This window comes from Cryobacterium sp. Y29, assembly GCF_002929825.1.
In the GTDB taxonomy this organism is placed as follows: domain Bacteria; phylum Actinomycetota; class Actinomycetes; order Actinomycetales; family Microbacteriaceae; genus Cryobacterium.
In genome coordinates, this window is the sequence record NZ_PJJN01000026.1 from 114,883 (window position 1) to 159,797 (window position 44,915).

Here is a 44,915-nt window from a genome sequence, read left to right on the forward strand (position 1 = left end):
CTCAATGGTAGAGCCTGAGTTTTCCAAACTTATGACGCGGGTTCGATTCCCGTCGTCCCCTCCACAGAGTGAATATGCACCCAGCGAAAGCCGTCAGCCCGTAGCTGGCGGCTTTCGTCGGTTAGTCGGATATCCGACGCTAGTGGCCATGGGCCTCCGAGATCACGCGCGGCCCGCTGCCAACGGCCCGGTTTACTTTCGGCACGCTCGCGTCGTGAGCCGTCGGCGGCGTACCGGCCTGCTCACCGGGTTCCACCACGACGAACTGGCCCATCATTCCGGCATCTTCGTGGGCAAGCATGTGGCAGTGGAACATATACGGAAACTCCGGATCGGTATATTCCGCGAACTGCATGATGAGTTCGTAGCGCACGCCCGGCTCGAGATAGATCGTGTCCTTCCAGCCGGAAAGTTCGGGTGGCGGCGATTTCGTCCCCACCCGCAGTACCTGAAACTGCATGGCGTGCACGTGAAAGTTGTGTGGCAACGGCATGGCATTATCGACGGTCCACACCTCGGTGGCACCGGCCTCGACGGTCTCGTCGATGCGTGTCATGTCCATGAGCCGGTTGTTGATCGTGTAGCCGTTGAGGGTGAACGAGCGGTCGACGGAGGCATCCGCTTTCTGGAGTGGCTCGATGTTCGCCAAGGTCGTCGATACGGCGCCGATGCTGCCGAGAGTGTCGGCCGCGCGCAACTCCAGCACGTCGAGCGTGTCATCACCGGCGTTGCGGGTCGCCGCTCGGGCCGAGGTGCCGAGGTTGGGTGGGGTGGACTGCAGTTTCACAGTCTCACCCGGGATCACTGTCACGAGGATCTCGGCGCGCTCCCCCGGTGACAAGCGGATGCCGTCCATCGGTGCCGCCGCAGGGAGCAGTCCCCCATCGGTTCCGATCACGTCAAAAGACCGGCCGTCGCTGAACCCGAAGTCGTACACGCGCGCCGACGATCCGTTGACCAGGCGCAAGCGCACCACCTCGGTCGTCACGTCGAAGTACGGCGCAAGGGTGCCGTTGACCAACAGCTCATCGCCGATCGGACCGATGTAACCGCGGACGTCGCTGATGAATCGGCCCTGAGCGTCGAAGCGGCGATCCTGCACCACAACGGGTATGTCATCGACCCCGTAGCCGCGGGGCAGGTTGAGTGCGGCCTCCTCGTCGTCCTGGATCACGAACAGGCCGGCCAGGCCCATTTCCACCTGATGCTCGGTTGTGCCGTCGGGATGCGGGTGGTACCAGAGGGTTGCGGCGGGCTGGTCGATCGTGAAGTTCGGGCTCCACTTTGCGCCCGGCTCGACCATCTGGTGCGGGCCGCCGTCCATTTTTGCGGGCAGGTTCATGCCGTGCCAGTGCACGCTCGTAGCTTCCTGCAGGTTGTTGGAGACATTGATGCGCACGTTTTCGCCGCGCTCGGCGACGAGGGTCGGACCGAGGTAGCTGCCGTTGTAGCCCCAGGTATTGGTAGTGATGCCCGGCACGAACTCGCTCGTTCCCTCTTGGGCGGTGAGGTCGAAGACTCGCTCACCCGCGGCATTCACGGTCGATTCGGCCAGCGGCGGGATCGCGAGCGGATTGACGAAGTCGATGCTGCCGACGGTGTCGATGACGCCGGCGCCGTTGTCACTCGAGCAGGCGGTCAGTGCGACGGTGAGTACGACCGCTCCGACAATGGCGCCGCTGACGACGGTTGCAACACGCCGGCGCGGCCGGGCAAATCGACGATGGATCATGACTTTATTTTCGCAGCATGCCCGACACCCGAGTACCACGCGTGCTGTCCCCTCACGGGGTGGCAGGAGCGGTTACGCCTGACAGCGCGGGCACCAGTACAGTTTGCGGGCCGCCATTTCTTCGAGCACAATGTGCGTACCGCAGACTCGGCAGGGCAGGCCTTCGCGTTTGTAGACCCAGTGCCGATGGGCCCGACTCCTCATGGCGCGCCGGTACCCGGTGCCCTCGAGCTTGTCCATGGTCATCATCTGGCCAGTGGCAACACCTATATGCAAGAGGTGTGCCCAGTCCTGCCACAGCGCGCGCACGGTTTCGTCACTGAGTGACTTGGCGGGAGTGTGCGGGTTGAGACCGGCACGAAAGAGTATTTCGGCACGATAGACGTTGCCGATTCCGCTGACCACGCTCTGGTCCATCAACAGCCGGCCGATCGGCGTGGGTTTTTTTCGCACGACAGAAACGAAGCGTTCCTCGGCCGCGGGGGTGTTGTCCAGTTCCGGATCGGGTCCGAGCCTGGCGATCACAGCGTCGACCTGAGCCGGGTCGAGCACCTCACACGCCGTCGGTCCACGCAGGTCGGCGCACACCGTGTCGGTGAGCAGCCGCACCCGTACCTGGCCGACCGGTTCGGGGGGAAAGATATCGACGGGCTCGATCTCCTTTTCCTGCTCGGACATACGCACCCGCGTGCGCCGCGGCGCCCCGATACTGAAGATCGAATTTTCACCATCGGCGTCAAAGGTCGCGGCCTCGGCTCCCACCGCGACCTTGGTGCCGTGCTGGTTGGTCTGGCCCATCCGGCCGTTGGCCGACGCCATCGTGGCATCCATGAGAACCTCGCCGCTGAAATCCCAGGCGCCATACAATCCCAAGTGGATGCGTAACCACAATCCGTGATCAAACTCCAGAAACATCTGCTTGCCCACGGCGCGAGCATCTGTGACCGAATGTCCGCTGAGCTGGGTGGCGCCAGTCGCGAACCGGCCCTGCGGCGAGCTGACTGTTACGCGGTGGCCGATGAAATTGCGCTGAAACTGGCGGGTGATGCGATGAACGGAGTGACCCTCTGGCACCTCAGTTCACCTGCCGTCGACGTTTTTCCCGGCGATGGTCCCGGTTCGCTCATACTCGCCGAGCTGACGGATGCGCCGCGTGTGCCGTTCCTCGTCACTGAACGGCTCGGCAACAAAGGCATCGATAAAGCTCGTGGCCGCCGCGATCGTGTGTTCCCTGGCCCCGATTGAAATGACGTTGGCATCGTTGTGCTCACGAGCGAGCCGGGCCGTGCTGAGATTCCAGACGAGGGCTGCTCGGGCTCCGGACACCTTGTTGGCGGCGATCTGTTCGCCATTGCCGGAACCGCCGAATACGACCCCGAGCGCTTCGATGCCGGACTCGCGGTCGTCGACGGTTGCCTGCGCGGCGTTGATGCAGAACGCCGGGTAGTCGTCGAGGGCGTCATAGGTCTGGGGGCCGTGGTCGATGACCTCGTGACCGGCCGCACTCAGGTGCGTGATCAGGTGGTGGCTGAGGTCGAGACCGGCATGGTCCGTGGCGATGTGGATGCGCATGTGATCAGTCTATTTAGTGCTGGCCACTGGGGTGAAAATTGGTTCGCGGGTACGGCTGCGCTTGAGCTCGAAGAACCCGTCGTAACTCGCAAGCGCCACGACGCCGTCCCACAGGGCCAGTGCGGCGTCCCCCATGGGTGCCGGTGAGATGACTGGGCCGAAGAACGCTACACCGTTGACCGCAATAACCGGGGTTCCGACGTCCTGTCCGACCCGATTGATGCCGTCGAAGTGGCTCGCGCGCATTTGGCGGTCATACTCCTCACTGTCGGCGAAGGCCGCGAAGCTGGCGGGCAGTCCCACCTCGGCGAGCGCTGCGGGAATGACCTCGTCGGGATTGTTGCTACCGCCCGGGTGAATCTGGGTGCCGAGCGCGTCGTACAGCGCCTTGATCATCGGCTGGCCGTGAAGTTCGGCAGCGGCGGCGACGAGTCGGGTGTACTTGAGCGCCCGCGGAAAGAACGCCGCATAGTCCGCGCTCACGTCCTGGTCTTCGTTGAGTACGGCGAGGCTCATCACGTGCCAGGTCACGTCGAGATTGCGCAGCCGCGCAACCTCGTCCACCCAGCGCGAAGTCATCCAGGCCCAGGGGCACGAGGGGTCAAACCAGAAATCTACGGAATCAGTCATACCTCCAGCCTAGGCAGAACTTGCGGAGTCTTCCCCAACAACGAGATTTGCTCTTTAGGCAATGCCCCCCTTCGGGGGTATTCTTATGCAACTGAAAAAATCTGCACGACGCAGTACAGCCTTGACTTCGCAGCACAATATCTCCACGGGAGAAATTTCATGCCCACTGACCGAGGTACTTCCAACCCGAATTTCGACGCCACAAACGCCTCGACCGGGAGGAAAAAGCCCGCGAAAACTTTGCGCCGCCGACGCATCGCCGTATCCGACGTGAATGTTGTCGACAAACCCATCATGAAGCGTGCCCTCGGTGGCACCATCGTGGGAAACACCATGGAGTGGTACGACGTCGGTATCTTCGGTTACCTCATCACCACGATGGGTCCGGTCTTTCTGCCGGAGGCGGACGCATCCGTTCAAACCCTGTTCCTGCTCGGAACCTTCGCCGCTACCTTTTTCGCCCGCCCACTCGGCGGCGTGTTCTTCGGCTGGCTGGGTGACCGCATCGGTCGGCAGAAGGTGCTCGCCACGACGCTGAGTCTGATGGCCGCCTCGACCTTTGCCGTGGGCATTCTTCCCGGTTACGCCCAGATCGGCGTCTGGGCGGCGGTTCTGCTGGTGTTCGTCAAGCTCGTACAGGGGTTTTCCACCGGTGGTGAGTACGCGGGGGCGACAACCTTCGTCAGCGAGCACGCGCCCGACACACAACGCGGTTACTTCGCGAGTTTTCTCGATATGGGTAGTTACCTCGGTTTCGCCATCGGTGCCTCACTCGTCTCGGTACTCCAGCTCACGCTTGGGCAGTCGGTCATGGAGGATTGGGGCTGGCGGGTTCCGTTTCTCATCGCCGGGCCGCTCGGCCTGGTCGCAATCTACTTCCGGTTGAAGATCGACGAGTCGCCCGCTTTCCAGGCCACTCTCGACGCCCAGGAGGAAGCGCAGAAGAATCCCATCGGCGCCACGGCGGATACCCCTAAGAACCCGATCGCCATTTTCAAGGCATACTGGCGCAACATCATCATCGCGATGATCCTCGTCGCCGCCGCGAATACGGTGGGCTACGCCCTCACCTCGTACATGCCCACCTATCTCACCGAGAACAAGGGCTACGACGAATTGCACGGCACGGCGTTGACGATTCCTATTCTCGTCGTCATGGCCCTGTGTATCCCGCTGGCCGGTCGTCTGTCCGACCGCATCGGGCGCCGACCGGTGCTGTGGATCGGAGCGATCAGCACGGTCGTACTGGCCTACCCGGCGTTTTTGCTGATCGGTATCGGCGACGTCTGGTCGACTCTGCTCGGCCTGGCATTCATCGCGTTCCCGGTCACGTTTTACGTCTCCAACCTCGCCTCCGCCCTGCCTGCCTTGTTTCCGACGGCGAGCAGGTACGGTGCCATGGGTATTTCGTACAACTTCGCCGTCGCCATATTCGGCGGGACCACACCATTCATCATCGCGGCGCTCATTGTGGGCACCGGCAATGACATGATGCCGGCGTTCTACCTGATGGGCACGTCGTTCATCGGTGCGATCGCCATCTTCTTCTTGCGGGAATCGGCCAACCGTCATCTTCCTGGCTCCATGCCGAGCGTGAACAGCGAAGAGGAAGCGCATGAACTCGTCAAAACGCAAGATGACAATCCCCTGCTCGATACCGACCAGATGCCGTTTGACCACACCTTCGAGCCGCCGACCAGCGCCATTCCGGCTCAGGAATCGACGAAGGTGTAGTGCTTCCCGGTATCTGTTCGCCGGGCCCAGTCGATGATCAGGTGGACGCGCAATAGGCTTTCCGTGTGGGCGCCGTCGTTTCGCTGACACAGATGCTCCCAGTCGGTCCGCGTAGAATCTTCTAATGACTTCTGCGCCCACTACCGCCGCCGAGTCGGCAGCACCGGCCGCCGAGTTCGCCGGAATCGATCCACACGATCTCGCCGTTACCCTGCGCGTGCTCGCCTCCTTGACCGACATCGACCCGGACAGCCCCGACTTCGTCACTGTGCGCCAGGCCACTGCCAAGATGTTCAAGTCGGTCAAGATGGTGCGTCGCATCGAGAAACGCGCGGTTATCGCCGACGCCGATCGCAGCGTCATCGCGGCCACTGCCACCGGCGCGCCCACCCGCATCGACGACGAGACCCGAGGCGCCCAGCTTTCCCTCGGTACCAGCGCGGCGACCGCCGGTGAGCTGCTTGTTGCGCGCGCGTGCTATATCTGCAAGCAGAAGTACACCGTGGTCGACGCGTTCTACCACCAGCTCTGCCCGAGCTGCGCCCTCTCCAGCCACGCCAAGCGTGACGCGCGCACCGACCTCACCGGCAAACGCGCACTGCTCACCGGCGGCCGCGCCAAGATCGGCATGTACATCGCACTCCGTCTGCTGCGCGACGGTGCCCACACCACCGTCACGACCCGGTTTCCGCGCGACGCCGTTCGCCGCTTCGCCGCCATGCCCGACTCCAAGGACTGGCTGCACCGCCTGCGCATCGTCGGAATCGATCTGCGCGACCCGGCCCAGGTGATCGCCCTGGCTGATTCCGTCGCGGCCCAGGGCCCGCTCGACATTCTCATCAACAATGCAGCGCAGACCGTGCGACGCTCGCGCGGCTCGTACTCCCCCCTGGTCGAGGCCGAGGATGCTCCGCTGCCCGACGGTCCCCTGCCCGAGATCGTGTCGTTCGGACACACCAATGATGCGCATCCGCTCGCCCTGGCTGCGTCGGTCTCCGGGCATCCGCTGCTCGCGGCGGCGTCCGGTGCCGGCGCGCTCACAGCGGATGACCTCACCCGGCTGGCTCTCGCCGCCGGGTCTTCGTCACTGGAGCGTCTCGCCGCCGGCACCGCCATCGACGCCGGCGGGCTTGTTCCCGACCTGCACGACGCGAACAGTTGGACGGCCAACGTCGAAGACGTCGATCCGCTCGAGATGCTCGAAGTTCAGCTGTGTAACACGACCGCACCATTTTTGCTGGTGAGCCGTCTGCGGGCCTCGCTGACGGCATCCGCTGCGCGTCGTACCTACATCGTGAACGTGTCGGCGATGGAGGGCGTTTTCGGTCGCGGTTACAAGGGCCCCGGCCACCCGCACACCAATATGGCCAAGGCAGCGCTGAACATGCTCACGCGTACGAGCGCCAAGGAAATGCTCGATGATGGCATTCTTATGACGAGCGTCGACACCGGTTGGATCACCGACGAACGGCCACACCCGACCAAGGTGCGCCTGGCCGAGGAGGGCTTTCACGCGCCGCTCGACCTGGTTGACGGCGCAGCCCGGGTCTACGACCCGATCGTGCGCGGCGAGGCCGGCGAAGACCTCTACGGCGTCTTTCTGAAGGATTACAAGCCCGGCGCCTGGTAGTACCGGGCCGTCGACTACTGGAGTGCGCCTCAGGCGGCCACATAGTTGGACCAGTCCTTTCCTGACCGGATCGAGCCCGTGTCGAGTCACGTACCGTCGCTGTCGCTGTCGCTGTCGCTGGAGCAATCATCGCCCAGGCCCGCTAGGTTCGACAGAGCTGTCACAAGAACAGGAGAACGACATGACCGAGGACACTTTCGACCGAGACGTTGTGCGCGCCTTCAAACACTTCATGGAACGGGTCGTATCTGCGGCGGATGACCGGGCCGGGTCGAGCCTGACACCACTCGGCGACCGCGTCAGCGCCTTTCTCGGCGCCAACGCGTCGACGCTGCCGGTCGTGTCGGAGACCCTGGCCGATCATCGCCTCGTCGACGCGGACATCGCCCTGAGCACGTTGGCCGGCGCGGATCCGGCCGCGCTTCTGGGCGTATCGGGCGGGCAGCAGCGGTTTCACTCGACGCTGTCCGAGCTCGTGGCCAGCCCGTTTCAGGGTTTCGGGCCCGGACCGGTGGACTTCTCGGCCCGGGCGACCGGACCGACGTCGACTCGCCAGGTCGTTTCGTTCGGTTTCCGGCTCATCCGCTTTGACGGGCAGCCGATTGCCGTGCTGCAACGCGCAGCGAACCCGCAATTCGGGCGCAACACGGCCGAGCTCGAAATCATGGCCGAGTCGCCGCGTACGGTCACCGGTTTTCTCGAGCACCTGCGCGCACTCATGATCGAGCACAGCGTGCTGCGCGGACAGGTGCTCTCATTCGTGCAAACCGAATACGGAGCCGGAGCCGGAATCACCTTTCTGGAACGACCCGTCGTACCGACGGCCGCCATCGTGCTGCCGGAGGGTATCCTCGGCACCATCACCGACCACGTCATCGGAATCGGCGAGCAGCGCCAGGTCTTGCTCGCCGCCGGGCAGCATTTGAAGCGCGGCGTGCTGCTCTACGGTGCTCCCGGCACCGGCAAGACCCTCACGGTGCGCCACCTGCTCAGCGAAACACCGGGCATCACCGCCGTGCTGCTCACCGGTGCCAGCATCGTGCACATCGCTGCGGCTGCCGAGATCGCGCGCACCTTTGCGCCGTCCATCGTCGTTATGGAAGATATCGACCTGGTCGCGATGCAACGCAATGCCACTCCGCAGCCGCTGTTGTTCGAGGTGCTCGACGCTCTCGACGGACTCGACGGCGACATGGATGTGGCCTTCGTCATGACCACCAATCGGGTCGAGGTGCTCGAGCGCGCGCTGGCCGAACGGCCAGGGCGGGTCGACCTCGCCGTCGAAGTACCCTTGCCCGCCCTGGCCGAACGCGAGCGCCTGTTCCGACGCTATGCGGGCGGGCTGCCGTTCAGCCCAGCCGCCCTCGACGCCGCTGCCCGCCGTGCAGAAGGCGTGACGGGCTCCTTCGCGAAGGAGCTGATTCGCCGGGCCGTGCTTCACGCTGCCCTCCGCGCCGACACCGTCGATGACAACGACCTGCAGGTCGCCCTCGACGATCTGTTGTCGGCGGGCGAATCCCTCACCCGACGGCTCCTCGGTACCCGCAGTAGCGAAACCCCACGTTGGCAGCCCGATGAGGAACCAAACGATGGGCCGAACGGCGGCAGTTTCGTTTCGATGCACGACGCGGCGGTGATGACGCACCCATCCGCCTCCTTCGGCTGGGCGACCGATAGCGCTGCGCCGTTGCCAGCGGAGCCGTCGGCCGAGCCCCCCGCCGAGTCACCCGAGCCAGTGTAATGACCGACCATGCGGCTGGGTCAAGGCGATCGGCTCGCCGTCCAGGGCCAGAATGAAAGCGGATGCCGGAATCGGATGTGACGGTGCCGGCGCCTCCGCAAGCCGGTCCAACACCCCGGGCACCACACTCTGCCCCTCGTTCGATAGCCAGCTCACCGGCAGTCGGGTCATCTGCGCGGCGAACCGATTGCGGTCCTGCTCGTTCAGGTAGGCGAGCACAGCGGTGTGGAACACGACAACGGTGGCCCCGGCCGGAGCTCGGGCAACGAGCGCCTCGATCTGGTCGCCCAGGTCCCCCGGCACGATCTCGACCGTCTCCTGACGGGCCACGGCAACTGCGGCGCGCAGCCGGGAGCGACGGTCGTCGTGCTCCGGCCAAATCAGCGCCTCGAGCCAGGCCACGTCCGCGTCGCTGTGCACGTCGAGGGGATGAAGGTCGATTCCGGCCCGCCACACGATGTCGGGCATCCGCTCGGGCAATGGCACCGGGCCGGTGACGTTGCAGTCGAGCACCACCGGGCTGGGGCCGTCGGTCGGGTGCAGCATCCACTCGCCACCGGCGCTCTCTGAACCGCCGGCTAACCGATACCGGTAGCTATACCGATCGGGGTGCAGGCAGAGACCGGCGGATGCCCCCACTTCGATTATCGCGAGCGGTCCGGCGAGCGCCGCCAGGGCCGGTAACAGCACAGCGCACCGACCGGGCTCATTCGTCTGGGTCGCATGGGTCAGGCAGGTGACGGCAACGAGCGCCCAGTGCTCGCGCAGCCAGGCCGCGAAAGCCGGGTACTCCCCCGCAACAGCCCCGAGCAACCGGGCCGCGCTGAACACCAGGTTCGGTTGGCGTTTGACCGCGGGCAGCTGGTCGATCAAGGCAACAGTGGCGGGATCGGCCGCAATTCCGGCCGCCCAGCGTTCGTAGCAGGCGCTCATTCCGCGGGCTTCAACCTCGGCGAAGGCCCGGTAACGTTCAGCGGTCGCGACGCCGGGATCGGTGCTCGCTCTCATGCCCACATCCTAATCATGGCTAGGCTTGCGGGGTGCGTTGGCGCCACGAGCGCCGAAGCTGCACCGTTCCAAATGGAATCCGTCGCGAATCGAATCGTGAATCGAATTGGAGAACTAAGTTGCCTGGAGAGAACCTCACCCGCCTTGAAGCGTCCGAGCGCGCCGCGCTCGTCACGGTAGCGAGCTACAGCGTTGTACTCGACCTCACTACCGGCCCCACCACATTCGGCAGCACCACCACGGTGCGCTTCAACGCCACCCCCGGCGGCTCGACCTTCATCGACGCCATCACAGCACAGGTACATGCGGTGACCCTCAACGGTGCCGTGCTCGACCCGGCCGTCGTGAGCGACGGCATCCGCATCCAGCTCGACGGCCTGCAGACCGAGAACGAGCTCGTCGTCGTCGCCGACGCGCTCTATACCAACACCGGTGAGGGCCTGCACCGCTTCGTCGACCCGGTCGACAACGAGGTTTACCTGTACAGCCAGTTCGAGGTACCCGACTCCCGTCGCGTGTTCGCGGTGTTCGAGCAGCCTGACCTGAAGGCAAAATTCTCCTTCACCGTCACGGCGCCGAGCGAGTGGCAGGTCGTCTCCAACTCCACCACGCCCGAACCCATCGATGCCGGCAACGGCGCCAGCACGTGGGCGTTTGCGCCCACCCACACCATCTCGAGCTACATCACCGCGCTCATCGCCGGCCCGTACGCCGTCGTGCGCAGCGAACTCGTCTCAAGCGACGGACGCACCATCCCACTCGGCGTGTTCAGTCGCAAAAGCCTCTCGGAGTACCTCGACGCCGACTACATCCTCGAGAAGACCCGCCAGGGCTTCGCCTACTACGAGGAGAAGTTCGGCTATGCGTACCCCTTCGACAAGTACGACCAGCTGTTCGTGCCGGAGTTCAATGCCGGCGCCATGGAGAACGCGGGCGCCGTCACCTTCACCGAAACCTATATCTTTCGCTCCAAGGTGACCGACGCCGTCAAGGAACGCCGGGTTGTGACGATTCTGCACGAGCTTGCCCACATGTGGTTCGGCGACCTCGTCACGATGACCTGGTGGAACGACCTCTGGCTCAACGAGAGCTTCGCCGAGTGGGCATCGACCATCGCCACCGCCGAAGCCACCGAGTGGCAGGAAGCCTGGACCACCTTCGCCGTGATGGAGAAGAGCTGGGCCTACAAGCAAGATCAACTTCCCTCGACCCACCCGGTCGTCGCCACCATCCGCGACCTCGACGACGTGCTCGTCAACTTCGACGGCATCACCTACGCCAAGGGCGGCTCCGTGCTCAAGCAGCTCGCCGCCTGGGTGGGTATCGAGGCGTTCTTCACCGGCGTCGGCTCCTACTTTCAGAAGCACCAGTGGGGCAACACCGAGCTGCGCGACCTGCTCGTGGAACTCGAAGCGGCGAGCGGCCGGGACCTTCGCGACTGGGCGAAGCTGTGGCTCGAAACCGCCGGCGTCAATACCCTGCGCCCCGAGATCACCGTCGACGACGCCGGAGTCATCACCGGCTTCACGGTGCTACAGAGCGCCGCGGCGGACTACCCCACCATTCGCCCGCACCGCCTGGCCATCGGCTTCTACACCTTCAACGACGCCCACAAGCTCGTGCGCACGCACCGGGTCGAGCTCGACGTAGACGGCTCGCGAACGGATGTCCCCGCCCTCGTCGGTCGCCAGCGTCCCGACCTGATCCTGCTCAACGACGACGACCTCAGCTACGCCAAGGTTCGCCTGGACCCGGCCTCGCAGGCGGTGGCGCTGGAACATCTCTCCGTCATTGAGAGCCCGCTCGCCCGCGCTCTGGTCTGGGGTTCGGTCTGGGACGCCACCCGCGACGCTGAGACCACGGCGCGCGACTTCGTGCGGCTGGTGCTGAACAACGTGGCCACCGAAACCGAGTCGACCACGTTGCGCACCGTGCTCGGCCAGGTCGTCCTCACGGCGAACTACTACGTCGGCCAGCCACACCGCGCTGCCGTCACGACCGAGGTCGCCGACGCACTGTGGACGCTGGCCCAGAATGCTGTGGCCGGCAGCGACGCCCAGTTTCAGTTCGTGAAGTTCTTCGCCGCTGTTGCGACCAACCCGGCCGAGCTCGAGAATGTGGCGGCCCTGCGGTCGGGCAGCACTGTGTTGGAAGGCCTCACGGTCGATACCGACCTGGCCTGGGAGTTGCTCACCGCCCTTGTGGCCGGTGGACGCGCCGACGCCACCGAGATCGACGCGGCACTCACGGCCGACAACACGGCCACCGGCGCCCAGTCGGCCGCCCTGGCCCGCGCCGCTCTCCCCACGACCGACGGCAAGCTCGCCGCCTGGTCGTCACTCATCGACGTTGACACGGCAGCGACGACCATCGTGCGCACGACGGCCGCCGGGTTCCTGCGGGTCAACGACGCGGCCCTACTCGAGCCGTTTGTCGCGACCTACTTCGAGATGCTGCAGCGCGTGTGGGAGTCGCGTAGCTTCTCGATCGGCGAGAAGCTCGTCATCGGTCTCTACCCGGCGCCGCTGAACAACCAGGCCCTGGCCGACGCGACCCGGGCCTGGCTCGATGCGAACCCGGAGCCGGCGGCCCTGCGCCGTCTCGTGGTCGAGAACCTGGCCGGAGTCGAGCGATCGCTGAAGGTACAGGCGCGCGACGCCATCTAGTTCGCTCGTCTCTACGACACCGTGAACCCCGCGGCCGGCCTCAGGCTGGTCACGGGGTTTCTTCTCTCCCCTTCACGTTCACAGCAAACTCCACGCAAACCGAGAGGATGCCGCTGCCTGCGGTGCACACACCGGGTTGCGCAGGCCGCGTGTCGGGGCCGGAGCAGCGCCGCCGTAGCCTCCTCCCGGGCGCTGCCGAGGCCCCTCGGTAGACTTGGTTGGATATGAACTGGGAAACATTCTGGACCGACGTCGGCGCCTACTTTGTAAAAATACCGTGGATCGACTATTGGGAGAAGATCTTCGCCGTTGCAGCGATCATTGTTGTCGCATTCGCGCTGCGTTGGGCCCTGCAATTCGTTATTCGCCGGGTAGTGCAACAAATCGTCTCCGGCGTCAAGAAGAATCAGAAGGTCGACGACACCCAAGCACTGAATGTGTCGCCGCTGGCCGCGGTGCGCGTCGTGCAGCGCTCGCGCACCCTCGGCGCCGTGCTGGCGAACGTGGTGAACGTGTTCATCCTGATCACCGCCCTCCTGCTCATCGTCACCACCCTGAATAAGGACATTCTCGGTTCCTTCGCCTTGCTCACCGCCGCGCTCGGCGCCGGTCTCGGTTTCGGCGCACAGAACATCGTCAAGGACATTCTCAACGGCCTGTTCATGGTCGTGGAAGACCAGATCGGCGTGGGCGACATCGTCGACGTGGGATTCGCCTCCGGTGTCGTCGAAACGGTCGGAATTCGCATCACTCAGGTACGCGACATCGATGGCACGCTGTGGTTCGTGCGTAACGGCGAGATTCTGCGGGTCGGCAACATGTCGCAGGGCTGGGCGCGCGTTATCATCGACCTCGCCATCCCCTACAGTTCCGACGTCGAGGCTGTGCAAGACGAACTCTTGCGCGTGGCCACTGCCCTCGCCTCAAGTCGCAAGTGGCGCGCTTTCATTCTCGAAAAGCCCGAGATCTGGGGCCTCGAGTCGATCAGCGCCGAAGCCCTCGTGACCCGGCTCGTGGTCAAGACCCGGGTCTCGGCCAAGTGGGACTTCGCCCGTGACCTACGCCTGCACATGAAGAAGGCACTCGACGGCATGGGTGTTCCGCTCACACCGCTCAACAGCGTGGTCATGACCACGGGCGATGGCACCATCGACGGCTCGGCCATTGAACCGGCCGAGGGAGCCCTCGACGCCGCCGAAGAGGCCGCTGCGGCCGTACCCGACGCCGTCGCCGGCGTGCGCACCGGCCCGGTCGCGGTACGCAAGCCCCGCGGGCCGCGCAAGCCCAAAAATGTTCCGGCTCCGATGAAGACGCCCGACCCTGAAGTTCGTGGGGATGGCATTGACTGACAGTGAACCAACCCAACAGAAGAAAGCCGCACCACGTGACCACTGAACGACACCCCACCGATCAGCCTGCAGGCCGTGCCGACGTGTACCTGCGCGAGGGTGAGAACGGTCCCGCCGCAGTGCCCACATTCTTCGACGAGGTCGGCGGAACCCCGTTCTTCGAAAAGCTCGTGCACGACTTCTACGTCGGGGTAGCCACCGACCCGGTGCTGAAGCCCATGTATCCCGAAGAAGATCTCGGACCGGCCGAACACCGCCTGGTTATGTTCCTCGAGCAGTTCTGGGGCGGTCCAGGCACCTACAGCGAGCAGCGCGGCCACCCCCGTCTGCGTCAGCGTCACATTCCGTTCAAGGTCAACCCGGATGCCCGCGACCGCTGGCTGGGCCACATGAAAGTCGCCGTGGACGCAGCCAATCTGCCGCCGTTGCAGCGGGGAATTCTCTGGGATTATATGGAACGCGCCGCCTTCGCTATGGTGAACAGCTTCGAAGACTAGGGCGCGGCGGTACCGACAGACATCCGCGTGAGCAGATGATGCCCGCTAATGCACTTCAATCCGCACACTGTGCCCGCTGCTTCGGGCCAATCGTGCGTCGCGGGTGAGCAGCGGGCAACGCAGCGCTTCGGCCAAAGCAATGTAGGCAGCGTCGTAGGCCGAAACAGTGTCGCGCAACTGGAACGCCCGCCGGCGCAGCGGTTCAGCCGAGGGCCACCGTCGGATCGGCAAATCATCGAAGTCGACTAACAAGTCCTGCGCCCGAGCCGCGCTCAGGTGCCCGCCCAGCGTGAGGCCGCGTAAGGCGGAGACGATTTCATAATCGAGCAGGCTCGGCGCATGCAACTCTTCAGCTGCCAGACGGGAACGTAGACCATCGGTGCCAGCGACCGCGGTCAACGCATCAATCACAGCGGCGGCGTCGACAACGATCACGCGCCGGACCGGTCCTGCACCTCGCCAGTGCGCTCCGTTCGTGCGACCGCGAGTGCCTCAAGCGCGGACGCCTGCGCGTGTTCCGTTCGACGGGCTGCGCGTTCGAGTACCTCACTGACCGTCGGACGAGCGACCTCTCGGGAAACGAGATCGAGCAGATACGTGTTGAGGGACTCGCCTTGAGCTGCAGCCCTGGCCTTCAGCGCCCGGCGCGCTTCATCGGGCACGTTCCGAATTTGTAAAAGTGAACCCATGCCCGCATAATACTATTATTTCAATACATTTTGTATATACTTTGGGTGTACCCGTTTAGTCTCGCGAAAAAGCCCGTCAACATCGCTTCTGCGTGTCATCGTCACGGACACGAGAACGAGAGCCCGCACACGCTCCGGGCGACGCGCGCGTCCTTTCCACAGGGCTGCGCGAATTGGCAACAGAGGCACGAAACTAGCTAGGGCGACTCGCGCACGACGCGTGAGGTCGTCGAAGGATTTCTGCACCAGAAAGCGCGCCCGTTCCCGGACGACGCCTCACTATCCCGTACACAATGGAGAAGACCATGGAGATCGGCGCCTACAGCTTCGGCGACACTCAGCTCAACCCCGATGGCAGCTCACGCTCCACCGCGGAAGCGATCAGGAACCTGTTCGACGCCATCGTGCTGGCCGATAAAGCCGGGCTCGACTACTTCGGTGTCGGTGAGCACCACACCGTGTCGATGCCAGCCTCCTCGCCCGGTGCGATCATCGCAGCGGCCGCCGCCGCGACGAGTCAGATCAAACTGGGCAGCGCGGCGAGCATCATCGGAACGGATGATCCGGTGCGGGTCTTCCAGCAGTTCGCCATCGCTGATGCGATCTCGGGCGGTGGCCGCATCGAGATCACCGCCGGCCGCGGCTCCTCGGTGGAGACTTTTCCGCTGTTCGGCTACGACTTGACCGACTACGACGAGCTCTACGCCCAGAAGCTCGACCTGCTGCTCACGCTCAACACCAGCGCCACCGAAAACGTGACCTGGTCGGGCACCGCACGTCCGTCGATCCCCCAGCTCGACGTCGTGCCGCGCCCGGTGCAGGGATCACTCCCCATCTGGATCGCAACCGGCGGCAGCGCGCCGTCGTCGGCCCGCGCCGGACGCCTCGGTCTCCCCCTCGCCTACGCCATCATCGGCGGAGAGCCGCACCGGTTCGCGCCGCTCGCCAACCTTTACCGGCAGTCAGCTGCGCAGGCCGGTCACACCGGCGACAACATCAAGGTCTCGGTCGCGACCTTCGGCCTGGTGGCGCCGACCAAAAAGGAAGCCGTCGAGCGGATGTATCCGGGATGGGTGAACTTGAACGTGGAGATGGGTCGGTTACGGGGCTGGCCGGTGCCGCAGCGCAGTTCCTATCTGGCTCAGGTCGATGCACCCAGCGCCTACTTCGTGGGCGACCCCGACGACGTCGCGGAACGCATTGTCGCGCTGCACGGGCACCTCGGCCACATGCGTCATTTTCTGCAGGGCGACCACGGTGGGCTTCCCCAGGAACACCTGCTCGAGTCCATCACCCTGCTCGCCACCGAGGTCAAGCCCCGCGTTGCGCGCCTGCTCGCCGCCAAGTAAGCGCGCTACGGCCGCTCGTCGAGGGCAATGACGGAGCGATTCGTCGGGTGACTGCTGACCCGGGCGAATCCGCCTGAACGGCCACACTTTCGGTGTCCAGCAGCATCGTGACCTGGATCAGCTCAGCGTGCGCTGCAGACGCTCTTCGAATTCGGCCGGGCGGGTGAGGATCCAGCTGCCGACCGCGATGATCACAGGTAGCCCCAGAACGAGCAGGGCGACCTGGGGCCACGGCGGTGCGAAAGGCAAGAGACCGACCAGCCCGAGCATGGTGGGCCCCAGCAGGCCGAGAATTCCGCCCAGCACCGCGCCGGTGCCGGTCAACAGCACGGCCTGCCAGAAGGCGACGTTGCGGCGCAGCGCCGGATGCGCGCCGACCGCACTCAACGTCACGGCGTCGAGGCGTCCGTCAGCCCAGGCGACGCGCGGCCTGCGTTGCGGACTCGTGCGCCGCGGCCAGCTCTTCGTGTTGCTTGTCCACCTGGTCGGTCGGAGCACCGAACCGTTCGCTGAGAGTGCGGGTGGCTACGATCGTCTCGACGGTCATTCCCAAGGCGTTCGCCAGAATCAGGCTCAGCGCCGGAAGCGCGTGATCGTCGAACTCCGTGGAGGTGCCCGGGTCGTAGACCGCGCCGCGAGTGGAAACGAGTACGGCCGGGCGACCAGCGAGGGGCTGCTGACTGGTCGGGTCGTCGAACGGAGCGGTCACCGTCGGCAGGTGAATGTAATCGATCCACGCCTTCAGGGTCGACGGCATCGAATAGTTGTAGAGCGGAACACCGATCAACAGCACGTCGGCCGCGACAAGTTCCGCAATGAGGAGCTGCTGCAGCGTTTCCTGCTCCGCGCTCGGGCTCGCGCCCTCCGGGCGGAGCCGTGGTGGAAAGTGCAGCGCGGCATCGGTCAGGTGGGGCAACGGTTCCCGGTGCAGATCACGGTGAACGACGGTGTGTTCACTGCTGAGACCGCGCCAGGTATCCGCGAAGGTCGCCGTAATCGCGCGCGAGCGCGAGGTCACGAGGTCGGCGGACGAATCGAGGTGCAACAGTGTGGGCATGCCCCACAGCCTAGAGGCATCGAGGGTTCCCGCCCGTGTCGCTGCTGTGGTGACTTCGAATGCACCGACCTATGCGTGCCGCACGGGCAACCCTCGGCTAGTCCTCGTGCTCACCCCAGAGCAGCGCAGCCGGGCTGAGCGTCTCTCCGCGGAAAAAATCCGGGCGCATCCGCTCTGGCCGGGTAGTGGTGTAGCCGGCCAGAAGCCTCACGCCGTATCCGGAATGCGCAGGGCGATGATCGCCGCGGCCGTGTCCTGTCCGACACGGATGGCACCGTCAACGTGCTGGTAGCCCTTGCCGGCCATATCACTGCAGGAGAAAGAGATTGGGCCGACGGGGCTGCGCAGTTCGGCGCCGTAGCGGGCTAGTCCACCCATGTCGAAGCTCGCCGCGTAGGCGCCGCGGGTCCACTCCTCGGAACCCCAGTCACTTTCGTAGTACACGACCGGGTTCAACGCTTGTTCGCCGTAGTAGTGCGATAGCGACTCGAGGATGCGCGCTTTGCGCTCGTCGGCGGTCAGGGCGAAGACGGCATCCGCTTCTTCATCGGAGACGAAACCCACGAGGGTGCCGCGCGGGTCGTTGAAGTTGGTGTTGTCGTAGGCCTCGTGCACCAGCTCGTAGGGGCTGAACGCGGTGCCGGAGAGGTCATCTTCGCGCCAGAACGGTGTTTCGTAGACGGCGTGCACCTTGATCACACAGCCCATGGAGAGGTGCTGGTGCAGCTGCTGTTGGCGGCGCGGCAGCGGCGGTACAAAGCTGATGCGACTGATCAGGGGCGGCGGAACGGCCACGATGACGTGCCGGGCGGTCACCGTCATGCCGTCGGCGACGACGGTGACACCCGCGTCATTCCAGGCCACGCTGCGCACCGGCTGCCCGAGATACACGTCGCTGCCGAGCTTGTCGGCCAACAACAACGGCACCTGCTGCAGCCCGCCGATTACCCGTTCGTCGAGGATGAAGTCAGAGTCGACCAGGTTGCTGAACGACCCGGCGCTGGCCGCCATGAGCAACGCCTGCAGCGCCGAGAAGGCATGCGCTGGCTTCGTGAGCATGGCCCCGGCAATAAACATGCCGATATTGTCGCGGGCTTCCTGATCGTCAGTCTGGGACTCGAGCCAACGGCTGAACGAGACCTCGTCGAGTTCCTTGGCGAGCGGATGCTCCCACGGGCTGTCCGGGTCGATCTCCGCCACGAGGGCGTCGAGTTTCTCGATCAGACCCACGATCTGTAACTCGGTACTTTCCGGAACCGGAAAGATCTCCCCGTCGAACCGGCTGACGACACCGGAACCGTTGATGTAAACGTTCCTGCCGGAGCGGTAGCGCGGGTAGGTGGCAAGGCCCAGCTCGACCAGAGTGGCTTTGAGGGCGTGCTGGTCAGGCGAGACCCACTGGCCGCCAAGCTCGAGCATGGCGCCCTCGATCTCATCGGTCCACAGGCGCCCACCAACGCGGTCGCGCGCTTCCAGCACGGCCACACTGCGGCCGGCTTTCTGCAGTGCAGTGGCGGCGGTGAGACCGGATGCCCCGGCACCGATGATAACGACGTCACGATCAATCGTGGTCACGGTTGCTCCTCTATCGGTGGATGGGATCAGGACGAGGGAATAAGGGCATCCCTGGTCGCGAGGGTTCGTTGGGACCTGAAGCCGCCGGCCTGTGGAGAATCCATGATGTCGGCCCGTCCGGTGACGGCCGACAGCGCAACCTCTAGCCGGTCAGGCCTTGAGGGTCCACGGCTTACGTCGTACCAAAACGTGGCCGCGACTCGTGCTGAGGCGGGTCCACAGGCCCGACTCGAACAGGTGAACCGGTTCGTCAGCGGCGAGAAAGCCCAGGCTGAAGGCTGCGAAACCGGCCCCGGTCGGGACGAATTCGAGCCCATCGACCTGACGACCCCAGACCTCCGAGCGCACGCGTTCGACGATCAACTCTCCGGTGCCCTCCGGCACGGCGGCGGCAACCTCGTCGATGCCCTCCCGGGCGGCGGCTTCGAGGTGAGATGCCGACGTCTGGCCGTGTGGTTCCCAGCCGCCCTTCGGCGGCGAGATGCCGGTCCAGGTCACGGTATTCACCTCCAGCGGAACGGTCACGATGACCGGCACGGTGGGGTCACTCGTGGTGGATTCGAGGCGTTTGAGGCGTTCCAGCAGGGACCGCACCGGCACGACCTTGTCGAGGTCGACCGGCTCCGTCAGGGCGAAGGTGCGCAGCCCCAGCACGGTCGGGCTCGCGTCGAGCAGACCGCGCGGATAGAAAATGGCGGTGTAGACCGCGAGAACGCCCTCGGACGCCATGAGACGCACGGAACCATCGAGCACGCGGCCGGACCGTGAGAGAAACACGATCAAATCGCTGAGGGACTGGGAATCGGTAAGAGTGAATGACTGGCTCATCACCTCCTAAACTACCAAGATACGAAACATCCGCGTGCCGCGGTCGCGAACTTGCCCGAGGAGACAGCATGCACAAGCCGATGGAAGGCCTTCTGGCCGTTCTCGATCTGACCGACACCGGTGCCCGCACCAGCGAGGACATCTTCACCGGTCCGTCCCAGTGGATGCCGCTTGGCCGCGTGTTCGGCGGGCAGGTTCTGGCCCAATCGCTCGTCGCCGCGATGCGCACCGTACCCGACGAACGCCACGTGCACTCCATGCACGGCTATTTTCTGCGTCCCGGCGATGTCAAAGCGCCGATCACCTTCTCGGTCGAGCGCATTCACGATGGTCGCTCATTCTCCACCCGCCGCACGCAGTGCTACCAGGACGGCGTGCCCATCCTGTCGATGATCGCCTCATTCCAGGACGCCGATGAGGGCTTGGAGCACCACATCGAGATGCCGAAGGATATCCCCGACCCGGAGAGTCTGCCAACGGCATCCGATGCGCTCGCACACATCGATCATTCGGTGGCCCGTTACTGGGCGAGCGAGCGCCCCTTCGATATGCGGCATGTCCCCTCACCGATCTACCTCAAGGTGAACGGTGAGCACACCTCCCGCCAAGCCGTGTGGATGAAGACTTTTTCTCCCTTACCCGACGACCCCGATCTGCACCGCGCCGCCCTGGCCTATGCCAGCGATTATTCAATCATGGAGCCGATCATGCGTCGGCACGGCATTGCCTGGTCCTCCCCCGGCCTCAAGGTCGCGAGCCTTGACCATGCCATGTGGTGGCACCGTTTCGGTCGGGTCGATGAATGGCTGCTCTATGTGCAGGATTCACCGAGCGCTCAGGGCGGTCGTGGCCTGGCCACGGGCAGTATCTTCAGCCGCGACGGCGTGCTCTTGGCCACCGTTGCGCAAGAGGGCATGCTGCGCGTCCCCATCATCCTCGAGTAACTCGAGCACCTACCAGGTCGGTGTGGATTCCAACAGCACCCGCTCGTCGGGCATCCAGCGAATATCCACACTGGCAATATCGTTCTCCGCCACGCTCGTGGTGCCGGTAGCGGTGATCGTGCTTCCGGGACCAGCGATCCAGCTGGCGACGAGGGTGTCATGCCCGTCCCGGTCGGTCACGAACAGGGCGTAGGCCTGCGGACCGAAATCGTTATCGCTCGTGGCATAGCTGCAGTTCGCGTCGATCCGGGTGCCCCAGTCTTCGCCGGTCAGGCGAAAGGATGCGGTGAGCGGGCTGGGAACCACCGCTGCCATGTCCACGGCCGGTTCAGTGACGCTCGCGCCCGGCTGTTCGAGCCACCCCGGTACGACGAGGGCAGCGGATGCCGCGATCGCAGCGGCCGCGAGCACGGCTCCGGCTGCGAGCAAACGAGCGCGCCGGACACTGGCCCGCGCCGCCTGCACCAGGCGGGGCAACCGGGTGGCGGAGTGCGCGGCATCCGCTCTGGTCTCGGTGGGCCTCTCGGTGGACGCCTCGGTGGACAGGTCGAGCTGCAGTGCCTGATCGAGTGGGACTTGGGCCAGCAGCCCCGGCAAGCCGACGAGGTGCGCGACCGCCTGGCTGCAGGCGACGCAGTCTTTGAGATGCCGTTCGTAGTCCCGGCGGTCGCCCGGTGACAGGGCGCCGAGCATATACGCGCCGTCCCAGTCGGCGTACAGATCTGCTGGAGTGTTCATCGCTCCGTCACTCCACGTTCTTGCAGTGCGAGCCGCAGGGCTCGCAGTCCGTAGTGCAGCCGCGATTTCACGGTGCCTTCGGGAATGATGAGGTCGCGCGCAGTCTCGGCCACGGATTGGCCTCGATAATATGCGCAGACAATGACCGCCCGGTGGTCGGGAGAGAGATCGTGCAGGGCGTCCGCGACCAGCCAAGCATCGAGCAAGGCATCGGTTTGGTCGTCGGTGGGCACCTCGGGCAGTTGGTCGGTGGGAATCTCATGGCGGGCACGAGCCGAGCGCCGGTCATCGATCACCAGATTTCGGGCCACAGTGAACAGCCACGCACGAGCAGACACCTCGGTCTGGTCGAGCAGGCGAGGGCGCTGCCAAGCTCGAAGCAGCGTCTCCTGCACTACGTCATCGGCAAAGGCCGGATCCTGCGTCAACCGTACGACATAGCGCCACAAAAGCGGTGCGTGCTCATCGTGCAGGGCCTGCAAGAGTTCGGCGCGCTCATCGGCCATAAGTACCTCCCCTGCTTAACACGCGGTGAACGTGTGTGTGGTTCAGTAGTACCGGTATTACGGGAACTCTAGCCGCAGAGTGCGGCAACTATCACCGCCGCGCGAACTCGATCGGTGCGTCGAGGTACGGCGTCCAAGCCGCGCGCTCCGTGTCGTTGATACGGCGCGGGCGTTCGCTCGTCGCATCGACGAGCACGATGGTGGTGTTCGCCCGGGCGTACAGAACCTCGGGTGTGACGCCCTCCGGGCTGAATACCTCGTAGCAGACATCGAGGCTGGCACCGCCGAGTTTGCCGAGCCAGAGTCTCACGTCGAGGGGATGGCGCAGGTAGGGCACCGGCGCGAGGTATTCGATCTCCTGGCGCGCGATCAACGTCAGGGTCGACGCCCCGGGGCGACCGTCGAGCACGGCCGTACTCGCTCCGATCGCTCCGTCGTCTTCGGTCACCCAGAACGCCAGGATGCGCGCCTCCTCGAGCAGGCGCAGCATCTCAGAATTGTTCACGTGACCGTAAGCGTCGAGGTCTGACCAACGCAGGCGAATCGGTACGTGCAGCTTCACGAGATTTCCCTGTTCTGTTTAGTCGCGGGTGAGCTTGCGATACGCAGAGCGGTGCGGCTTGGCTGCATCCGGGCCGAGCCGCTCGATCTTGTTCTGCTCGTACGACTCGAAGTTTCCCTCGAACCAGTACCAGTTGGCCGGGTTGTCATCCGTTCCTTCATAGGAGAGGATGTGCGTGGCCACCCGGTCGAGGAACCACCGGTCGTGAGTGATCACCACGGCGCAACCGGGAAACTCGAGCAGCGCGTTCTCGAGCGAGCCGAGAGTTTCAACGTCCAGGTCGTTTGTGGGCTCGTCGAGGAGCAGCAGGTTGCCGCCCTGCTTCAGGGTGAGCGCCAGATTCAGGCGGTTCCGTTCACCACCGGAGAGCACACCGGCCTTCTTCTGCTGGTCTGGACCCTTGAACCCGAAGGTCGACACGTAGGCGCGCGACGGAATCTCGGTCTTGCCGACCTGGATATAGTCTTGGCCGTCCGAGACGACCTCCCACAGCGTTTTGTTCGGGTCGATGCCTCCGCGATCCTGATCGACGTACGAGATGTCCACCGTTTCGCCAATTCTCAGATCGCCGCCGTCGAGGGGCTCCTGGCCGACGATGGTTTTGAACAGCGTGGTCTTTCCCACACCGTTCGGGCCGATGATGCCCACGATGCCGTTGCGCGGCAGGGTGAAGCTGAGGTTCTCGATGAGTATGCGCCCGTCGAACCCCTTCTCCAGCTTGGTTGCGTCGATCACCTGAGCGCCGAGGCGCGGGCCGACCGGAATCACGATTTCTTCGAAGTCGAGCTTGCGGGTGCTCTCGGCGGCGGTGACCATCTCTTCGTAGCGCGCCAGTCGCGCTTTCGACTTCACCTGGCGGCCCTTGGCGTTGGAACGCACCCACTCAAGTTCGTCGGCGAGACGACGCGACAGCTTCGCATCCTTCTTACCCTGCACGAGCAGACGTTCCTGCTTCTTCTCGAGGTAGGTGGAGTAGTTGCCCTCGTACGGATACAGGTGTCCGCGGTCGATCTCGGCGATCCACTCGGCCACGTGGTCGAGGAAGTACCGGTCGTGAGTGACGGCGAGCACAGCGCCCGGGTACTTGGCGAGGTGCTGCTCGAGCCAGAGCACGCTCTCGGCGTCGAGGTGGTTGGTGGGCTCGTCGAGAAGCAATAGATCAGGCTTCTGCAGCAGCAGTTTGGTCAAGGCCACCCGGCGCTTCTCACCACCGGACAGGTTGGAGACTTCGGAGTCTCCCGGCGGGGTGCGCAGGGCGTCCATGGCCTGTTCCAGCTGCGAGTCAAGATCCCAGGCATCCGCTGCATCGATGGCTTCCTGCAGCACGCCCATTTCGGCGAGCAGCGTATCGAAATCTGCGTCGGGTTCGCCGAGGGCGAGACTGATCTCGTTGAAGCGGTCGACCTTGGCTTTAATCGGTCCGACGCCCTCCTGCACGTTCTCCAGCACGGTCTTGCTCTCGTCAAGCTGTGGCTCCTGCATCAGGATGCCGACGGTGTAGCCCGGGGAGAGTCTCGCTTCGCCATTACTGGGGGTGTCCAGGCCCGCCATGATCTTGAGAATGGTGGACTTTCCGGCGCCGTTCGGGCCGACCACACCGATCTTGGCGCCGGGAAAAAAGGACATGGTGACGTCGTCAAGAATCAGCTTTTCGCCGATCGCCTTGCGAGCGCGGACCATTGAGTAAATAAATTCGGCCATAGTATTTACCAGTCTATTTGCCGGGTGGACCCAACAAGACACAAACCGGTCGACAAAATTGGCGCGACCACGCTGTGGAAGCCGTTGCTGGCCGGCCCGATCTGGCCGATCAGGCATTCCCCGGCGAAACGCACGGAGAACTGGATGGAGTCGGCGGCCAGATCAGCCTGGGTTCGATCAAAAGTCACCTCCATTGCGGCGCGGTCGAACCCGCCGGCCACGAGCGCATCGATATAGGCGCGTCCGTCAGCTGCGGGGTTGGCTTTGGTGACGGCGGCGGCGAGAAAGTTAAAGTACACCAGGTTCTCGGCCGCGGTTCCGTCGGGCAAGAGCGTTGCATCAGGCGCCGGTGTGGCCGACGGCTCAGGCGCGCCGGAGTTGGACGGCGCCGTGTCGTTAGCGGGGGGTTCTGCAGGGACGCCGGTGCACGCGGTCAGGCCGACCCCGAAGAGCAGCCCAGCGCTCACCATACCCAGCACGAACCGCAGGCGCGGTGCACGTCGCCGCGCTGTTTTCGCGCGCACACTCTGCCATGCTGATTTCGCCACGCCCACGATTCGCCTCCCCCAGTCCACGCACGTGGACGATGCTACGAGTCTAAACGGGCATACGCATCCTGATCAGCGTCGATGTCGATTGGAACAAAGCCGTCGTCGGAACGGTCGATCTGACTACTTTCCGCCTCATACGCGGTGGCTGATGCGGCGGACTCTGCTGGCTCTACCGGTTCTGGCCCGGTCAGCTCGGCAGGGGTTCCAAAGGGAGCGCTACTGCGCACCGGCGTCGTGGTGTACCAAGTTAGGTCGTGGCCGAGAGCGTCGGCGAGGATATCGACATCAATTCCGGATTTTTCGGCGTTGGACCATTTGCGAATAACCAGGCGGCCGCTCACGATGACGTGCTGGCCCTTACTGAGCGACGACGCCGCATTTGTGGCCAGCTGGCGAAACGTCGTGACGGAGTACCAGCTGCTCTCGTCCTCAACCCACTCATCTTTCGTGCGGTCAAGATGACTCTGGCGGGAGGCCAGTCGAAAGGACGTGATCGGGGCGCCGTTTTTGCCCACACTGCGGCGCGGGACGGTGCCGATGATTCCGGATACGGTGATGTGGTCGCTCATAGTTTCTTCCGGCACGGTCATCGCGTGAATACGCTCACGTCAGCCGCCGAGCGAACACCCGGCGCACGCGACCCGGGAACGGCAACTCGTGCCAGTCTTTGCCGTTCCCGGATCGCACACTGTGAGTGTGCTGCGCGGAACGACGCCGCGGCGCACGCTGTGTCCGATCAGTGGAGAACGGGGCAGCGAAACGACTGTGGAGGAGGAACTAGCTGACCAGGTACTCCGAGTAAGACTTGCGGATCTTGTTGACCTTGGGCACTGCGACCGCCATGCAGTAGCCCTGTCCAGGATTCTTGGTGAAGAAATCCTGGTGGTAGTCCTCGGCCTCGTGGTACTCGCCAAGCGGCTCGATCGTGGTCGTGATGCCGGCACCCCACCATTCAGTCGCGCGATCGCGGGCCGTTTCAAACAGCTGCTTTTGCGCGTCGTCGGTGTAGAACATTGCCGACCGGTACTGGGTACCCACATCGTTACCCTGCCGATTGAGCTGGGTGGGGTCGTGCAGGGTGAAAAATACATCAAGAATCACGCTGGCCGGAATGACATCGGGATCGAAGGTCACCGCGACGGCTTCGGCGTGACCGGTATGACCGGTGCAGACCGCTTCATAGCTCGGGTTGGTTGTCGTGCCGCCGGTGTACCCCGACACGACATCGCTTACTCCACGTAAGACCCGATACACAGCATCGAGACACCAAAAACATCCACCTGCGACCACGAAAGTTTGCATCTTATCAGTGTAACTCCTCGCGTACTGCAGCCTCCGGTCGAACCGGCATTCACGCCTCCTGTTCGCCTAAAGCGGATGTCGGTGGTCGCCCGTACGCTGAAAAACACCCAGGGCGGCTGGGATACTGCGGCATTATTACGGAGGCGCACAAATGACCACTCTCATCGCACCGATTCTTCGCTCAGCAATTTCCATCACAGCACGCCCCGCATCGGCACTTCCCACAACAGCGCTTCCCATAGTGCGTGGCCGCAGCTTCATCCTCGTGCGCGACGGGCTGTGGCGCATTGTCGATCCGGCCGGCGTTGTCATCGGGTATATCGAACACCACGTCGGCGTCGACGGCAACCGATACAGCGCCCGGAGAATCGTCTTCGCGACCCGCACCCGAGACCTCGGCGAATTCTGTCGCATCGACGATGCGGTGGACTGCTTTCGCTAGTGCCGAACTAACAAATACACCCTCGTGAGAGGAAGGAGTGCACTTGCCTGAGGGCACGCCGCGTCTGATCCCAGAGAACAGGGTTCGGCACGGATAAAATCCTGCACATGGAATGGTGGAATAACTTCGTAGCCTGGTTTACCGACGTCAGCACCCAACCGATGATTTTCACCGCGGTCGTGTTCATCGGCGCGATCATCATTGCCAGCGTGCTGGCCGCGTTGATCTCGCGCGGGGCCATCAAACGGCTCATTACCCAGCGCGATCGCGAGATCAAGGTGGCTGCTATCGCGACCCTCGTCGACGCCGCCACCGAGGCATCCGTGTGGAATTCGCTCACGCCGCAGGAACAAGTCATGAGCGACCGCGCGGTCGCCCAGGCCGATATTCAGGTACGGCTGCTGCCAATTCGCGGATCGGGAATCGCCGCGAACTGGGCTGCCCACGAACTCTACGAACTCAAGCGCACCTCCGCCACGTTCGGTTACCAGCTGGAGCCGGCGTTGGTGGAGTTTCGTGACCGACTGATCGAATGGCAAAACAAGCCCGCCCGCGCACGCAAGATTTTTCAGGGCGATCTCGACCGATGGAAGTTGCAGAATTCCTCCACCGAGAAGAGCCTGCTGGCAGAGCAGGAAGCGTGGGTGGCCCAGCAACACCACGACCAATACAACCCCACCGATTCGGCGCCCGCTCCGATGCGGGCCGCGCCGCTCACACCGGCGGTCGTCAACCGAACTGCTTCATCCGCGTCGACGGCTTCGGACGCTTCGACCGAGACCCAGCGCCTTTTGGATGACGTGAACAAGCTCGAGGTGCGCGGCACCGACCCGCTCACGCGCTCCTCGGCGGCCCCCACCGTATAGTCGCTCTTCTCAAACAAACAACGAGCCGGTCGGCGCTTTCTCAGCGCTGACCGGCGCGTTGTTTGTTTACCGTGTCGGCGACGAGTGCCACCACGTGTCGAACAGTGACGCAGGTACGCGCCGCTTGTGCTCGGTGCTGAGATAGCGTGCCTCGATGGCCTCGGCCACTTCATCTTCGACCGACCGGCCCTCGAGAAAGTCGTCGATGTGCTCATACTGAAGACCGAGGTTGGCCTCATCGGTCTGGCCAGGAGTGTGGTCGAGCAGGTCAGCGGTGGGGTCCTTCAGATAAAGCTGTTCGGGCGCACCCAGCTCCATCAACAGGGCGCGACCCTGCCGCTTGGTCAGCCCGGTCAAGGGCAGAATATCGGTGCCGCCGTCGCCATACTTGGTGAAGAATCCGGTCACAGCTTCGGCAGCATGGTCGGTTCCGACCACGAGCAGGCCGAGTTGGCCGGCCACGGCATATTGGGCGATCATGCGTGAGCGAGCCTTGATGTTGCCCTTGGTGAAGTCCGTCATAGCTACCTCGAGGCTCGCCAGGAATTCACTTTCGAATCCATCGACGGCGAGTTCAATGTTGAAAGTAGCCTGCGAGGGCGGGCGGATAAATTCCAAAGCAAGTTGAGCGTCCACTTCGTCCCGCTGCACCGCGTACGGCAGGCGCACTGCCACAAAGGTGGCTGGATGCCCTTCCTCGGTCAGTTCGTCGACCGCCAGGGCGCAAAGGCGGCCGGCGAGGGTGGAGTCCTGGCCGCCGCTAATGCCGAGCACGAAGCCCTGGGCACCGGTGCGTTTCAGGTACTCCTTGAGAAATTTCACCCGACGGCGCACTTCGGCGGCCGGATCGATAGTGGGTGACACGTTGAGTTCGGCGATGATTCGCGCCTGGAGTTCTCGCATACCTAAATCTATCAATCCTCGAGAAATGGTGCTCCCGCACAATTCAAGAAATATGGCTGGGCGCACCTGGCCGATGGGCAGCGAAGGCGACGACATTCTGTCGGCACGGTAAACCAAACGACCCCCCTTCCGGCCACTGTTCTCGAGAATGCGAAAGTAGTGGCGTTAGTCCACCACAACGACGAGTTTTGCCTTCTTGAAGATGAGAAGAAACTTCTGATATGGCATCACTTTTATGCTGAGATTTACTCGCTTACATGGTTGATTCGGGCTATAATTGTGGGTGAAGGAGGCACTGACGCCATGACCCTCACCGCTCCGCCTGCTGCAACCGGCTCTGTGCCGGAACCTGAGGGTTCTCGGGTTTGGGTTATCGGTCAGGCTGGTGCATTGCTGGGCTCTGTTCTGGATGGAACACGGTTTGGTCACCTTGATGATGCTGAAGCCGTCGCGGTTATGGCAGCGTTGGAAGAACTTGGTCGCAAGGTTGATGGTGCCAGGCTACGAGCTACCACCGACATCGGCGTGCGCGCTGAGACCGACCGTGGCAACGGGTCCCTCGCCTTCCAGAACGGATGCCGTAACCGGGTTGAATTCATCACCCAACTCGCCGGTATCTCCAGCCGCGAAGCGAAACGTCGTCTAAAGCTGGGCGAAACCGTCGTGGACCGCACGCCGATGGGTCTGCCCGTACCCGCGCGGTACCCCGTCATCGCCGCAGCACTGGTCAGCGGCAACCTCGGCCTGGAAGCGGCAGAGATCATCGCTGGCACCCTCACCGCCCTTCACGGAAAAGTTCTGCAGGATGACCTTGACCATGTGGAACGTGCCCTGGTCGCCTCCGCGACCGGCGCGATCACCCCGGAAACCGTCGGACTGCCCGGGGCCGGCATCCGCTTCGCCCCTGACCTGTTGCGGGCGCAGGCCTTGGAGTGGCAGGGCCGGCTCGATCCCGACGGTACCGCCCCCAACGACGACACCGTCGAAGCAAAGAGCACATTGACGTTCGGGCTGCTGCACCACGGGCTCTACCCGCTGCGCGCCGACGTCACTCCTGAGCTGCGCGGCATCATGGACACCCTCTTCGACACCTACCTGTCAGCCCGGTCTCGCACGCCCCGATTCGAACCCACCGAACCCCTCGACGGCCCCGAATCCGGCACCGGCACCGAACCCGAGTTGGACGGTCTTGACAGCGCAGACCCTGCCAACCCAGACGGTGAGCGATTCAGTGCCGACCGGTTCACCGGCGACGCTCGCTACGACGGCGACTCCCGCACCGCCGGTGAGAAACGCGCCGACATCCTCCGCTTCGTCTTCGAAGCGGCCGCGCGCGATCCGAAGACCCCGACCATGGGCGGCGCCGCCCCCACCGTCATGATCCACATCAACGCCACCGACCTTCAACACGGGCGCGGTGTCGGCTGGATAGACGGCATCGAAGCCCCCATCAGCATGCGCCGGGTGAAGGAAGCCATCTGCGCCGGCGGCGCCCAACACATCATCTTCGGCACCACCGGCACCATCCTCTACCTCGGCGACACCGTCCGCTGCTTCACCACCAAACAACGCACCGCGATCGCCGCCCGCGACGAAGGCTGCATCATCCCCGGCTGCACCATCCCCGCCCGCTGGAGTGAAATCCACCACGTCATCCCCTGGCACAAACACGGCCCCACCAACATCGACAACGGCGTCCTCCTCTGTTGGTTCCACCACCACACCATCACCACCAACGGATGGAACATCCGCATGATCGATGGCAGACCCCAGGTACGCGGCCCACTGCTCTGGGACCCCACCCAAACCTGGCGCCCCGCCCGAAGTCACCGCGCCAACACCCCCAGCCCCGAACCGCCCTGGCGCACCTAAGACGAACCTTGCCACTCATGGTGTGCACGAGACGGCGCTTCCGCATCGGCTAGACTGCAACCATGACATCGGAGTCCCACAGCACGCCATTTTCCAGCCTCGACGACTACATCGCGTTGCCCCGAGTGGAAGGTCTCACCCTCTCACCCGACGGGGTGCGCGTCGTGGACCCAGAGGAGTATCTCCAGAGCGTCTCGCAGTGCCGGCCGAGCCTTCGGTAAGGATGCCGCCATTGCCAGGAGCGTCGCAGGACTGTTCCCTCGGAGTCCGAGCCATTGTTTAAGTGCCGACACGGCGAGGTCGCTCCCCCAGTCGTGGCGCAGACGGAACAAATCGATGATCGTCCGCTCCGCCGAATACAGGCCGATCGATCACACCAGCTCGGGGTGGTGAAGCAGCGATGGCAGAATCTTTGGTCGAGTGGGCATCCGGTGAACACGACGACGCGTTCTGAGCAAGCTCGTTGGACGACCTCGACGGGCCACTCATGGCGGAGCCGCCGCACCCGATCAGCTGGAACCTCCTCTGCGCCGACGACGCCGAGGCCGAATGGATCGAACTCAACCGCTGGGTGAACTGGCTGCGACGCACCTACGGGCTACCGGCATCCGTCGTGCCGCCGTTCTGGCATCGCCACCCCGAACTCGTTTGGGAGCTCTCCGCGCTACACCCCTACACTGGCTCGGCGCCTCCGACCCCGACCAGCACGGCTCCGCCCCGATTGGCTGGCACCGTGACTTTGCGGATGCCCGCCAGTGGCTGCGCGACTGGGTCGCGATCTCCGGCACTCGGCTGGGGCGCGACCGATCGACGCGGCAGACGGCATGGCCAGGAGAACCGCCGGCCTACGCCCTCGAAGACGTCGTCATCGGCGATCGCGACGAGGACTTCGTGCAGTTCGGCGTCGACGATGTCGCGCGTCGCCGCAATGCCGAGGCATCGTTCTACTCTCGCGCTGAATCTAGTTGATATCGCCAAGCCTTGGCTCTTGCGAAGGGCGCAAAAGGGATTGGCTCGCTGTCGCAGTTGACGCCCGCGGGATTCTATTGATCGAAGCAACACCTATTTTTAGGTGGTTTGCAATGTTTCATCGTTCTTCGTCAGCAGCAGGTGTCCGGTTTCTCGCCTCGATCAAGGAGGGTCGCGGTCTCAAACCCTCCGCCCGCGACGCCGGCATAGACAAAGAAGTTGGCTACCGATGGCTGCGCGAGAAATACCTCGAGTTGCGGCGCAGTGGTAAAAGCCCGGCGGACGCGACAGCAGAGCTAGGGTTCACGACCTCGCGTCTCTTGGCCTGGGAAGCGGACGTCGATCGCACTGATGACCGGCACCATTTACGGGTCGACAGGGACGAGGAGGCCAGATTCTGGGCCTCCTTTACCAGCGGTCAGAGTGTCCGTGACGGGGCCCGAAAGGCCGGAGTCGCGCGGTCCATGGCCTACCGATGGATCGAGAAACGCTTCGCCGGCCTTCGACTCGACGGCCACACCGTGCGGCACTGCCAAACCCAATTGCGCCTGAGCGAGGACCAGGCGCGCATGTTCGAGGAACGCAGGCTGAAGGAGCTCCGGCGAGAGGCCAGTACCGCGAGAACGGCCCAGCACGCCGCCACGCTCTCGTCCGAACGCTACGCCGACCGGGTGCTCGTAGCCGAACCCACGGCCCGACAAGAGTGGCTGAGGAATCGCAAGGAAAAGTACTGGCAACTCATGCGCGACGGACTGAGCAATGCCGATGCCTGCAGACTATTGGGCATGAACCGAGCCTCCGGAACCCAACTGCGACAAAACACCGACTTCCAAATCCCACGACACACGGCCCGTCGAGAGTCAGCTGGCCGCTACCTTGAAGCCCGGGAGCGACTTCAAATCGCCGACCTGCTGCGCTTGGGCCAGTCGATGCGCGCGATCGCGGCGGCGCTCGGTCGACAGCCGTCCACCATCTCCCGGGAGCTACGCCGACACCGCCGCGACGGCGGACTTTACCTTCCCAGAACGGCTGATCATGACGCACAGTTGCAACGAGCCCGGCCCAAGGTCCCCAAACTCGTCTCAAACGTTCCGTTACGGCTTTTGGTGCAACGCAAGCTGAACCGCTACTGGTCCCCGGACGAAATCTGCGGGTGGATGAAGAAGGACTACCCCGACGATCAGACAATGCGCCTCAGCCCGGAAACGATCTACCGCGCATTGCTACTCCGCGACGACTACGGCCTCCACAAACGATTTGCCGTGAAGCTGCGAACCGGACGACGCATCCGCAAAACGCGCTGGCGCCGCCGGATCGGACGTGGATCCCGCATCATCAACATGACCATGATCGACAAAAGACCGGCCGAGGTCGAAGACCGCAAACAAGCCGGCCATTGGGAAGGCGATCTCATCGTCGGTCTTGGTTCGGTCTCGGCAATGGTGACCCTGCGAGAACGAACGACCCAATACGGCATCATCGTGAACCTGCCAAAGAATCACACTGCAGCAAGCGTCAACGCCGCCATTATCGACGCGTTCGCGACCCTGCCGCGCCACTTGAAACGCACACTCACCTGGGACCAGGGCATCGAAATGGCTTGGCACGAAGCACTCACGCAAACCACCGGAGTCCCTGTCTTCTTCGCAGAACGCTCCAGTCCCTGGCAGCGCGGCGCGAATGAGAACTTCAACGGACTGGCCCGCCAGTACTTTCCCAAGGCACCAACCTGGCACTGCACAGCGCTGAGCACGTTGACTTCGTCGTCCAGGAGCTCAACGATAGACCTCGGAAAACACTCGGCTACGACACTCCGACCGAGCGGTTCAACGCCGAACGCGACACCCTCGGGCTCGTGACCCGCAGATCCCAGTATCCGTGCGGATGTGCCCGCTCAGCGTCCGTCTTGCGGGCACCTACTGCCCTACTCTTACGCCGTGAAGAAACTGCGGCGAGGCACATATGACCGGTCTGCGGATGCGGCTTACTTCAACATCTCGCCTCGAATAAAAGCTCGGGAGGCTGTTCAGCAAGACGTCCACGGAATCGACGGCCGAGGAGAAGTCATCCTCGACTTCGATAAAGACGGCAAGCTTCTTGGGGTCGAGATCCTCGGCGCCAAGTCCCTACTGCGCCCGTCCACCCTGAAACAAGCCAAGCGAATCGGCTGACACAGTGGTGCTCCTGTCCTATCGCAGTTCACCTCGGTGAGGGCAAATATGGCTCAACAGTTCACTCTAGGCTGAGGCAAATGCCAGCTCCCAACAAACGACCCAACGCGCTCCAGCTCCTCCTTGTCGGTCTCATCGCCCTGATCCTCGCAACGGCGTTAATCGTCACGAGCGGCGTCCTGGCAACGTGGCTGGATCCCGAGCCAGAGACCAATTTCACGTACCACTTACCGTGAATGCAATCCGCGCTGCGGGAGCGTCCCATAGGCGGTCAGGCTTCTGATGGTCACAAAACTTCTGCCTGCGGAATGTCCCACAGCTTGTGGGACATTCGTCCAACGGCCTGTTGGGCAATTGCGCGAGGGCTCGACAGGCACGCCGACAGTACGTTCCCGCTGACCGTTCCCCCTGCGGAAGGGCGGAAAACAGGGGTGGGTGGTACCCGCGATCGGATGCGCGGGTACCACTTGTGTCAGTTCGTCTCTTCTTCCTCCGGAGGAGCGACGGGTGACACGACGGGAGGCAGCTCGATATCGGCGAGGATCCGGCCGACGGCACGCCACTTTGCTGCGGAGGCGGCATCGAGCGGGTGCTCAGGAGTGTCTTCCAGGTCTTTCAATTCTCTGCCCAGAATGGCGCTGGCGATCTTTGTGATGAGTTCGCGCAACGAGTCGGTACGCATATAAGCACCGATGTACTCGCCGTTGGGTACGGGCGCGAGTTGCGTCGTATAGGCGCTCACAAAATTGTCCGCCGCCTCAGCGCGTAGGTAGGGGCTCTCCAAAGTCTGGTACCAGCGGCGAAGGAAAACATCACAGGGCGCCTCGTCATGAAGGTGCCGTTCGTCGTCACGAAAAATACGGTTATAGATCTCATCGGGATTGAGCTGGTTCGCGAGTTCGATCGCCTGATCCATATTTCCTTGGTAGATCAGGTCGGCAAGTTCAGGGCTCGTCTTTTGATCCATCCGTTGCTGAAGTTGCCTCCGAAATCGGCGCGGACGACAGTGGTCTGCCCATGCGGAGCCCCGGCGAAGTCGCCATTCCTCTCTGGCCTTGACGACGTCCGTAGTTGCCGAGATTACCAATGCGGTGACGGCGATCACTTCAAGTGCGGTGGTGATGGGCGATCGTTTCATCTATTGCTCCCTCTTCAGATATCGCAGCACAGCACTGCTGTGCTGGTCAGGCGCAACTTTCGTACCCGGAACCCTGCCGCAGGCCGCCGCGACAAGGGACACCTGAGCAACTGACTCCCACGTAGCTATGGATATTTCTCTACGATGTGTCGGTTATCAGAATAGAGGGCTGCTCCTGGCGTAGCTGACTCGTTGACGTGCCCCATGGTGGTTGGTGAAACGGACAGTTTCGGTGCCAGTGCACCCGTCCACGACGATGGGGGCCAGCGGCATCGACACATCCTCTCGCGGCGGTCTAAACATCCGGCTGGGCCACCCGATATCGTGGACCTGCCGATGGAATGAGACGGAGCGACAGTGACGAGTCTGTTTGAGCGCTGGAAGAAAACCGATCCGCGAGCGTGGACAACGGAGGCCGTTGAAGGTTGGCTGGAAAAGGAATTTCTGGCCTATGAGATCCCGTTGGCAGCGATTTCCAGTGCGGACTACCGCAATGATGAAGAGGTCCGTGAAGACCTGATCTACAAGCTGTACACAATCACTCACCCTGATGTACTTCAACGCCTGTACAGCGCAGAAGAGAAAGCGATGAAAGACTGCGGCCCTGAGGCCTACGAGGACTATTGGAGGAGCCTGTTCCTGAGGCAGAATCATCGCCCGGGAGCCGAAACGTCGCATACGGCATTGACGGATGCGACGTGGCTGGCCTACAACTTGCTGACGATTCAGCACGCGCTGGGGCAGCGCACATCGATTGTTCTTGAACGCGAAGGTGGTCAGGTAACCGGGGCCAAAGTATATGGAATGTCCGATTACCTCAGCACATTCTTGGTCGCGGTGACGGGTTACCGGGAAGCCGGAACCAACGAGCGTAACTACTATTCCATGGTCACTGGTGACGTGAATGATGTCAGCTTCAACTGGTACCTCGACTGCCTGGCGCGCCACGGAATGATCTAACAGCGCCGGCGGCTGCTCAGTAAGTCCTATCCGCAACGGACCCGAAAAACCTCCCGTCCCGCTCAGGGTTCGGCTTACGAGGTGTGTGCCCGCGACCTGATGTACATCAGCGTATAGGAGGCACCTGCGACGAATATAAGGATGCTAATAATCCCACTGAAACCGACGGTTACTGTCGGGCCGAAGTAGATGAAAAACCCTATCCCCGTGAGGACAGCGCCGACTCCCGCGATGATCCCCTGGGTGGCGCGTGGACGCTGCAAACGATGATCGAGTATCCCCAAAGCGAGCGACGCACCAAAAACAGCGGCCACACTGAACAAAAAGGCACCAAATGTGCTGAACATGAGTTCAACGATCAGAGGCGGAGCTGCAACCTGGGGATTGGCCAGTGCGGCAGCGAAATGTGAACCGATGGCCAATACAACTGCTGAGGCCACACCGAGACAAACACCGAGAAACATGGTGAAGACCACCGCTCCGGGATTGCAGACGACCTCATCCTCTTCACTAAGTGTCCTCACGGGAGACAGCCTCGCACATCCTTGCTCTATTGGAAGCAATTCCCACTTGGGGTTCGCCTTGTGGCGAAGCAGGGACACGTTTCAGGTGCCCGGATGACCCGGCGCTCGTCGCGGGCTGGCAGCCTGGTATTGCCCGAGCAACCAGCCGGTACCGAATGCGAGTATTAGCAACCCAATAGGCAACAGTGCGCTCCCAATCTGGCGATGGGGCGAGAGCTGCACGCCGGGCGGGAAGAATGTCGTATCGCTCAGCGGCGCGTAGGCGAACCATCCGAAACTCGCTTGGCCGCTCGGCACCAAAAGGAGAACGAGTCCGATGACGGCTGCCACGGCGCCGAGGACGACCATGGATGCACTCACCCAGCCCGAGCGGTTTGATCTGAAATCTTCGCCTTGCCCAGGTTGCATTTCGCCCATGTGGCTAGGTTAGGCGATCTACCACTTCCACGAGATGAAAGCCCCGTAACGGGCTCCGCCTAGGGGCTCGCGTTGCGCTCCGGCCCTAGCGATGGATGCTCCTACGCGCGATAGTGCTGGGCAACATTCTCTTTAGAGTCCAAGATGATTTCCACGTTGGCTTTCAGGCGATTTTTCGCTCGGTGATATCGGCTTCGCGCGGTGGTGGCGCGCAGCTGAAGGAGTCGTCCCGCTTCGACAAGGGTGAACCCGTCAAAGTGCACGAGCATGATGATTTCGCGATCCGCGTCTGACAATGTGGCCAGCGTACTGAGGACAGCTGCCATCCGAATATCCTCGGGGCTGAAAGCCGCGTCGCTGTCAAATGCAGCGCTCTGGGGATTGACCAGCAATTCCCCACGCAGTCGATCTGCGAGGGCGATTTGGCGCGATAAACCACGGCGATAAGTAGCCAGCACTTTGCGAGCGATCCCGAACATCCACATCCGACCCTCAGCGTCATCCTCCGGGATCGAGTCCGCCCGGCGCCACAGCACCAACAAGGTCTCCCCGAGAAGGTCGGCCGCGTCGGCTTTTCGAGTGACGCGATGAGAGAAAAATGAGAGCAGATTACCTCCTTCTATGCGTGCTAGCGCGTCCACCTTCGCCCGGGTCGCGAGATCACTGTGCGTTGCTGAAGTGGTGCGAGAGTTGACTCTCGGCGCGAACAGCCAGTCCCTGCCCGTGTTCATTCGCTCTGGGCACTGCAGGACATGGAATGTCCATTAAAGATGACCCCGGTGGTGTCGGCGGGGCCATGGACGATGCCGGGAAGGACCTCGCCGGTCTTCTCGAAGAGTGCGGTGTCGATCGCGTCTGCCAGCCGTGAGGAAACCGTGCTCGATGGCGTTGCCTGGGCTTCTGCGGTATCGAAGAGGTCCTGGCCGAATCCAGACCAGTCCTGCGTGCTGATGTAGCTTTCGATCTTCGCCTCGGATGCCGCATCCAACTGCCGGAACTCGATGAAAGCGTTACACGTGACTGCGGTGCCGCCAGCCTCCACATAATTGACGGGGATCGCCGTCGTGGTGCGTTGGAGCCCCGCCTCAAGACTTTGGAATGGCGGGATTCCCATTTGAATCGCTGTGACGCTTGCGCCGGCGGTCACCAGAACCGCAGCAGTAGCAGTAGCAAAAATGCCCCATACGACACCGCGTGGTAGTTTCTTGCGCGCAGGCTCGGGCGGAATCGTGTGCACTCGCGTTGAGTCCACCAGCTCGGCGACGGCACTGGATACGGCGATGTTCCAGCGGTGGCCGGCTCCGTTCAAGATCTGGTCGAGTTCTTTCTCATCCATGGTCATCCTCCAAAGGCTTGTCATACCTAGGTAATGGCCAGGACAAGGCAAAGTGTTGCAGCATCGAGAAGATTCTGCACTTATCTCGCGGCGGCTCCCTCCAGGCCCCAACGCGCCCACGCTGCGGAGTCCTGAGTGTCCCGCAAGGCGTTCCCCATCCGGTGACGGGGAAACTGAGCGAATTGTTTTCGAGGGAACCATTGGATTGCCCGGTCGATATCAGCTTCGATGACTGCCCTAGGATCAGGGAATGATGCCAGCCGACAACGCCACACATCGTGCGCGGCTGCGGACGAGGGCGGGGTCTCCTGCATTGAAGTTCGTGCGGGACCTCGTCGTCATCGTGGTCATTGCGATCCTGATCTCAGCCCTTCTCAAAACGTTTGTTGTTCGTTCGTTCTACATCCCCTCTTCTTCGATGGAGAACACGCTCCTGGTCAATGATCGAATCATCGTGAACGAACTCGTTCCTAACCTGATACCGATCGAACACGGCGATGTCGTCGTCTTCACCGACCCGGGAAATTGGCTACCACCGCAGCAACCCGTGCCGCTGAATCTTCTGAGTGCAATAGACGCCGCGCTCACTGCTGTGGGGCTGAGCACCGGCGACAGCAATAACCACCTCATTAAAAGAGTTATCGGCCTTCCCGGGGAAACCGTGGTCTGTTGCACATCGACCGGACAGCTCACTATTGATGATGTCCCCATCGGCGAGCCGTACATCCAGGTTCCTGACGCCCAATCCCGGGCAACGAAGAGTCCATTTGCGGTCACCGTGCCCGACGGAAAACTTTGGGTAATGGGCGACAACAGATATAACTCGGCCGACTCGGCCTTCCACTATCTCAACGGCTCGCTGGAAGGCGGTTTCGTCCCCATCAGTAGCGTCGTCGGCCGCGCAGTCGTAGTGAGCTGGCCCGCTAAACATTGGGGATGGCTCGGCAACTATCCAGAACCGTTCACTCCTACAGGCCATTGAATTACACGATGAACTCGAAATACGAGGGGTAATTCTTGAGCTCAACTGGTCCCGTACGGGACCGAGATCGCGGGCGTTGAAGTAGCCGTTCCAGTTGAGGCCTCTCATCCTGCCAATCTAGTTGCCGAAGGGCATCCGGTCGGTAGTCGAATAGCGCGGGTATTCCGGCGTCCAAGGGGGCAGTGGCAGTCGTCCCGCAAGGCGTCCATATTCGAGTTTGACTCTTGGGGGTGAAACCTTTGGGGCGTTCCCGGACAATACAGGGTATGAGGGATGACGTCGTGGGGGATTCGGGGCTGTGGTCGCGTGGAGTTGATGGCAGTGGGTCGGCGTTTGGAGAGCTTTTCGACATCCACCATGATCGGGTATTCCGGCACGCGTATCGCTTGGTCGAGAATCGGCATGATGCCGAGGACGTCACGGCGACTGCGTTTCTCGAGCTCTGGCGCCGGCGCGCGGATGTGCGGCTGGTCGATGGTTCGGTTCTCCCGTGGCTTCTTGTGACCACAACCAATGTCGCTCGGAACGTGCGTCGCGCGGCTCGGCGCTACCGTCAGCTGCTCGACGCACTGCCCAGGAGTGAAAACACCATGGACCCAGCAAGAATTTTTCTCGCCGCACACCCGATGGACGCGTTCGATCCTCAGCTCGCGCTCGGCCTGCGTTCGTTGAGTGCGGCGGACCTGCGGTTGGTGTCCCTCGTCATGCTCGAGGGATACACGATCGCGGCGGCGGCACTCGTGCTTGGCCTCACCTCATCAGGGGCAAAGACCCGGCTGCACCGTGCTCGACTCCGACTGCGCGTCGCCATGGGCGAGACGCCTATCCCCAGTTCGCGGACGATCCCCGAGGGAGGACGACCATGAATCGCGTTAGTTTGGATCCAGTCTTCAGCGAGGCGTTCCGCGCAGAGCTGGTTGCGCGGGTTGACGCATCGCCGGCACCCCGTCCGAGGAAGCACCGTCGTTGGTGGCTGGCTGGTGGCGCGTTCGTCGGAGTCGGCATGCTCGGCACGGTCGCCGCCATCGGTGGCGGTCTGCTTCCCCTTCCGGGCGGACAGGAAATCACCGTCCTCTCGGCGCCGATCACGGAAGTACACAGTGGGTCGGCGACCATTGAACTCGGTGCACCGCCCGACGGTGTTACACACGTGGCAATCGAGTACCGCTGCCTCACCCCAGGGGCGTTCACCTTTTCAGACGGTACTAACGGGACGTGCGCCGAGGCGGACGCGAACTCACGAACGGGGATCACGACGGGTAGCCTCCCGCTGGCGCCCGGACAGCATACGGTCACCATCGGCGCCGATCCCGGCGCGCGCTGGCAACTCACGGCAACTTACGTGAATCAGGTGACCACGAGGTGGGGCGTTAATGGCGACGGGAATACCTACGGCGTCCAGAACGAGAACGGGGTACCGGATCTGATCGCGGTATCGGCCACCAACGGTCGGATCGGCTACGCCAAGAAAACCGACCTGAATGAGGCAGATGGAACGACCGCGGCAGAGCATTTCACGACCGCGCAGGAAGCGCTGCGCTGGCAAGAAGAAAACGCCGGCAGGTCAGTGAGCATCCCGGTCTACGAGGAAGACGGCACCACTGTCGTTGGGAGCTTTGTCGTCGAATGAGCATTGGCGAAGTGCCCGAGGCAAAGCACTTGCGCAGTCGCAACCGGGGGAATGCGCACGCATATCGGTTTCCCCAATCTTCGGCCCTAAGCCTGCTCAAAGGAGGCCGAACGGCCTGCGGCACCCGTCCCGTAAGACGTTCCACTGCGACACAGCAGTGGCGCACTCTGGCGCCGGGTGGTTTGGCTCCAGATCCGTCGTGCTAGACGTCCGGCTTCCGGACTTGAATCCTTGCTTCGGAGAGCGCCTGCTGAGACGATCAGGTGTGTTGACGCTAATCCCCACTCGCCACCTGTGGCCGGGGTACGTCTCATCTGCGCTGGCCACTCTGTTCTTTGGTTCCTTGATCGTGGCCCCGCACCTCGCGCCAGGGCCGTGCATGGAGTCGTACCCCGTGCAGTGCAGGATCGTAGAAATCGTGGGCGGCGGGCTCACAATCACCAGCATTATGCTGCTCGTCAGTGTCGCTTCCCTATTTCTCGCCAGCTTGGTGACTCGACCGCGCTTGCGCGCGGTGAGCATCGTCGCCGGGTTCGTTGGACTGGTGATCGTCATGACCATTGGCGTGGACCTGTCGTTGGTAAACGGAATTGAGCTTCGCTACTAACCGTTCCCCCGCGACACAGCGTCGGCGAACGCGGACGCCAGGTGGTTCAGGCGAAGAACTGTCGCGCTCGACGTCCGGCTTCTGACGGTCACAAAACTTCAGCCTGCGGAATGTCCCACAGCTTGTGGGACATTCGTCCAACGGCCTGTTGGACAATTGCGCGAGGGCTCGACAGGCACGCCGACAGTACGTTCCCGCTGACCGTTCCCTATCGGGAACCTACCTAGAGCCAGGGGATCGCAGGAGACTTAGGAGGCCCACTCCTCGGCGACGATCTGCATCGATGCCGAGGCACGGTATGCCTCGATGTCGTCGGCGGCGAGAATAGCGCTGATCAGCTCTTCGGTGCCTGAGACATAAACGCTCGCGCCGTAGAGGTCGTTCCCGACGGCCCAGACACCATCCGCGGGTATCCACCACTGGGCACTTCTGCCGCCGGCCGTCTCCTCGAAGGGTTCCGCGCCGTCGGCGAGGTCGCCGGCGAGAACATGCATGCGACGCTCGGGCATGAGCATGATGCTTGCTGACTTTCGCAGGTCCGCGCGCATGTCGGCGTATCCTTCCCAGACAAGGAAGAAACACTCGGTGGGTGTGGCGGTGTGGTCGCGGAGAAGGCGGGCGAGCGTTGCTGCCACGGCGGGTTCGATGGTCCCGACTCTGACATCTACGTCCGGCTTGTCGTCGAGAAGGTCGGCCCACTTCGACATTGCGTCCACCTCAGACTGCTCCGCAGCAAAGGTACGCCAGGCAAGGGGGCGACCGTTGTCGTCGCGCATGGGGTTCATGACACGCGCATAGGAAACGTGCCCACGAGGCAGGTATTCACCCACGGTCATCGATCCGCCTTGGAGAGATGGCAGCTCAGCAATGACGTGCGGGACGGTTCTGATCGGATGCAATACCATCTCTGCACCTTATCGAGTAGTCGAGGTCAGCCCGATGCCGATCTGTCGGAGAGAGGTTTCCCCTGCGCGCCGCCCCACGCCGGAGCCGCCACGCTAGGAGAACCGGAAGTTGTTTCGTACCGCAAGAGGTTCGGCTTGCGGGCGGCCGGTGCTGCTGGGTGCGTACTCTGTGGAAAGCTGAAAGCGTGGAGTACGACAACGCAATCGACACGCTGATCGCATGGGCGCAGAACAGCGAGAACGTGCGCGCGATGGTGATGACTGGTTCCGCAGCTGCGCACGAGACGCATCCCCTGTCGGATCGCGATATTGAGATCTATGCCACGGATCCGACACCGCTCCTTGCAGACGATTCCTGGTGGGATCAACTTGGGGAGGTGCTCGTTGTCGAACGCTTGGCAACCCCCGGTTGGCACCCGGCCCGCTTGGTTTACTACATCGGGGGCAAGCTGGACCTGACCGCTATCAGGGCTGACGCGCTTTCGATGATCCGCCATGAGCGGCCTTTCACCTTCCTCGTGGATAAAGACGGTCTTTCCGGCTCACTGCACGTGGCTGCGGTGAGGTCGTCATTGCCCGACGAAGCGGCATTTCAGGAGCGACTGAACTGGGGGTACGCGGCTGCACTGATGTGCGCGAAGGCAATCGTCCGAGACGAGCCATGGTCAAACAAGATTCGAGACAGAGACCTGAAAGCGTCACTGCTGACCTTCATCGAGTGGGATCATTACGTGCGCCACGGTCTTGACTACGACGTGCGCTTCCTGGGTTCCCGCATGCGGCAGTGGATGGACGCCGACGTGCAGCAAGCACTTGAACAGTGCTGGGCGCATTTCGACGTCGTGGACTCTGCCAGGGCTCTGCGCGCTTCGATCGCCTTGTTCGCCAGGCTTGGCAGATATATCGCGGACGGCCTTGGCTTCCGGTCTTTCAACCACGAAAGCGTCCACCGCGAGGTCGAAGTCATCCTCGCCATGCATCCGGATGCCCGCTAGAGGATCGGCGAATTCCAGCGGTCGTCGCGACGAAGGGATGAATTCGTCGAACGTGGAATGGGACGCGAGGAGACTCTATAGACCGCGATCGAGGCCACCTCTTCGGTCCCAAATACCTTTCCCAAATGCGAACCCACGCGGGGCTATTGCGGATGGCCGTAGCTGTGTGTTGTCCGCCGTAATTCTTGGCGTGGGGTTTCGGCCGCCTCGTCCTCCCGCTCGACCTTGTCGGTCACACGCGTCAGCGGCTGCGGCCCGACAGGCTGCGGATCGCCCATGCGATGACTGCGCTAACCAGGAGGACGGCGCCTACCCAGAGCAGGAACTGCAAGGCCTGAACGAAACCACCGACCAGCAGCAAGATAATGGCGACGATGACGACGATGACGACGATGACGAAAATATTCATCTAATGCTCTCTTAGCGTGGTGAGAAACAGCGACGCTACCGGGGTCTGCGGCAATAAATGCTTCGTCGAATTTAGCCAGGGAACGATGCGAAAGTCAAAATACCCTGGCGTCAGGTCATCGCAACTAGTCATCAGTCGCCGGACCTTCGAGGCGGGAGAGTAGGGCTGCGAGCGCTCGGGCGATATCCATCGCGATGGATATCGCGGCGCCCATCGACGTCGCCGGAGTGGAGTCCTCTATGTTGTCAAGCTCGGCCATGAGGGACGCAAGCGCATCTGCGGCAGCGGAGTGCGCCGTCAGATCCGTATTTCCTGAATCCCAATCACGCAGCGCCGCAGCCATCGCGTCAAGCGCCAGGCTCACCGACGGGCGCAAGTCCTCTCTCAGTTGTACCTTGATCGGGGTGCCCCACATTGCCCCAGCCAGTACCTCCGTGAGATCCCTCACATGAAAGGCGATGGTTTCGAGCGCAGCAAGGTCCTCGTAGTCGGCGCTCAGGTCTCGGTGGCGGTGGATTCGAGCCCGCGGATTGACTTTGCGGCTTTCGTCGGCCTGCTGCAGCGCAGTTCGCAGCCCGCTGGAAAGTTTGATGAGCGAGTCTTTGCGCGACGCCCAGCCATCCCGCTCCGGTGGCCAGTTCTCGGCCAGGGCTTCGGCGACCTCGGATAGGTGATCGGCCAGCGCCGAGCGATAGTTCGAGAGGTTCTGGCCCACGGCATTGAGGTTCAGCGCGGGAAAGACCAACATGTTGATCAGGAGCCCGATGACGATGCCGAGGCTGATTTGCACGGCATAGCCGATGGAGTAAGAGTCGGCATCGGGCCCACCCACGATCAACACGAACAAGACCGTCACGGGTATGTATTCGCGGTTGTTGCCGAACCACCCTGTCGCGGCGATCAGCGCGCCGATGCCGACGGCGACCGAAATCGTCACCACGTTCGGCTGGCTGAAGACGAGCACAGCCGCGGCGAGCACAATTCCGACTGCGAGACTGCCGAGGGTCTGCAGAGCATTCCGAACCGAACCCATGAGCGTGGGATACATGCTCACGAGGGCACCGAGAGGTGCGTAGTAGGGGTAGTTGTCGGCGACCCCGGGCAAGTACGGAGCGATTGACCATGAAATGCCGACGGCTACTGCGGCCTTGCCGGCCTGCAGCATGCGCGACCTGGTTATCTGCGATTTCAGCTGCCATGCCGTGTGTATAACTGGTGCCAGCGTGGTGCCTGTCATGATTGTTCCATTCGATCACCGTGCCCACCGGGTGTTCGTTGCTTCGTTACCGTACCGACCGAACCGGGGAATTTCCAGGCAGTGCACTCCGTTTGAGTTGCCCGGTCATCGTTCCTTTTGCGGGCCTCGCTGTTCGTTCGGGCCGCAGGCGAAGGTCACGGCGCGCGTTGAAGAGCCTGCGTCCGGGCCAG

Annotated in this window: 48 protein-coding genes, 1 tRNA gene and 1 pseudogene (1 of these 50 running past the window's edge); 23 read left to right on the top strand and 27 right to left on the bottom strand. The window is 63.0% G+C overall.

All coding sequences use genetic code 11. The annotated features are described in order from the left end of the window. Nucleotides 1–64, top strand: a tRNA-Gly gene (locus tag CXY74_RS03300) (it extends 10 nt beyond the left edge of the window). Between the two features lie 75 nt (nt 65–139). Here CXY74_RS03300 and CXY74_RS03305 read toward each other — a convergent pair. The 4 genes from CXY74_RS03305 to CXY74_RS03320 all read right to left on the bottom strand — a co-directional run bounded on the left by CXY74_RS03305 (nt 140) and on the right by CXY74_RS03320 (nt 3,934). Then, nucleotides 140–1,732, bottom strand: a complete 1,593-nt coding sequence (locus CXY74_RS03305) for a multicopper oxidase family protein (protein ID WP_104199112.1) — start codon at nt 1,730–1,732, stop codon at nt 140–142. Nucleotides 1,733–1,804: 72 nt separating this feature from the next. Then, nucleotides 1,805–2,806 carry an Fpg/Nei family DNA glycosylase gene (locus tag CXY74_RS03310; RefSeq protein ID WP_104199113.1) on the bottom strand — a complete coding sequence of 334 codons (1,002 nt, stop codon included), beginning with the start codon at nt 2,804–2,806 and terminating at the stop codon, nt 1,805–1,807. A gap of 6 nt (nt 2,807–2,812) precedes the next feature. After that, entirely contained in the window at nt 2,813–3,304 is a 492-nt protein-coding gene (locus tag CXY74_RS03315; RefSeq protein WP_104199114.1) for a ribose-5-phosphate isomerase, read from the bottom strand. A gap of 9 nt (nt 3,305–3,313) precedes the next feature. Next, nucleotides 3,314–3,934: a DsbA family protein gene (locus CXY74_RS03320; protein ID WP_104199115.1), complete on the bottom strand. Its 621-nt coding sequence runs from the start codon at nt 3,932–3,934 to the stop codon at nt 3,314–3,316. Between the two features lie 159 nt (nt 3,935–4,093). On the opposite strand from CXY74_RS03320, the gene CXY74_RS03325 reads away from it, so the two are divergent. The 3 genes from CXY74_RS03325 to CXY74_RS03335 all read left to right on the top strand — a co-directional run bounded on the left by CXY74_RS03325 (nt 4,094) and on the right by CXY74_RS03335 (nt 9,039). Further along, entirely contained in the window at nt 4,094–5,668 is a 1,575-nt protein-coding gene (locus CXY74_RS03325) for an MFS transporter (RefSeq protein WP_104199116.1), read from the top strand. Nucleotides 5,669–5,792: 124 nt separating this feature from the next. Then, entirely contained in the window at nt 5,793–7,298 is a 1,506-nt protein-coding gene (locus CXY74_RS03330) for an SDR family oxidoreductase (RefSeq protein ID WP_104199117.1), read from the top strand. 181 nt (nt 7,299–7,479) lie between these two features. After that, entirely contained in the window at nt 7,480–9,039 is a 1,560-nt protein-coding gene (locus CXY74_RS03335; RefSeq protein ID WP_104199118.1) for an AAA family ATPase, read from the top strand. Here CXY74_RS03335 and CXY74_RS03340 read toward each other — a convergent pair. Beyond that, on the bottom strand, nt 9,022–10,047 hold the full coding sequence (locus tag CXY74_RS03340; RefSeq protein ID WP_104199119.1) for a DUF2332 domain-containing protein: 1,026 nt from the start codon (nt 10,045–10,047) through the stop codon (nt 9,022–9,024). The two genes, CXY74_RS03335 and CXY74_RS03340, sit on opposite strands and share 18 nt — an antisense overlap. Before the next feature lie 119 nt (nt 10,048–10,166). On the opposite strand from CXY74_RS03340, the gene pepN reads away from it, so the two are divergent. From pepN to CXY74_RS03355, 3 genes are all read left to right on the top strand, one after another. Beyond that, the gene (pepN, locus tag CXY74_RS03345) at nt 10,167–12,713 is read left to right on the top strand and encodes an aminopeptidase N (protein ID WP_104199120.1); all 2,547 of its coding nucleotides are present in this window, start codon (nt 10,167–10,169) and stop codon (nt 12,711–12,713) included. Nucleotides 12,714–12,937: 224 nt separating this feature from the next. After that, a complete protein-coding gene (locus CXY74_RS03350; protein WP_104199121.1) occupies nt 12,938–14,062 on the top strand; it encodes a mechanosensitive ion channel family protein in 1,125 nt (374 codons plus the stop codon). A gap of 89 nt (nt 14,063–14,151) precedes the next feature. Next, nucleotides 14,152–14,559: a globin gene (locus tag CXY74_RS03355; RefSeq protein ID WP_304466254.1), complete on the top strand. Its 408-nt coding sequence runs from the start codon at nt 14,152–14,154 to the stop codon at nt 14,557–14,559. 45 nt (nt 14,560–14,604) lie between these two features. Here CXY74_RS03355 and CXY74_RS03360 read toward each other — a convergent pair whose 3' ends face one another. After that, a complete protein-coding gene (locus CXY74_RS03360) occupies nt 14,605–14,994 on the bottom strand; it encodes a type II toxin-antitoxin system VapC family toxin (protein ID WP_104199122.1) in 390 nt (129 codons plus the stop codon). Further along, entirely contained in the window at nt 14,991–15,248 is a 258-nt protein-coding gene (locus CXY74_RS03365; protein WP_104197813.1) for a hypothetical protein, read from the bottom strand. Before CXY74_RS03365 ends, CXY74_RS03360 begins: the two co-directional genes overlap by 4 nt. Before the next feature lie 293 nt (nt 15,249–15,541). Between CXY74_RS03365 and CXY74_RS03375 the strand changes: the two genes are divergently transcribed. Continuing rightward, complete coding sequence (locus CXY74_RS03375; RefSeq protein ID WP_233193185.1) at nt 15,542–16,597, top strand: LLM class flavin-dependent oxidoreductase; 1,056 nt, start codon at nt 15,542–15,544, stop codon at nt 16,595–16,597. A 117-nt stretch (nt 16,598–16,714) separates the two neighbouring features. Here CXY74_RS03375 and CXY74_RS03380 read toward each other — a convergent pair whose 3' ends face one another. From CXY74_RS03380 to CXY74_RS03395, 4 genes are all read right to left on the bottom strand, one after another. Then, entirely contained in the window at nt 16,715–16,990 is a 276-nt protein-coding gene (locus CXY74_RS03380; RefSeq protein ID WP_104199125.1) for a hypothetical protein, read from the bottom strand. Between the two features lie 16 nt (nt 16,991–17,006). Then, on the bottom strand, nt 17,007–17,654 hold the full coding sequence (locus CXY74_RS03385; protein WP_104199126.1) for an FMN-dependent NADH-azoreductase: 648 nt from the start codon (nt 17,652–17,654) through the stop codon (nt 17,007–17,009). A gap of 207 nt (nt 17,655–17,861) precedes the next feature. Next, nucleotides 17,862–19,229, bottom strand: coding sequence for an NAD(P)/FAD-dependent oxidoreductase (locus CXY74_RS03390; protein WP_104199127.1), 1,368 nt, complete (start codon nt 19,227–19,229; stop codon nt 17,862–17,864). A 150-nt stretch (nt 19,230–19,379) separates the two neighbouring features. Next, on the bottom strand, nt 19,380–20,057 hold the full coding sequence (locus CXY74_RS03395; RefSeq protein WP_104199128.1) for a hypothetical protein: 678 nt from the start codon (nt 20,055–20,057) through the stop codon (nt 19,380–19,382). Nucleotides 20,058–20,125: 68 nt separating this feature from the next. On the opposite strand from CXY74_RS03395, the gene CXY74_RS03400 reads away from it, so the two are divergent. After that, nucleotides 20,126–21,001, top strand: coding sequence for an acyl-CoA thioesterase II (locus CXY74_RS03400; protein ID WP_233193186.1), 876 nt, complete (start codon nt 20,126–20,128; stop codon nt 20,999–21,001). Nucleotides 21,002–21,010: 9 nt separating this feature from the next. Here CXY74_RS03400 and CXY74_RS03405 read toward each other — a convergent pair whose 3' ends face one another. The 7 genes from CXY74_RS03405 to msrA form a co-directional block, all read right to left on the bottom strand. Beyond that, the gene (locus CXY74_RS03405) at nt 21,011–21,739 is read right to left on the bottom strand and encodes a zf-HC2 domain-containing protein (RefSeq protein WP_104199129.1); all 729 of its coding nucleotides are present in this window, start codon (nt 21,737–21,739) and stop codon (nt 21,011–21,013) included. Next, the gene (locus CXY74_RS03410; protein ID WP_104128928.1) at nt 21,736–22,245 is read right to left on the bottom strand and encodes a sigma-70 family RNA polymerase sigma factor; all 510 of its coding nucleotides are present in this window, start codon (nt 22,243–22,245) and stop codon (nt 21,736–21,738) included. Before CXY74_RS03410 ends, CXY74_RS03405 begins: the two co-directional genes overlap by 4 nt. 91 nt (nt 22,246–22,336) lie before the next feature. Continuing rightward, complete coding sequence (locus CXY74_RS03415) at nt 22,337–22,807, bottom strand: thioesterase family protein (protein ID WP_104199130.1); 471 nt, start codon at nt 22,805–22,807, stop codon at nt 22,337–22,339. Nucleotides 22,808–22,825: 18 nt separating this feature from the next. Further along, nucleotides 22,826–24,508 (bottom strand): energy-dependent translational throttle protein EttA, encoded by a 1,683-nt coding sequence (gene ettA / locus CXY74_RS03420; RefSeq protein WP_104199131.1) that lies wholly within the window; start codon nt 24,506–24,508, stop codon nt 22,826–22,828. A 5-nt stretch (nt 24,509–24,513) separates the two neighbouring features. Next, on the bottom strand, nt 24,514–25,056 hold the full coding sequence (locus CXY74_RS03425; protein WP_233193187.1) for a hypothetical protein: 543 nt from the start codon (nt 25,054–25,056) through the stop codon (nt 24,514–24,516). 41 nt (nt 25,057–25,097) lie between these two features. Next, on the bottom strand, nt 25,098–25,628 hold the full coding sequence (locus tag CXY74_RS03430; protein ID WP_158252289.1) for a single-stranded DNA-binding protein: 531 nt from the start codon (nt 25,626–25,628) through the stop codon (nt 25,098–25,100). Between the two features lie 208 nt (nt 25,629–25,836). After that, nucleotides 25,837–26,361, bottom strand: a complete 525-nt coding sequence (msrA, locus tag CXY74_RS03435) for a peptide-methionine (S)-S-oxide reductase MsrA (RefSeq protein ID WP_104197803.1) — start codon at nt 26,359–26,361, stop codon at nt 25,837–25,839. 151 nt (nt 26,362–26,512) lie between these two features. Here msrA and CXY74_RS03440 point away from each other — a divergent pair, with 151 nt between their 5' ends. Continuing rightward, nucleotides 26,513–26,803, top strand: coding sequence for a DNA mismatch repair protein (locus CXY74_RS03440; protein WP_104199133.1), 291 nt, complete (start codon nt 26,513–26,515; stop codon nt 26,801–26,803). A gap of 107 nt (nt 26,804–26,910) precedes the next feature. Continuing rightward, nucleotides 26,911–27,669: a hypothetical protein gene (locus CXY74_RS03445; protein WP_104199134.1), complete on the top strand. Its 759-nt coding sequence runs from the start codon at nt 26,911–26,913 to the stop codon at nt 27,667–27,669. 66 nt (nt 27,670–27,735) lie between these two features. Here the strand turns inward: CXY74_RS03445 and nadE are convergent, their stop codons facing one another. Further along, nucleotides 27,736–28,572, bottom strand: coding sequence for an ammonia-dependent NAD(+) synthetase (gene nadE, locus CXY74_RS03450; RefSeq protein WP_104199135.1), 837 nt, complete (start codon nt 28,570–28,572; stop codon nt 27,736–27,738). Between the two features lie 303 nt (nt 28,573–28,875). On the opposite strand from nadE, the gene CXY74_RS03455 reads away from it, so the two are divergent. The 6 genes and pseudogenes from CXY74_RS03455 to CXY74_RS17490 all read left to right on the top strand — a co-directional run bounded on the left by CXY74_RS03455 (nt 28,876) and on the right by CXY74_RS17490 (nt 33,820). Beyond that, entirely contained in the window at nt 28,876–30,444 is a 1,569-nt protein-coding gene (locus CXY74_RS03455; protein WP_104199136.1) for an HNH endonuclease signature motif containing protein, read from the top strand. A gap of 62 nt (nt 30,445–30,506) precedes the next feature. Further along, complete coding sequence (locus CXY74_RS17485) at nt 30,507–30,665, top strand: hypothetical protein (protein WP_158252290.1); 159 nt, start codon at nt 30,507–30,509, stop codon at nt 30,663–30,665. A 266-nt stretch (nt 30,666–30,931) separates the two neighbouring features. Then, nucleotides 30,932–31,413 (top strand): annotated as a pseudogene (locus CXY74_RS03465) (hypothetical protein). Between the two features lie 113 nt (nt 31,414–31,526). Then, on the top strand, nt 31,527–33,272 hold the full coding sequence (locus CXY74_RS03470) for an IS30 family transposase (RefSeq protein WP_199183129.1): 1,746 nt from the start codon (nt 31,527–31,529) through the stop codon (nt 33,270–33,272). Between the two features lie 78 nt (nt 33,273–33,350). After that, nucleotides 33,351–33,584, top strand: coding sequence for a DUF2283 domain-containing protein (locus CXY74_RS03475; RefSeq protein ID WP_233193188.1), 234 nt, complete (start codon nt 33,351–33,353; stop codon nt 33,582–33,584). 80 nt (nt 33,585–33,664) lie between these two features. Further along, nucleotides 33,665–33,820, top strand: a complete 156-nt coding sequence (locus tag CXY74_RS17490; protein ID WP_158252291.1) for a hypothetical protein — start codon at nt 33,665–33,667, stop codon at nt 33,818–33,820. A 236-nt stretch (nt 33,821–34,056) separates the two neighbouring features. Here CXY74_RS17490 and CXY74_RS03480 read toward each other — a convergent pair whose 3' ends face one another. After that, nucleotides 34,057–34,722, bottom strand: a complete 666-nt coding sequence (locus CXY74_RS03480; protein WP_146070042.1) for a hypothetical protein — start codon at nt 34,720–34,722, stop codon at nt 34,057–34,059. A 357-nt stretch (nt 34,723–35,079) separates the two neighbouring features. On the opposite strand from CXY74_RS03480, the gene CXY74_RS03485 reads away from it, so the two are divergent. Further along, complete coding sequence (locus CXY74_RS03485; protein ID WP_104199138.1) at nt 35,080–35,682, top strand: hypothetical protein; 603 nt, start codon at nt 35,080–35,082, stop codon at nt 35,680–35,682. Between the two features lie 74 nt (nt 35,683–35,756). Here the strand turns inward: CXY74_RS03485 and CXY74_RS03490 are convergent, their stop codons facing one another. The 4 genes from CXY74_RS03490 to CXY74_RS03505 all read right to left on the bottom strand — a co-directional run bounded on the left by CXY74_RS03490 (nt 35,757) and on the right by CXY74_RS03505 (nt 37,959). Next, entirely contained in the window at nt 35,757–36,206 is a 450-nt protein-coding gene (locus CXY74_RS03490) for a hypothetical protein (protein ID WP_104199139.1), read from the bottom strand. Between the two features lie 81 nt (nt 36,207–36,287). After that, nucleotides 36,288–36,623 carry a hypothetical protein gene (locus tag CXY74_RS03495; RefSeq protein ID WP_104199140.1) on the bottom strand — a complete coding sequence of 112 codons (336 nt, stop codon included), beginning with the start codon at nt 36,621–36,623 and terminating at the stop codon, nt 36,288–36,290. A gap of 101 nt (nt 36,624–36,724) precedes the next feature. Further along, nucleotides 36,725–37,354, bottom strand: a complete 630-nt coding sequence (locus tag CXY74_RS03500) for an RNA polymerase sigma factor (protein WP_104199141.1) — start codon at nt 37,352–37,354, stop codon at nt 36,725–36,727. Continuing rightward, nucleotides 37,351–37,959, bottom strand: coding sequence for a hypothetical protein (locus tag CXY74_RS03505; protein ID WP_146070043.1), 609 nt, complete (start codon nt 37,957–37,959; stop codon nt 37,351–37,353). Before CXY74_RS03505 ends, CXY74_RS03500 begins: the two co-directional genes overlap by 4 nt. A gap of 250 nt (nt 37,960–38,209) precedes the next feature. Here CXY74_RS03505 and lepB point away from each other — a divergent pair, with 250 nt between their 5' ends. The 4 genes from lepB to CXY74_RS17255 all read left to right on the top strand — a co-directional run bounded on the left by lepB (nt 38,210) and on the right by CXY74_RS17255 (nt 41,178). Beyond that, on the top strand, nt 38,210–38,941 hold the full coding sequence (gene lepB, locus CXY74_RS03510) for a signal peptidase I (RefSeq protein ID WP_104199143.1): 732 nt from the start codon (nt 38,210–38,212) through the stop codon (nt 38,939–38,941). Between the two features lie 266 nt (nt 38,942–39,207). Continuing rightward, a complete protein-coding gene (locus tag CXY74_RS03515) occupies nt 39,208–39,807 on the top strand; it encodes an RNA polymerase sigma factor (protein ID WP_104199144.1) in 600 nt (199 codons plus the stop codon). A 137-nt stretch (nt 39,808–39,944) separates the two neighbouring features. Then, nucleotides 39,945–40,571: a peptidase M56 family protein gene (locus CXY74_RS03520; RefSeq protein ID WP_146070044.1), complete on the top strand. Its 627-nt coding sequence runs from the start codon at nt 39,945–39,947 to the stop codon at nt 40,569–40,571. A gap of 265 nt (nt 40,572–40,836) precedes the next feature. After that, nucleotides 40,837–41,178: a hypothetical protein gene (locus CXY74_RS17255; protein WP_146070045.1), complete on the top strand. Its 342-nt coding sequence runs from the start codon at nt 40,837–40,839 to the stop codon at nt 41,176–41,178. A gap of 248 nt (nt 41,179–41,426) precedes the next feature. Here the strand turns inward: CXY74_RS17255 and CXY74_RS03530 are convergent, their stop codons facing one another. Further along, a complete protein-coding gene (locus tag CXY74_RS03530; protein ID WP_146070046.1) occupies nt 41,427–42,014 on the bottom strand; it encodes a hypothetical protein in 588 nt (195 codons plus the stop codon). 254 nt (nt 42,015–42,268) lie between these two features. Between CXY74_RS03530 and CXY74_RS03535 the strand changes: the two genes are divergently transcribed. Then, the gene (locus CXY74_RS03535; protein ID WP_104199148.1) at nt 42,269–43,078 is read left to right on the top strand and encodes an aminoglycoside 6-adenylyltransferase; all 810 of its coding nucleotides are present in this window, start codon (nt 42,269–42,271) and stop codon (nt 43,076–43,078) included. 241 nt (nt 43,079–43,319) lie between these two features. On the opposite strand, the gene CXY74_RS17665 is transcribed toward CXY74_RS03535, so the two are convergent. Both CXY74_RS17665 and CXY74_RS03540 read right to left on the bottom strand, forming a co-directional pair. Then, entirely contained in the window at nt 43,320–43,487 is a 168-nt protein-coding gene (locus CXY74_RS17665; RefSeq protein WP_199183130.1) for a hypothetical protein, read from the bottom strand. A 124-nt stretch (nt 43,488–43,611) separates the two neighbouring features. Continuing rightward, the gene (locus tag CXY74_RS03540; RefSeq protein ID WP_104199149.1) at nt 43,612–44,724 is read right to left on the bottom strand and encodes an aromatic acid exporter family protein; all 1,113 of its coding nucleotides are present in this window, start codon (nt 44,722–44,724) and stop codon (nt 43,612–43,614) included. Nucleotides 44,725–44,915: the final 191 nt, after the last annotated feature.

Coding starts and splice junctions, on each gene's coding strand:
- CXY74_RS03305 (WP_104199112.1), bottom strand. CDS start 1,732: ATGATCCATCGTCGATTTGCCCGGCCGCGCCGGCGTGTTGCAACCGTC.
- CXY74_RS03315 (WP_104199114.1), bottom strand. CDS start 3,304: ATGCGCATCCACATCGCCACGGACCATGCCGGTCTCGACCTCAGCCAC.
- CXY74_RS03320 (WP_104199115.1), bottom strand. CDS start 3,934: ATGACTGATTCCGTAGATTTCTGGTTTGACCCCTCGTGCCCCTGGGCC.
- CXY74_RS03325 (WP_104199116.1), top strand. CDS start 4,094: ATGCCCACTGACCGAGGTACTTCCAACCCGAATTTCGACGCCACAAAC.
- CXY74_RS03330 (WP_104199117.1), top strand. CDS start 5,793: ATGACTTCTGCGCCCACTACCGCCGCCGAGTCGGCAGCACCGGCCGCC.
- CXY74_RS03335 (WP_104199118.1), top strand. CDS start 7,480: ATGACCGAGGACACTTTCGACCGAGACGTTGTGCGCGCCTTCAAACAC.
- CXY74_RS03340 (WP_104199119.1), bottom strand. CDS start 10,047: ATGAGAGCGAGCACCGATCCCGGCGTCGCGACCGCTGAACGTTACCGG.
- CXY74_RS03350 (WP_104199121.1), top strand. CDS start 12,938: ATGAACTGGGAAACATTCTGGACCGACGTCGGCGCCTACTTTGTAAAA.
- CXY74_RS03365 (WP_104197813.1), bottom strand. CDS start 15,248: ATGGGTTCACTTTTACAAATTCGGAACGTGCCCGATGAAGCGCGCCGG.
- CXY74_RS03375 (WP_233193185.1), top strand. CDS start 15,542: ATGGAGAAGACCATGGAGATCGGCGCCTACAGCTTCGGCGACACTCAG.
- CXY74_RS03385 (WP_104199126.1), bottom strand. CDS start 17,654: ATGCCCACACTGTTGCACCTCGATTCGTCCGCCGACCTCGTGACCTCG.
- CXY74_RS03395 (WP_104199128.1), bottom strand. CDS start 20,057: ATGAGCCAGTCATTCACTCTTACCGATTCCCAGTCCCTCAGCGATTTG.
- CXY74_RS03400 (WP_233193186.1), top strand. CDS start 20,126: ATGCACAAGCCGATGGAAGGCCTTCTGGCCGTTCTCGATCTGACCGAC.
- CXY74_RS03405 (WP_104199129.1), bottom strand. CDS start 21,739: ATGAACACTCCAGCAGATCTGTACGCCGACTGGGACGGCGCGTATATG.
- CXY74_RS03410 (WP_104128928.1), bottom strand. CDS start 22,245: ATGGCCGATGAGCGCGCCGAACTCTTGCAGGCCCTGCACGATGAGCAC.
- ettA (WP_104199131.1), bottom strand. CDS start 24,508: ATGGCCGAATTTATTTACTCAATGGTCCGCGCTCGCAAGGCGATCGGC.
- CXY74_RS03430 (WP_158252289.1), bottom strand. CDS start 25,628: ATGAGCGACCACATCACCGTATCCGGAATCATCGGCACCGTCCCGCGC.
- msrA (WP_104197803.1), bottom strand. CDS start 26,361: ATGCAAACTTTCGTGGTCGCAGGTGGATGTTTTTGGTGTCTCGATGCT.
- CXY74_RS03440 (WP_104199133.1), top strand. CDS start 26,513: ATGACCACTCTCATCGCACCGATTCTTCGCTCAGCAATTTCCATCACA.
- CXY74_RS03445 (WP_104199134.1), top strand. CDS start 26,911: ATGGAATGGTGGAATAACTTCGTAGCCTGGTTTACCGACGTCAGCACC.
- nadE (WP_104199135.1), bottom strand. CDS start 28,572: ATGCGAGAACTCCAGGCGCGAATCATCGCCGAACTCAACGTGTCACCC.
- CXY74_RS03455 (WP_104199136.1), top strand. CDS start 28,876: ATGACCCTCACCGCTCCGCCTGCTGCAACCGGCTCTGTGCCGGAACCT.
- CXY74_RS17485 (WP_158252290.1), top strand. CDS start 30,507: ATGACATCGGAGTCCCACAGCACGCCATTTTCCAGCCTCGACGACTAC.
- CXY74_RS03470 (WP_199183129.1), top strand. CDS start 31,527: ATGTTTCATCGTTCTTCGTCAGCAGCAGGTGTCCGGTTTCTCGCCTCG.
- CXY74_RS17490 (WP_158252291.1), top strand. CDS start 33,665: ATGCCAGCTCCCAACAAACGACCCAACGCGCTCCAGCTCCTCCTTGTC.
- CXY74_RS03480 (WP_146070042.1), bottom strand. CDS start 34,722: ATGAAACGATCGCCCATCACCACCGCACTTGAAGTGATCGCCGTCACC.
- CXY74_RS03495 (WP_104199140.1), bottom strand. CDS start 36,623: ATGGGCGAAATGCAACCTGGGCAAGGCGAAGATTTCAGATCAAACCGC.
- CXY74_RS03500 (WP_104199141.1), bottom strand. CDS start 37,354: ATGAACACGGGCAGGGACTGGCTGTTCGCGCCGAGAGTCAACTCTCGC.
- CXY74_RS03505 (WP_146070043.1), bottom strand. CDS start 37,959: ATGGATGAGAAAGAACTCGACCAGATCTTGAACGGAGCCGGCCACCGC.
- lepB (WP_104199143.1), top strand. CDS start 38,210: ATGATGCCAGCCGACAACGCCACACATCGTGCGCGGCTGCGGACGAGG.
- CXY74_RS03515 (WP_104199144.1), top strand. CDS start 39,208: ATGAGGGATGACGTCGTGGGGGATTCGGGGCTGTGGTCGCGTGGAGTT.
- CXY74_RS03520 (WP_146070044.1), top strand. CDS start 39,945: ATGCTCGGCACGGTCGCCGCCATCGGTGGCGGTCTGCTTCCCCTTCCG.
- CXY74_RS03530 (WP_146070046.1), bottom strand. CDS start 42,014: ATGACCGTGGGTGAATACCTGCCTCGTGGGCACGTTTCCTATGCGCGT.
- CXY74_RS17665 (WP_199183130.1), bottom strand. CDS start 43,487: ATGAATATTTTCGTCATCGTCGTCATCGTCGTCATCGTCGCCATTATC.
- CXY74_RS03540 (WP_104199149.1), bottom strand. CDS start 44,724: ATGACAGGCACCACGCTGGCACCAGTTATACACACGGCATGGCAGCTG.